The 55,748-nt window shown below is 64.3% G+C and carries 53 protein-coding genes and 1 pseudogene (2 of these 54 only partly in view); 32 read left to right on the top strand and 22 right to left on the bottom strand.

The window, feature by feature from the left end; translation table 11 throughout:
* Window positions 1-989: the 3' portion of an ABC transporter permease gene (locus FJ867_RS16545; protein WP_140516199.1), read on the top strand. 28 nt of this gene lie to the left of the window's left edge; only the last 989 of its 1,017 coding nucleotides appear in the window; the start codon falls outside the window, past its left edge; its stop codon occupies window positions 987-989.
* Window positions 990-995: 6 nt separating this feature from the next.
* Here FJ867_RS16545 and FJ867_RS16540 read toward each other — a convergent pair.
* Window positions 996-1,988, bottom strand: a pseudogene (locus FJ867_RS16540) (IS630 family transposase).
* Window positions 1,989-2,166: 178 nt separating this feature from the next.
* Here FJ867_RS16540 and FJ867_RS16535 point away from each other — a divergent pair.
* Entirely contained in the window at window positions 2,167-3,462 is a 1,296-nt protein-coding gene (locus tag FJ867_RS16535) for a hypothetical protein (RefSeq protein ID WP_140817949.1), read from the top strand.
* Between the two features lie 127 nt (window positions 3,463-3,589).
* Entirely contained in the window at window positions 3,590-4,705 is a 1,116-nt protein-coding gene (locus FJ867_RS16530) for an ionic transporter (RefSeq protein WP_140521414.1), read from the top strand.
* Window positions 4,706-4,727: 22 nt separating this feature from the next.
* Here FJ867_RS16530 and FJ867_RS16525 read toward each other — a convergent pair whose 3' ends face one another.
* The 4 genes from FJ867_RS16525 to FJ867_RS16510 all read right to left on the bottom strand — a co-directional run bounded on the left by FJ867_RS16525 (window position 4,728) and on the right by FJ867_RS16510 (window position 7,037).
* The gene (locus tag FJ867_RS16525; RefSeq protein ID WP_140516193.1) at window positions 4,728-5,303 is read right to left on the bottom strand and encodes a hypothetical protein; all 576 of its coding nucleotides are present in this window, start codon (window positions 5,301-5,303) and stop codon (window positions 4,728-4,730) included.
* A complete protein-coding gene (locus FJ867_RS16520) occupies window positions 5,300-5,920 on the bottom strand; it encodes a hypothetical protein (protein WP_140521415.1) in 621 nt (206 codons plus the stop codon). The genes FJ867_RS16525 and FJ867_RS16520 overlap by 4 nt, the downstream gene beginning before the upstream one ends.
* Window positions 5,917-6,513, bottom strand: coding sequence for a hypothetical protein (locus FJ867_RS16515; protein WP_140499124.1), 597 nt, complete (start codon window positions 6,511-6,513; stop codon window positions 5,917-5,919). Before FJ867_RS16515 ends, FJ867_RS16520 begins: the two co-directional genes overlap by 4 nt.
* 155 nt (window positions 6,514-6,668) lie before the next feature.
* On the bottom strand, window positions 6,669-7,037 hold the full coding sequence (locus tag FJ867_RS16510) for a hypothetical protein (protein ID WP_140499122.1): 369 nt from the start codon (window positions 7,035-7,037) through the stop codon (window positions 6,669-6,671).
* Between the two features lie 174 nt (window positions 7,038-7,211).
* On the opposite strand from FJ867_RS16510, the gene FJ867_RS16505 reads away from it, so the two are divergent.
* Window positions 7,212-7,514, top strand: a complete 303-nt coding sequence (locus FJ867_RS16505; protein ID WP_140499120.1) for a hypothetical protein — start codon at window positions 7,212-7,214, stop codon at window positions 7,512-7,514.
* Between the two features lie 63 nt (window positions 7,515-7,577).
* Here the strand turns inward: FJ867_RS16505 and FJ867_RS16500 are convergent, their stop codons facing one another.
* Window positions 7,578-8,282, bottom strand: a complete 705-nt coding sequence (locus tag FJ867_RS16500; protein WP_140818019.1) for a helix-turn-helix transcriptional regulator — start codon at window positions 8,280-8,282, stop codon at window positions 7,578-7,580.
* Window positions 8,283-8,581: 299 nt separating this feature from the next.
* Between FJ867_RS16500 and FJ867_RS29000 the strand changes: the two genes are divergently transcribed.
* On the top strand, window positions 8,582-8,728 hold the full coding sequence (locus FJ867_RS29000) for a hypothetical protein (RefSeq protein WP_224618688.1): 147 nt from the start codon (window positions 8,582-8,584) through the stop codon (window positions 8,726-8,728).
* Window positions 8,729-8,856: 128 nt separating this feature from the next.
* Entirely contained in the window at window positions 8,857-9,441 is a 585-nt protein-coding gene (locus tag FJ867_RS16490) for a GcrA cell cycle regulator (RefSeq protein WP_140499116.1), read from the top strand.
* Window positions 9,442-9,682: 241 nt separating this feature from the next.
* Here the strand turns inward: FJ867_RS16490 and FJ867_RS16485 are convergent, their stop codons facing one another.
* Window positions 9,683-9,985: a DUF982 domain-containing protein gene (locus FJ867_RS16485; protein ID WP_181165274.1), complete on the bottom strand. Its 303-nt coding sequence runs from the start codon at window positions 9,983-9,985 to the stop codon at window positions 9,683-9,685.
* Between the two features lie 99 nt (window positions 9,986-10,084).
* Entirely contained in the window at window positions 10,085-10,366 is a 282-nt protein-coding gene (locus FJ867_RS16480; protein WP_140499114.1) for a DUF982 domain-containing protein, read from the bottom strand.
* A 134-nt stretch (window positions 10,367-10,500) separates the two neighbouring features.
* On the opposite strand from FJ867_RS16480, the gene FJ867_RS16475 reads away from it, so the two are divergent.
* The gene (locus FJ867_RS16475) at window positions 10,501-11,097 is read left to right on the top strand and encodes a DUF6456 domain-containing protein (protein ID WP_140521422.1); all 597 of its coding nucleotides are present in this window, start codon (window positions 10,501-10,503) and stop codon (window positions 11,095-11,097) included.
* 107 nt (window positions 11,098-11,204) lie between these two features.
* Here the strand turns inward: FJ867_RS16475 and FJ867_RS16470 are convergent, their stop codons facing one another.
* Both FJ867_RS16470 and FJ867_RS16465 read right to left on the bottom strand, forming a co-directional pair.
* Entirely contained in the window at window positions 11,205-11,510 is a 306-nt protein-coding gene (locus FJ867_RS16470) for a hypothetical protein (protein ID WP_140499110.1), read from the bottom strand.
* A 149-nt stretch (window positions 11,511-11,659) separates the two neighbouring features.
* The gene (locus FJ867_RS16465) at window positions 11,660-13,621 is read right to left on the bottom strand and encodes an acyltransferase family protein (protein ID WP_140817947.1); all 1,962 of its coding nucleotides are present in this window, start codon (window positions 13,619-13,621) and stop codon (window positions 11,660-11,662) included.
* A 263-nt stretch (window positions 13,622-13,884) separates the two neighbouring features.
* Between FJ867_RS16465 and FJ867_RS16460 the strand changes: the two genes are divergently transcribed.
* The 6 genes from FJ867_RS16460 to ugpC all read left to right on the top strand — a co-directional run bounded on the left by FJ867_RS16460 (window position 13,885) and on the right by ugpC (window position 19,771).
* The gene (locus FJ867_RS16460; protein WP_140516179.1) at window positions 13,885-14,769 is read left to right on the top strand and encodes a dihydrodipicolinate synthase family protein; all 885 of its coding nucleotides are present in this window, start codon (window positions 13,885-13,887) and stop codon (window positions 14,767-14,769) included.
* 19 nt (window positions 14,770-14,788) lie between these two features.
* Window positions 14,789-15,448 carry a GntR family transcriptional regulator gene (locus FJ867_RS16455; RefSeq protein ID WP_140499104.1) on the top strand — a complete coding sequence of 220 codons (660 nt, stop codon included), beginning with the start codon at window positions 14,789-14,791 and terminating at the stop codon, window positions 15,446-15,448.
* A 63-nt stretch (window positions 15,449-15,511) separates the two neighbouring features.
* Window positions 15,512-16,849 (top strand): sugar ABC transporter substrate-binding protein, encoded by a 1,338-nt coding sequence (locus tag FJ867_RS16450; protein ID WP_140516177.1) that lies wholly within the window; start codon window positions 15,512-15,514, stop codon window positions 16,847-16,849.
* A gap of 95 nt (window positions 16,850-16,944) precedes the next feature.
* On the top strand, window positions 16,945-17,850 hold the full coding sequence (locus FJ867_RS16445; protein WP_140521586.1) for a sugar ABC transporter permease: 906 nt from the start codon (window positions 16,945-16,947) through the stop codon (window positions 17,848-17,850).
* Window positions 17,851-18,672, top strand: a complete 822-nt coding sequence (locus FJ867_RS16440; RefSeq protein WP_140499101.1) for a carbohydrate ABC transporter permease — start codon at window positions 17,851-17,853, stop codon at window positions 18,670-18,672. It begins immediately after the preceding gene.
* A 34-nt stretch (window positions 18,673-18,706) separates the two neighbouring features.
* Window positions 18,707-19,771, top strand: a complete 1,065-nt coding sequence (gene ugpC / locus FJ867_RS16435; protein ID WP_140649246.1) for a sn-glycerol-3-phosphate ABC transporter ATP-binding protein UgpC — start codon at window positions 18,707-18,709, stop codon at window positions 19,769-19,771.
* 64 nt (window positions 19,772-19,835) lie between these two features.
* Here the strand turns inward: ugpC and FJ867_RS16430 are convergent, their stop codons facing one another.
* Window positions 19,836-20,141 carry a hypothetical protein gene (locus FJ867_RS16430; protein WP_140499097.1) on the bottom strand — a complete coding sequence of 102 codons (306 nt, stop codon included), beginning with the start codon at window positions 20,139-20,141 and terminating at the stop codon, window positions 19,836-19,838.
* 219 nt (window positions 20,142-20,360) lie between these two features.
* Window positions 20,361-20,930, bottom strand: a complete 570-nt coding sequence (locus tag FJ867_RS16425) for a TetR/AcrR family transcriptional regulator (protein WP_140817945.1) — start codon at window positions 20,928-20,930, stop codon at window positions 20,361-20,363.
* Between the two features lie 105 nt (window positions 20,931-21,035).
* Here FJ867_RS16425 and FJ867_RS16420 point away from each other — a divergent pair, with 105 nt between their 5' ends.
* Entirely contained in the window at window positions 21,036-21,851 is an 816-nt protein-coding gene (locus FJ867_RS16420) for an oxidoreductase (RefSeq protein ID WP_140817943.1), read from the top strand.
* Window positions 21,852-21,947: 96 nt separating this feature from the next.
* Window positions 21,948-22,949 carry an NADP-dependent oxidoreductase gene (locus FJ867_RS16415; RefSeq protein ID WP_140649357.1) on the top strand — a complete coding sequence of 334 codons (1,002 nt, stop codon included), beginning with the start codon at window positions 21,948-21,950 and terminating at the stop codon, window positions 22,947-22,949.
* A gap of 57 nt (window positions 22,950-23,006) precedes the next feature.
* Here the strand turns inward: FJ867_RS16415 and FJ867_RS16410 are convergent, their stop codons facing one another.
* The 3 genes from FJ867_RS16410 to FJ867_RS16400 form a co-directional block, all read right to left on the bottom strand.
* On the bottom strand, window positions 23,007-23,663 hold the full coding sequence (locus FJ867_RS16410; RefSeq protein ID WP_140499090.1) for a GntR family transcriptional regulator: 657 nt from the start codon (window positions 23,661-23,663) through the stop codon (window positions 23,007-23,009).
* A gap of 232 nt (window positions 23,664-23,895) precedes the next feature.
* The gene (locus FJ867_RS16405; protein ID WP_140499087.1) at window positions 23,896-24,927 is read right to left on the bottom strand and encodes a hydroxyacid dehydrogenase; all 1,032 of its coding nucleotides are present in this window, start codon (window positions 24,925-24,927) and stop codon (window positions 23,896-23,898) included.
* A 320-nt stretch (window positions 24,928-25,247) separates the two neighbouring features.
* Entirely contained in the window at window positions 25,248-26,753 is a 1,506-nt protein-coding gene (locus FJ867_RS16400; RefSeq protein WP_140671045.1) for a formyl transferase, read from the bottom strand.
* Between the two features lie 259 nt (window positions 26,754-27,012).
* Between FJ867_RS16400 and FJ867_RS16395 the strand changes: the two genes are divergently transcribed.
* Both FJ867_RS16395 and FJ867_RS16390 read left to right on the top strand, forming a co-directional pair.
* Entirely contained in the window at window positions 27,013-29,145 is a 2,133-nt protein-coding gene (locus FJ867_RS16395) for an exopolysaccharide transport family protein (protein WP_140817941.1), read from the top strand.
* 1 nt (window position 29,146) lies between these two features.
* Window positions 29,147-30,517, top strand: coding sequence for a VpsF family polysaccharide biosynthesis protein (locus FJ867_RS16390; protein WP_140817939.1), 1,371 nt, complete (start codon window positions 29,147-29,149; stop codon window positions 30,515-30,517).
* A 111-nt stretch (window positions 30,518-30,628) separates the two neighbouring features.
* Here the strand turns inward: FJ867_RS16390 and FJ867_RS16385 are convergent, their stop codons facing one another.
* Complete coding sequence (locus FJ867_RS16385; protein WP_140817937.1) at window positions 30,629-31,519, bottom strand: LysR family transcriptional regulator; 891 nt, start codon at window positions 31,517-31,519, stop codon at window positions 30,629-30,631.
* Between the two features lie 103 nt (window positions 31,520-31,622).
* Between FJ867_RS16385 and FJ867_RS16380 the strand changes: the two genes are divergently transcribed.
* On the top strand, window positions 31,623-32,492 hold the full coding sequence (locus tag FJ867_RS16380; RefSeq protein WP_140817935.1) for an NmrA/HSCARG family protein: 870 nt from the start codon (window positions 31,623-31,625) through the stop codon (window positions 32,490-32,492).
* 33 nt (window positions 32,493-32,525) lie between these two features.
* Here the strand turns inward: FJ867_RS16380 and FJ867_RS16375 are convergent, their stop codons facing one another.
* Both FJ867_RS16375 and FJ867_RS16370 read right to left on the bottom strand, forming a co-directional pair.
* Window positions 32,526-33,785 (bottom strand): cellulase family glycosylhydrolase, encoded by a 1,260-nt coding sequence (locus FJ867_RS16375; protein WP_140817933.1) that lies wholly within the window; start codon window positions 33,783-33,785, stop codon window positions 32,526-32,528.
* A complete protein-coding gene (locus tag FJ867_RS16370; RefSeq protein ID WP_140817931.1) occupies window positions 33,782-34,942 on the bottom strand; it encodes a DUF1972 domain-containing protein in 1,161 nt (386 codons plus the stop codon). Before FJ867_RS16370 ends, FJ867_RS16375 begins: the two co-directional genes overlap by 4 nt.
* 294 nt (window positions 34,943-35,236) lie before the next feature.
* Between FJ867_RS16370 and FJ867_RS16365 the strand changes: the two genes are divergently transcribed.
* From FJ867_RS16365 to FJ867_RS16350, 4 genes are all read left to right on the top strand, one after another.
* Window positions 35,237-36,406: a glycosyltransferase gene (locus FJ867_RS16365; RefSeq protein ID WP_140817929.1), complete on the top strand. Its 1,170-nt coding sequence runs from the start codon at window positions 35,237-35,239 to the stop codon at window positions 36,404-36,406.
* Window positions 36,403-37,704: a hypothetical protein gene (locus tag FJ867_RS16360; RefSeq protein ID WP_181168374.1), complete on the top strand. Its 1,302-nt coding sequence runs from the start codon at window positions 36,403-36,405 to the stop codon at window positions 37,702-37,704. The genes FJ867_RS16365 and FJ867_RS16360 overlap by 4 nt, the downstream gene beginning before the upstream one ends.
* Window positions 37,705-38,184: 480 nt before the next feature.
* Window positions 38,185-39,396 (top strand): GNAT family N-acetyltransferase, encoded by a 1,212-nt coding sequence (locus FJ867_RS16355; RefSeq protein ID WP_140630568.1) that lies wholly within the window; start codon window positions 38,185-38,187, stop codon window positions 39,394-39,396.
* A gap of 22 nt (window positions 39,397-39,418) precedes the next feature.
* Entirely contained in the window at window positions 39,419-40,237 is an 819-nt protein-coding gene (locus FJ867_RS16350; protein ID WP_140630571.1) for a class I SAM-dependent methyltransferase, read from the top strand.
* A gap of 12 nt (window positions 40,238-40,249) precedes the next feature.
* Here the strand turns inward: FJ867_RS16350 and FJ867_RS16345 are convergent, their stop codons facing one another.
* Both FJ867_RS16345 and FJ867_RS16340 read right to left on the bottom strand, forming a co-directional pair.
* Window positions 40,250-41,437: an ATP-grasp domain-containing protein gene (locus tag FJ867_RS16345; RefSeq protein WP_140559830.1), complete on the bottom strand. Its 1,188-nt coding sequence runs from the start codon at window positions 41,435-41,437 to the stop codon at window positions 40,250-40,252.
* 107 nt (window positions 41,438-41,544) lie between these two features.
* Window positions 41,545-42,810 carry an NAD(P)/FAD-dependent oxidoreductase gene (locus FJ867_RS16340; protein ID WP_140739603.1) on the bottom strand — a complete coding sequence of 422 codons (1,266 nt, stop codon included), beginning with the start codon at window positions 42,808-42,810 and terminating at the stop codon, window positions 41,545-41,547.
* Between the two features lie 341 nt (window positions 42,811-43,151).
* Between FJ867_RS16340 and FJ867_RS16335 the strand changes: the two genes are divergently transcribed.
* The 10 genes from FJ867_RS16335 (at window position 43,152) to FJ867_RS16290 (ending at window position 54,383) form a co-directional block, all read left to right on the top strand.
* Complete coding sequence (locus FJ867_RS16335; RefSeq protein ID WP_140499061.1) at window positions 43,152-43,376, top strand: hypothetical protein; 225 nt, start codon at window positions 43,152-43,154, stop codon at window positions 43,374-43,376.
* A 120-nt stretch (window positions 43,377-43,496) separates the two neighbouring features.
* A complete protein-coding gene (gene ligD / locus FJ867_RS16330; protein WP_140817927.1) occupies window positions 43,497-45,983 on the top strand; it encodes a DNA ligase D in 2,487 nt (828 codons plus the stop codon).
* A gap of 225 nt (window positions 45,984-46,208) precedes the next feature.
* On the top strand, window positions 46,209-47,114 hold the full coding sequence (locus tag FJ867_RS16325; protein ID WP_140556386.1) for a Ku protein: 906 nt from the start codon (window positions 46,209-46,211) through the stop codon (window positions 47,112-47,114).
* Window positions 47,111-48,232 carry a tetratricopeptide repeat protein gene (locus tag FJ867_RS16320; protein WP_140685666.1) on the top strand — a complete coding sequence of 374 codons (1,122 nt, stop codon included), beginning with the start codon at window positions 47,111-47,113 and terminating at the stop codon, window positions 48,230-48,232. Before FJ867_RS16325 ends, FJ867_RS16320 begins: the two co-directional genes overlap by 4 nt.
* Before the next feature lie 221 nt (window positions 48,233-48,453).
* The gene (locus tag FJ867_RS16315; protein WP_140565353.1) at window positions 48,454-49,098 is read left to right on the top strand and encodes an alpha/beta family hydrolase; all 645 of its coding nucleotides are present in this window, start codon (window positions 48,454-48,456) and stop codon (window positions 49,096-49,098) included.
* A gap of 7 nt (window positions 49,099-49,105) precedes the next feature.
* Window positions 49,106-49,876, top strand: a complete 771-nt coding sequence (locus FJ867_RS16310; RefSeq protein WP_140499052.1) for an exodeoxyribonuclease III — start codon at window positions 49,106-49,108, stop codon at window positions 49,874-49,876.
* 243 nt (window positions 49,877-50,119) lie between these two features.
* On the top strand, window positions 50,120-51,541 hold the full coding sequence (locus tag FJ867_RS16305; RefSeq protein ID WP_140499050.1) for a hypothetical protein: 1,422 nt from the start codon (window positions 50,120-50,122) through the stop codon (window positions 51,539-51,541).
* Window positions 51,538-52,359, top strand: coding sequence for a hypothetical protein (locus tag FJ867_RS16300; protein WP_140499048.1), 822 nt, complete (start codon window positions 51,538-51,540; stop codon window positions 52,357-52,359). Before FJ867_RS16305 ends, FJ867_RS16300 begins: the two co-directional genes overlap by 4 nt.
* Entirely contained in the window at window positions 52,356-53,387 is a 1,032-nt protein-coding gene (locus FJ867_RS16295) for a hypothetical protein (RefSeq protein WP_140499046.1), read from the top strand. Before FJ867_RS16300 ends, FJ867_RS16295 begins: the two co-directional genes overlap by 4 nt.
* A 33-nt stretch (window positions 53,388-53,420) precedes the next feature.
* Window positions 53,421-54,383 (top strand): hypothetical protein, encoded by a 963-nt coding sequence (locus tag FJ867_RS16290; RefSeq protein ID WP_181167220.1) that lies wholly within the window; start codon window positions 53,421-53,423, stop codon window positions 54,381-54,383.
* A gap of 151 nt (window positions 54,384-54,534) precedes the next feature.
* Here FJ867_RS16290 and FJ867_RS16285 read toward each other — a convergent pair whose 3' ends face one another.
* Window positions 54,535-55,275 (bottom strand): sulfotransferase family protein, encoded by a 741-nt coding sequence (locus tag FJ867_RS16285; protein WP_140499042.1) that lies wholly within the window; start codon window positions 55,273-55,275, stop codon window positions 54,535-54,537.
* A gap of 355 nt (window positions 55,276-55,630) precedes the next feature.
* Window positions 55,631-55,748, bottom strand: the final stretch of a protein-coding gene (yghU, locus tag FJ867_RS16280) for a glutathione-dependent disulfide-bond oxidoreductase (RefSeq protein WP_140499040.1). The gene runs 749 nt beyond the window's last position; only the last 118 of its 867 coding nucleotides appear in the window; its start codon lies off the right edge, out of view; its stop codon occupies window positions 55,631-55,633.

Raw genomic sequence — 55,748 nt, 5'->3', positions numbered from 1 at the left:
GTGGCGGCATCAGCATTGCGCGGCTCTTGATGAATTTCGGGCCGCTGCTATTCCTGGCGGCGCTGGTGGTCGTCTTCACCGTGCTGAAGCCGAGCTTCATCGATCCGATCAATCTGTTCAACATCACCCGCCAGATATCGATCACCGGGCTGATCGCGCTCGGCATGACCTTCGTCATCCTCACCGCCGGCATCGATCTTTCGGTCGGCTCGCTGCTCGCCTTCTGCGGCATGGTGGCGGCCGTGGTCGCCAAGGGCGGCACCGCCAACACACTGTCGCTGTCGACGTCGGGAACGCAGGGCTATGGCTGGTTCGCGGCGCTGCTCGCCGCCGTGGTGGTGGGGGCGGTGGCCGGCGGTGTTCAGGGCTTTGCCATCACCAGGCTGAAAGTGCCGCCCTTCGTCGTCACGCTTGGCGGGCTCACCGTGTTTCGCGGCCTGACGCTGACCATCTCCAATGGCGGCCCGATCTCGGGCTTCGACGCTTCTATGCGCTGGTTCGGCACCGGGCTGATCGGCCCCGTGCCGGTGCCGGCGATCATCTTCGCGGCGGCCGCCATCCTGTGCCACATCGTGCTGCGCTACACGCGCTATGGACGCGCCGTCTACGCCGTCGGCGGCAATGCCGAGGCCGCACGGCTGTCGGGCTTGCGCGTCGACCGCATCCTGGTCTCGGTCTATGTCATCGTCGGCTTCTTCGCCGGGCTCGCCGCCTTCGTGCTGTCGGCCAGGCTGAATTCGTCCGAAGCGGTGGCCGGCATCGGCTACGAGCTGACGGTCATTTCGGCCGTCGTCATCGGCGGTACCTCGCTGTTCGGCGGCATCGGCTCGGTGGGCGGCACCGTGGTGGGCGCCGCCCTGATCGGCGTGCTACAGAACGGGCTCCAGTTCAACAACGTCTCGTCCTACACGCAAAGCATCGTCATCGGCCTGATCCTGATCCTGGCGGTGGCGTTCGATCGCTGGCTGAAGTCGCGGGTGAGGCGCTAGAGCGTTTCATATCTTGACGGAAGCGTAGCCTGCGTTTTCGAAGTAGTTCCTGCATTCGGCTGCCTCGATTGTTTCGACGAGGTGGCCGATGTGGCGCCAAGTGTCCTCGATTGTACGTTTCTGAGCTTGGCGCATCCAGTGTTTGATCTTGGCGAAGGCCTGCTCGATCGGATTGAGGTCCGGGGAATAGGGCGGCAGGTACCAAAGCCTGGCGCCGGCAGCTTTGATCATCTGCCTGATGGCCGCCGACTTATGACTCCCAGATTATCCATGACGACAATATCGCCGGGCTTCAGCACCGTGATGAGCTGCTGCTCGACATAGGCCCGGAAGCATTGGCCGTTGATCGGGCCGTCGAAGACGCAAGGCGCTGTGAGCCGATCCCAGCGCAGCGCGCCGAGGAAGGTCAGCGTGCGCCAGTGGCCGTGCGGAGCCAGGCCGCGCAGCCGCTTGCCCTTCGGCCCCCAACCGCGCAGCGGAGCCATGTTGGTCTTGATCCAGGTCTCATCGATGAAGACCAGGCACTGCGGATCGAGGCCGGTCTGCCAGGATCGCCATCGCTGACGCCTGCGGGCAATATCGGCGTGTGCCTGCTCAAGGGCGAACAGCGTTTTTTTTGAAGCTCAGGCCCTCGCGCCTCAAGAACAGCCACACCGTATTGTGCGAGACCTTGATCCCGCGCGCATCCAACTCGTCCTTCAGCCGATGCAGCGTCAGTTCAGAGGTCTGATTGATCCGCTCCACAATGAAAGCCCGATGGGGCTCCAGAACGCGCTTACGGTGTCCGCCCATCTTGCCCGGCGCCACCGAGCCGGTGGCACGGTAACGCTGCGACCACTTCACCACAGAGGAAACCGCAACGCCAAAGCGCGAGGCAACCGCACGGCAGGTCTCCCCGTCGACAACTGCCGCTACTGCACGCTCACGAAGATCATTTGAAAGCGCTCGCGTCATCAGATGCTGGCCTCCAATCCAGCCAGCATCTTGAATCACAAACATCCGGTTTTGGGAATCCTACGATTCTCCCAAAATAGGAAATGCTCTAATTCTTTCTCCCTTGTCGTCGGAGAAGGGGAATCGCCGCTCTGCCATAGGCAGGAGAGCTCGCTACCTTTCTTGCAAAACAACCCCCCTTTGCTAGAAGGATTTCGGGCGGGTGGCATTCTGAGAGAACCTCATGTTTGCCGATATCATCAGACCGATCAGCTTGAGTTTTTCGCTGCTGCGGCGGTTCTGGCCGCAGCTCGTCGTGCTGGTGCTGGCCGGTGTTCTGGCCGGCGATCTCTTGCTGCAACTGGCGGCCAAGGTGGCGCTCGCAAATCATTTCGCCGGGCTCGCCATGCTGACGCTGGTGGCGCTTGCGCAACTGGTGGTGACGGTGGCGATGTTCCATGTGCTGCGTCCCGGCTTGCCCCATGTGCTGGCCGCGCAGCGTGGCGCGGAAAAGGCCACGGTCGCCGAGGGGCAGGGAACCGCGGACCGGCGCGGTTCGCGGCTGGTGCGCATGATCACCATCGCGCTGTTACCCTTCTTCGCCTATTACGCGGCCTGGGGGTTCCTCGGCGACATCGTGCGGCAATATTCGCGCGAAACGCTCGACCAGGCCGGCTTCGGCCAGAGCGCCAATGTTCTGGACGTGCTGGATTCGCGCTGGCTGCTGGTCTCGGTGGCGGTGTCCTGGCTGGTGCGCCGGCTGGCCAAGTTCATGCAGGCGAAAACGGGCGCCGCCTCGTTCTGGCAGATCGTGGTGGTGATCTGCGAGACCAACTGGATCTTCGTCGGCCTCTACGTCATCAGCCGCTGGAAGGACAGCGCGCTGCAATGGCTGATGAGCCGCAATTTCTGGTCGGTTCTGCAGGCGTCGGCCGACGGGCTGGCGAGCCCGGTGCCGGCGGCGACGGCCGCGCCGATGGTGCCGCTCGAGATCACCTCGATCGCGCCCTCGACGATCGCCGTCAACCTGTTCTTCTACATGCTCTTGCCGCTGATCTGGCTGGTGATGGCGGCGCTGATCTATGGCTATGATGTGCGCGACGATACGGCACTGATGCGCGTGCACGGCCGGCTGGAACGCGTCGGCAAGCGCTATGCCGGCCTGCCGAAATTCCTGCGCGATTTCGTCGAGCATTTCGTCGCCGGCTACCGCTCGCGCTATCTGCCGATCGCCAATGGCGTGCGGCTGACGGTGAGTTCCAGCCTCGTATTGCTGTGTACGCTGATCGTCGGCTATCGCCTGCTCGACTGGGGCGCGGCCTGGCTGTGGCTCGGCGCGACGCGGCTGATCGGCCCGCACGAGCTCGACGTCTGGCAGATCCTGTCGCATGGCGTGACGCTGTTGTTCGGCAGCCCGTTCCAGGATTCCTCCACCGGCATCCTCATCGAGCCGCTGCGCATCTGCTTCCTCGCCGCCGTCCTGGAGACGGCGTTCTCGCTTTCCAAGGGGACGGGTGAGACGGGCGGTCGTTCCCGGTAGCGACGGGAACGGCCGTAGCGTATCCTTGCCGCGCCTTGCCATGTACGTGCGATGGGGCGAAAGTGCGATCTTTCCTGGTCTCGTAAACAGACCGCCTGTTTGCACTCGCAAGATCGAAGAGAATGGCATGACTTACTTCTTCCGCCGTCGAAGTGAGGCAATGACCTTCGGCCTGCCTGTGGTCTGCTGCGCGCTGGCGTTGATATTGCAATCGAACATAGAGCCGATCGAAGATCGGACGGCGATTGTGGTGATCGTTGCCGGCATATCGATCATCCTTACCTTGGCAACCGTCTTTGCCGTGGTGCGACATGCGGAGGCGATAGCCCGACGTGTTGGACAGCCGTACGGCACCCTGGTCCTTACCTTGGCCGTAACGACGATCGAAGTGTCGATCATCGTCTCGATGATGCGACATGGCGCCAACAATCCGACCCTGGCGCGAGAATCCGTGTTCTCCACGGTCATGATCGTTTGCACCGGCATCGTGGGGCTGTGCCTGACACTTGGCGGGTGGCGGCACCGCCACCAGGACATCCGAAGGCAAGGCACAAGTTCCTTTCTTTCGGTGCTGACCGCGATCACGGTGCTGACGATGGTGCTCCCGAACTATACGCTTGCCACCAGCCCCGGGACATTTTCTCCCACGCAACTGGCTTTCGTCGCGCTGCTGTCGCTCTTGCTCTACGGCAGTTTCGTTTTCGCCCAGAGCTACAGCCAGAAAGAGGACTTCCTGGAGGTGCAGCTGCGTGAAAGCGCTCCGGAAAGCCATTCTCCGCAGGTCCACGGCGTGCCAACGCATTTCGTCTTCCTGCTTCTGGGACTGGTCGGGATCGTCCTGCTGACGGAACGGGTCGCGGCTGGCGTTGAAGATGGCCTTACCTACCTGCAGATCCCGCAATCGGATGCGATCGTCGGCGCGATGATTGCGTTTGTCGTGCTGCTCCCCGAGGCGATCTCCGCCATCAAGGCATCGTGGGGGAATGAGCTCCAGCGCGCATTGAACGTCGCTTTGGGCTCGGCGTGCGCGACCATCGGACTGACGATCCCGGCAGTGGCGGCGGCCAGCCTCATCACCGGAAAGTCGCTCAACCTCGGTCTCGGTCCGAGCGACGTGATTTTGCTGGTTCTGGCCCTTGCGGTGAGTGTCGTAAGTTTCAGTACCGGACGCACGACGGTTCTCACCGGACTTGCTCACCTCGTCGTCTTTGTTGCCTACGTCCTGTTGATCGCCGTGCCGTGACTCCGGACTGCCGGCGCTGTCGCTACTTCGGCGGCCGTTGAAACCGCAGGTACCACGGCCGCCCGCTTCCCAGCCCAATGGCGGGACGGATGGTCTTGATGGCATCCTCCGGCACGATGAAGGTGTCGCCGATGGTGATGACGTCGCCTGTCTTGGCGCCGGAGAAGATCGCCGAGGTGCAGTTCATCACGCCGTCCGGCAGTCTGACGCCCGAAATCATGTCGGGGAGCCAGCGGCGGCCGGCGGCATCGGTCAGCATCAGCCTGCAGCCCAGCCATTGCTTCTGCAAGTCGGGATCGCCGACGGTGACGGAGAAGGTGGCGATGACGGCGAAGGCCTGATCGGGCAAGCGGCCGGCCTTGCCGCCGCGCAGGTCCGCCAGCTTCCAGTCGCTGCCGCCGAAGTGCGCGGACTGGCCAAACTCGACATCCCTGGCGATGAGGTCTTCGCCGCCCAGCCATTCGCGCAAGCTGTCATGGCTGGTTTCTGCCAGCGCCAGCGGCAGCAGGATGACAAGCGCCGCCAGGCTGCGCCTGCGCCATTTTTTCTCGACCTGCCGCTCGGCGGCCGGCCCCATGTCGGTCGCGACGGCGCTCATGGCTTGCCCTGCGGTGTCTGGCCCGGAGAAGTCTGGCCCGGTGGTGCATCCAGATCGTATTGCGGCAGGATGCCGGCCGGTTCTCCATCGGCGCCGGCAGACAACCCGTCGAAGCTGATGCGGGCCTGCGCGTCGAGCGCGCCGAATTGGCGTTCCGAGACCAGCAGCCTGGCGCCGCCGATCTGGTCGGGCGGTACTTCGAAGACGAACAGGCCGCGTTTTTGCAAGCCGGGATCGACGCCGTGCGGCGGCATGTCCTGGCGATAGCCCAGCCGCTCCGTCTGGCGGTAGCGCAGACCGGTCGGACCTTGCCAGGTGCCGTCCGCGACCGTGATGGAGGCGTCGGTCGCGGTGAGGCTGGTCGTCACCACCGCCCACACGCCGCTCGTCGTCAAAAGCTTTTGCTGCCCGAACTGGTTGGTCTTCAGCGCGCGGGCAAAGACAACCTCGTCAAGCCGCACGTCAAAGCTGCGTGCCCGCACCGTGTCGTGCATGGCGCCGTCGACCGGGATGGGCGCGGTGAGGTCGGCATAATGCGGCTTGGAAAGCTGCATACCGTAGCTCAGCGCCACGGTGGCGGCGAGAATCGCGAGATTGCCGAGGACCCGCATCCTCATGAGCCGGCTCCCGGCGTGTCCGTTGCCGGCATATCGGCGAGCGGCAAGGTCACGGTGCCGAGACGGTAGGGATTGTACCAGCCGGGCGTGCCGTAGAGATTGTCGCGCGGCTTGAAGATCTCCGCGGTGACGCCGAAGGCGAGCGTCGGCGGCACGGCGGCGTCGCCGGCCAGCGGCCAGACATAGGCCAGGCGCTCGGTCATGCCGGGGTGCAGTTCCGGCGCTAGGGTCGAATCGCGTATCAGGGCGATCATCGGCATCGAGTCCGGCAGGGTGATTCCCTCCGGCTTGAAGACAGCGAAGTAGGCCTTGTTGGATTCGGCCGTGCGGTTGGTCATGTCGGCCTCCAGCACCAGTGCCTTCTGGCCCGGTTTCAGCGGCACGCCATGGATGTCGGCATGGCTGACATAGGCACGCACCGGTTTGATGCGCCAGCGGCCGGCATCGATGGCGGCATCGGACGGCAGTTGCGGCGGAGGGTGAGCGGGCAGGGCGCCAAAGGCGCCCATGAGGCCGGCCGCCAACAGCGCGGCGATGGTTCCCGCGCCTGCCGTCATCCAGGCCTGGACTCTTGAACGGGCAGTCTTGAACATTCCCTGATATGCACGTCGAACGATCAGCCACCCGCAGGCAATCTAGGAAGAAAACGCGCGGATGGGAACCCGCAAATGGCGGCATTGCCCAGCTCTTCTCGTGGCTGCGTCTCTCTCGTGGCGCAGTGTGGTCGCCGACGGCTTGGCGAGCCCGCCTATGCCGCCTCCAAGGCCCAAATGCGGTGGCCGTAGCGGCGGAAGAAGCGCGCCAGCAGGCGTTGTTGCCTGGCCCTGGCGAGGTCCGCCAGGCGCCGTTCCTGGCGCCAGCGCGGCATGTTGCGCCAGAAGGCGATGAAGCGGGCGGCGTCCTCGATGGCTTCCTGTGCCGATAGCGCCGGGCCGATCGCCGCCAGGAAAAGTGCTTCCGATTGTTTCAGCGCGTCGACGACCGCCTTGCGCCTGAAATGGCCGAGGCGCGCCTGGCGGATGCCGTGTTCGCGGATTCTCACGAAAGCCTCGATGAGAGCGTGACTGTCGCCGCCATAGCCGCAGGCGTGAGCGAAATCGGCGGCAAGGGCGTCCATCGTCTCTCCCGGGGTGCTGCACGCGCGCCGACTCGGCTTTGCAAGCTATATAGAAGCATAACTCAAAAATTAGCGAAAGAGAAACTTTTGCGGAGCCCTGAAAGATGCGACTCGACTCTCGTTTCAAAACGCAGGAATATGTGAACAAACAAGGAACAAAAGAGGCGAGCCGCGATGGCATTGACGGGCAGGGGATCAGTGATTGCGGATGTCGTTTCGATATCGGTCGAATGCGCCGATTGCGGCCGCAACAGGTGGTGGAAGCCCGATCAGCTGCGGCGCTTCGGCGTGACTGGCAATACCCCGCTGGCAGCGCTTTCGGGCCGGCTGGTCTGCTCGGCTTGCCGCGCCGACGGGCTGCCGGGCACGGCGATCCAGATCCGGGCAGCGTTTATCGACGAGCGCCAGCGCGTGCGCAGCGAGGCGCTAATGCTGAGCGAGCGCGAGATGCCGTTGGAGGGATCGGGGCGGGCGTGAGGGTGGCATCGACGCTGGGTTTTGCCTGCTCTCCTTGTGGGAGGAAGAATTGCCCCGTCGCCCTCAATAGCCCAGCAATTCCTTCAACGGAATGACCCGCCAGACCTGCTTGATGGCGTAGCGGTTGAAGGTCAACGTCTTCGGCGGATTGTACTGTTCGACCACCAGTTCGGCGGCGGTGCGCTTGACCAATTTCTTGATGAAGGCCTTGCCGTTGCGTTCGTTCTCTTCCGGGAAGGTTTCGATCACCACGTGATCGCCCGGGACGGCATCGCGGCCGCCGCAATAGATCAGGTCTCCGGGCTCGTAACGGGGTACCATGGAATCCGAGAGCACATGCAGCGCGAACACCTTGGCCAGGTTGCGGATGCCGGGTGGGCGCTGGACGTAGCCGGCGGGCTCGCCGTTGAAGGTGAAATCGCCGTCGTCGCCGCCAACGGCGGCGCCCAGCACCTGGATGTCCATCGGCCCGGCGGGGGGCGGCCCGGCGTCGGTGACGATCTCGGCGTCGTTGACCGGTCCGGCATCGTCGAGGAAAACCACCTCGCCCTTGCCGAGCGCGACCGGGTCGACACGCAGAAAGGCGGCAGTCTTCAGGAGGTTTTCCGTCTTGGGCAGGTTGCGACCGGTTTCCCAATTGCCGACGGCGGCGACGTCGGTGTTGTTGTGCTCGGCGATGTGGCGCATGACCAGGCCGCGCTGCTTGCGCGCCTGGCGGATTGCCGCCCCGACCTTGATCGACAGTTGCGTTTTCACCATGGCGCCCATGTGACCAACAAGCGCTGCTTTCGTCCATGAAAGAATGGCTTGCATAAGTTTTTGAGTTATGCTTATATCCGTTCATGCAAAAGCTCAACCCCTTCCGAGTCGAAAGCGCCCTCAGGCCAGCTTCACGCGAGCCGGCCAGCGCTCATTCCCTTTCGCCCCGGCTGTCCTCCTCCCCGGCCAGGGCGAAGCGTGAGGCTGATTGCCCCGATGCATCAGCCGCACGTCCGGTCCGCCCGTCACCGGCGGCCGGAACGGCCGGAGCCGCCGCTCCCCGCGGCTCCGGCCCCCAATTCAGCGCGGTGCGGATCCGCTCCCTGATCCGCACCGAGGACGGCACCGTGATCCTGCTCGACAGGCTGACGGGCAGGGCGGTTTTCGCACCCGACCGGGTGACGGCAGAGGCGCGGCTGGCGCGCCTCGCCGCGCTGGGCGGCCGGCCGGGCTGAGGCCGCCAATCCAACGGCCGACAGGCCGGATCCAACCCAACAATGCCCACCGCCTGCGGCGGGCCGACACCGATACTCGCCGGCGGCGTCGCGCGCTGCCGCGGCCGCGCAATGGACGGAGACCAGATATGGCACTTTACGGCGACAAGGAATTGCAGGCGATCGCCGGCTGGCTGACGGACGGACTTTCCGCCTCGCGCATCGCGGCTCGGTTCAGCGCGTCGCGAGGCAGCCCGGTGTCGCGCGACGCCATCATTGGCATCGTTCACCGCAACGCCATGCTGAGTTCTATCGGCTTTGCCAACAGCAAGCGGATCGCGGCAGCCGAGAGGGCGAATGACAAAGCCGCGGACCGCGCCGCCAAGGCCGGACACAAGCGCGTGCCGAAGGGTGAAGGTGCGGAACGCCTCGCAGCGCGCGAGGCCGGCGTGCTGATCGCGGACGGGCAAGCCTACCGCCTCGAGGTACCGGTGCCGCACCGAAGCCCGATCGGCCGCCAGCCGCATGGCGTGGCAATGCGCTTCGTCGACTGCCTGTTCGGCCGCTGCCGCGCTCCGCTCGACCTGGCGCTGGAGCAAAATCCGGAAAACGACGCGCCCGGCGGCCGGCCGGGCGTCCACATGCTGTGCTGCGGCATGCGCACAAGGGCGATGAAAAGCTACTGCACCTATCACCAGGCGCGCTTCCGCCGGCGTGTCTGCGAGGCGGGGTGAGCTTCCTCCCGTTCTGGAGAGAAGCTAACGGCAGGCGGGCGGCGCCGGGTGCAGGATTGGGAACGGCATGAATTCGGGAGGGAGATTGAGTCAGATGCAAGGTATCGAAACGGTGGCGCCGCCCCTCATTGCCCTGCCGGGCATTTCTCCCCGTAAAACGGGGAGAAAGAGACTAGCTGCAACGCTGGCTTTTCTTCTGCAATGGTGGCGATCTGGCGGGAACGGCGGCCACGCAACGCCTTTATTTTGGCAGATCGTGGCCCTGCTTTGGCATTCGCACGCTCATTGCATCAGGCATCGCTGGCCGGCCGTCGTCGCCGGCCAATATACGGGTAACCCGGGCGAAGCCGGTGAACGCTTTCATCGCGTCGGCGTGCGAAATCTGCGCCGCGATGGCTGCGCTGCACGCGTTGAGCGCACTGCGGTAGACATGACCACGCCGTTCAATCGGCCAGCGCTGCAGGAAGTCGGCTGCCTCAGCGACGCCGTCGATCACCTCGACATGCCCGTCCAGGCATACTTTGAGCGGAGATCCTGTTTTCATGGTACCCACGGCGGTTACCTTGGCGTTGCGCGCGGCTCGGAAGCCAGCCCCTATCAACGTGCAAGGCGGCGGCGCGGTTGCATCACGTTTTCAGCCACCTCACGGGCCCGCGGCGGCGTCGAGCCATTCATGGGCGCGGCTACGCGGCTTAGCCACCAGCAGCCCCTGCTGCCCGGCCGCCTTGGTGAAAGCCTCGAAGGCGACGCGCTGGCGGCAGCTGCCGTCGATGGCGAGCCTGACCAGCCTTGCCGCATCCAGATAGGCGGTGGCCGTCTTGTCAGGCCATTGCCGGCGAAGCGCGGTCGCCGCCTGGGCGATGGAGCCCACCAGCATGGTCTTGTTGTCGCAGAAGCGCAAGGTCACCGGCATGAAGGCGGTCATGGGCATACCTCCTGTTGGTTTGGTGCGGCACAACGCCCAGCCTCGCCGCTGGTTCCGGCGCACGCAGCCAATTTCGCCAGGGATCGCTGCCGCGCCAGCCAGCACCTCAATCCACTCCCCACAAGGACGCAGCCATGAGCAAGAAAGCCGCCAGATCAGCCAAACCGCAGACGCCGAAGCTGCCGAAGGGCGAGGCCGAGCAGGTGCGCATCCGCCGCGAGGTCGGCCATGATTTCGCGTTGCGGGACGATGAGTTCGGCCGCAAGCGGCTCGCAACCGGGACATCGGAGGCGCGGCGCGTCTATGAGGTGTCCAATGACGGCCATACCTCCACCGGTGGTATCGTGCGGGTGCGCAGCATCGATCCGCTGCTGGGCATCACCTCGCTGTCGCGCCAGCAGCGCGAAGCCGGTCTGCGCTACCGCGAGGATTTCCGCGCCAGCCAGCAGGCTGATATCAAGCCGATGCGCTGGAGCGAACGCGTCGACGGCGACAGGACAAGCGGCGGCATCACCGACAGCGTGCTCAATGCCGGACGGTCGCACGCCGCCGCGACCCGCGCGCTCGGCCATTGGGAGGTGGTCGACGTGGTCCGGAAGATCGTGTGCCTGGAGCAGTCGGTCAGAGGCGTGGCGGGAGAGATGAGCGAGGGCAGGGACGTGGCGGCAAAGCTGTTGAGAATCGGGCTCGATCTGCTGGCGATGCACTACGGGATGATGATGCGACGATAGGGTTGGGCCCCGAGGAGTTGCGGCGCGCACGACAAGTGCTCCGCTCCAGGGCATGGCGCTATGCATGACATCCGGCCGGCGCGATGCCGGCCGGATTGGTTGTCAGGTCAACGCCTGCAGACGCGGACTCTCTCGATGACCCGATGGTGATGACGCCAGTGCTTGATCACCTCGGTGTGGCAGCGACGATGACCGTAGTAACGCGGACGGTAGCTCTCGTCATACATGCTGTAGCGGCGATAGTAGCCGTCATCGTCGGAATAATCGCGATAGTGGTGACGATATCTGGGAACATAATAATCGTCGTCATAGCCGTTGCCGATGCCAAGCGTGATGCTGGCGGCATTTGCCGGGGCGATCACGGCCACCGCCGAAGCGACGGCAATCACGGATGCGAGCAAGAGTTTCTTCATGGCAACCTCCTCTTTAAGGCTCATCTAATAAACGCTGCCCTCGCGGCCCTGTTCCCATAAAGCCGGTAAACCAATGTTTCGTGCCCGCGCGCGCTGTGAGGGGGCGGCGCCTTGGCAGCGCGCCTTTGAAGAAGGGACGTTAACCCCTTCTAAAACAGCGCCTTCTCCAGCGGCTTCTCCAGCGTCTCGGCGAAAGCGGTCGCCAGATGGTGGCGGTCGCGGAAGGCGATCTTGCCGCCGATGAAGACATGGCAGGTGGTCTGGTTGCAGAACTGGTCGGTCATATCGACATAGCGGGCGTTCGGAATGCTGCGCACGACGTCGCGCTCCACCGCGGCCATGGCGTCGTTGGCGGCATAGGCGCGCGTCTGATCACAGAGCGAGGGCGTGTCGCCGCGCCACAGCGCACGCGCCACGCAGGTGTCGACCTGCTCGTCGTTGAAGGGCACGTCGCGGATGAAGGCGACTTTCAGCCCGGCCTTGCTGAACGTCTCCAGCGTCGAACGCAGGCCAGCCTTCCACTCCGCGTCCTGACTGTCGGGCTCATCCTTGCCGGCGGCCATCTTGCGCGAACTGGTCAGGGCGATTTCCGAGATCACCACCAGGGCCGGCCTCAGCGCCAGGATCTCCTTGATCGACTGCTCGCGCCACTGGTCGCATTCGGCGTAGTCGCGCTTCAGCTTGCTCGACCATGTCGACAGCCGGGACGCCCGGCACGAGGATTTGAGCCAGGTAACCACCCGGTAATCGCGCTTTTCGGCCGCCTGGATCAGCGGCGTCGACCAGTGGTCGGCATGTGAATCGCCAAACAAGGCGATCGTGCCTTTCACATTCTTGGCGCCAAACACGCAGGGCTTCGGGGTGATGGTCTCGTAGTCGAGCACGCAGCCGCCCCTGGCGCGCGCGGTGGATGGACGCGCCGCACTTTGGGCGATGACGCGCTGCTCCGGATCGAGTTCGTGAACGGCAAACTTGGCATTGGCGTAGGCCGCGACCACGCCGGCGCCGGTCAGCAGCGCCGCGGGCACGAGCGCGCGGGCGGCGCTTGCCATCAGCCAGCCGTTGCGGCGCACGGGGTTTTCGATGACGTGATAGGTGAAGATGGAGAGCATCAGCGTCAGTGCCAGGCAGGCAAACCTGTCCAGCCCGGAAAGCTCCGCGGTGACCATTCCCGCATAGACGATGACCGGCCAGTGCCAGAGATAGAGCGAGTAGGAGAGCTTGCCGATCCATTGCATGGGCGGCAGCGACAGGAGAGCCGCGGGGCCGCCGGCCAGCTTGCCATCCGCTTGGCGCTCGCCTGCCCCGCTGACCAGCAGCAGCACCGTGCCGACGACCGGCAGCAGCGCCAGCAGGCCGGGGAAGGGCAGCGCCTCGTCCAGCAGCAGATAGGCGGGCACGATCAGCGCCAGGCCGAGCCAGCCTTGCGCGGCGCGCAGCCGCGGGTGGTACTGGAGGAAATTTGCCGGCACCATCGTAGCAAGCCCGCCGGCGGCGAACTCCCAGGCCCTCAGCGGCGAGAAATAGAAAGCCCAGGGCGGCGAAACGCTGGTCAGCCAGGCGCAGGCCATGAACGACACCAGGCCGGTGACACCGATGACCACGATGGCCGCGCGCCGTCCCGGCCGCAGCCATGCGGCGAGAACAAGCAGCGCCGGCCATGCGAGGTAGAACTGCTCCTCCACCGATAGCGACCAGAAATGGATGAACGGGTTGTTGGCGGCGTCTGAAGCGAAATAGTCGAACGACCAGCGGATCAGCCACAGGTTGATCATATAGGCCGAGGCAAACATCGCCCCCTTCGAATAGAGCGCCTGTTCCTCCGGCGACAGGATGAAGGCGCCGGCCAGCAGCGTGGCCAGGATGACGAACAGCGAGGCCGGCAGCAACCGCCGGGCGCGGCGGGCATAGAAGCGCCACAGGTTCAGCCGGCCGCTCTCGCCGATCTCCTGCAAAAGGTGTCTTGTGATGAGATAACCGGAGATAACGAAGAAGATGTCGACCCCGGCAAAGCCGCCGGGCAGGGCGGCGAGGCCGAAATGATAGGCGACGACGCCTGCTACCGCCAGTGCGCGCATTCCCTCGATATCGGGTCGGAACGATGCTGCCACGACAAATCCTTCGTGCAAGCCCAACCCGCGACCATTGTTAGTCGGGGCGGATCGTATCGCAATGCAACAAATCTTTCGCAACGCAACATGGCAGGAAAAAGGACAGCGGCAGAAACGGAGATGACGGTGACGCGAGGCATGGATGACGCCTGCCGCCGGACGCCTCACATCTTATGTTTCCGGTAAATGGTGCCCGCCCTATTTACGACTAACATGTTAGCGTGATAGCACTACCTGCGAACTGCTCTTTTGGAGGCTCGCTGGTGACATCGCGTTTTGGTCTTTCGGTTGCTCTGGCCACGCCTTTCGATGCGTCGGGGCAAATCCTCATTCCACCCATGGTGACGTGGGCCCGAAGCTGCCTGGCGCAGGGCTGCACCAGTGTGACGCTTTTCGGCACCACCGGGGAGGGCGCTTCGGTCGGCACCGAGGAGCGGCGGGCTGTCACCGAGGCGATGCTGGCGGCCGGCATCGCGCCGCATCAGCTTGTCGCAGGCGTGCTGGTCGATGCGGCCGAGGATGCAGCCGAGCAGGCTCGGCATGCCTTGCAGCGCGGCGCCCGCAACATCCTCCTTGCCCCTCCCAGCTATTTCAAGAATATCGGCGACGATGGCCTTTTCGGCTGGTTTTCCGCTGTCTTTGCCGCTCTCGGTCCGCTGGCCCGCGGCGTGCTGCTCTACAACATTCCCTCGGTCACCACGGTGCAGCTTTCGCTGGGGCTGATCGGCCGGCTGCGCCAGGCGTTTCCGGACGTGGTCGCCGGCGTCAAGGATTCCGGCGGCGACTGGACCTATAGCGAGGCGCTGCTCGGCGCCCATGGCGATCTGGTGATCCTGATCGGTGACGAGCGGCATCTGGCGCGGGCGGTCAGGATCGGTGGCCAGGGCGCGATTTCGGGCATGGCCAATTTCGCCGCCGGCGAGGTCCTCGCCATGGCGCAGATGGGGCAGGACGATGCGCGGGTCGAGCGTTTCGTGCTCGAGCTGCTCAAGCACCCGGTCATTCCTGCGGTCAAGGTGATGGTGGCGCGCAAAACCGGCGACGAGCGCTGGCTGGCGGTGCGGCCGCCGCTCGAGCCGATCGCGGCGCCGGGGCGCCAGCAGCTTGGCGCTGCCTACGACACTCTTTTCGCGGCCGCGGCGGCCTGACGGGAAGGGAAGCGCTGAAATGGCCAATGGCGGCGACCAGACAAATCTGCGGGAGCAGGCCTATGCCAGCTTCACGCGGCATTTGCTGGCACGCGACCTCAAGCCGGGCCAGTTCGTGTCGCAGCGCGAACTCGTCGCCTTCACCGGCCTGCCGCTTGGCGCCATCCGCGAGATCGTGCCGCGCCTGGAAGCCGAGGGGCTGCTGACGACGATCCCGCAGCGCGGCATGCAGATTGCGCATATCGACATCAGCCTGATCCGCGAGGCCTTCCAGTTCCGCCTGTTCATGGAGCGCGAGGCGGTGGCGCTGTTCACCGTCAGCGCCTCCGACGACGAACTCGCGCGCTTGCGCCGCGAGCATGAGGACATGCTGGCGCAGGCGCTGGCGCAGACCCCGACGCCGGAGATGGAGGCCAGGGCTCAGACCATCGACTGGGCCATGCACGATACTTTCATCGATGCGCTCGGCAACGAGATCATTGCCAAGGCCTATCTGGTCAATTCGGTGAAGATCCGCCTGATCCACCAGGAACGGTTCCGCATCGACGGGCGCGTGGTGCCGGTGATGCGCGAGCATCTGAGCGTGATCGAAGCCCTCGAAAGCCGCAATCCACAAAAGGCGGTAGAGGCGATCAGCCAGCATATCGACAATGCGCGCCGGCTGGCGCTCCATATCTGAGGAAGCAGGCCGCGCCGTGCCTGTCGCGGCGCAATCGACAACGACAGCAACCGGGAGGAAGAAATGCCGTCCAATCCATTCAACCCAACCAGAAGGCAGCTCCTTGCGGGCGCCGCCATGCTCGCCGGCGCCGGCCTTGCCGGTATCCGCCCGAGCCTTGCCGCCGGCGTCGACTGGAAGCGCTTCGCGGGCACGACGCTCGACGTCAATCTGGTGAAAAGCCCGCGCAGCGACACGCTGATCAAATATCTCGCCGAGTTCGAGGATCTGACGGGCATCAAGGTCAATGCCGAGGCGACGCCCGAGCAGCAGCAGCGCCAGAAGACGGTGATCGAGCTCAGCTCCGGCAAACCCAGCTTCGACGTCGTGCATCTGAGCTACCATGTGCAGAAGCGGCAGTTCGAGAAGGGCGGCTGGCTGGCCGACATATCGGGCTACCTTGCCGACCCGACGCTGACCGATCCGAGCCTGGTCGAAAAGGACTTTGCCGATGCCGGCATGCTGTTCGCCAAGGACGGCCAGGGCGTGCTGCGCTCGCTGCCGTTCTCGGTCGACTACTGGATAATCTACTGGAACAAGGAGCTGTTCGAGGCCAAGGGCCTCAAATACCCCGAAACCTTCGATCAGCTCGTTTCAGCCGCGGAGGCTCTGACCGACCCGTCGACCAACACCTACGGTTTCGTCGCGCGCGGCCTCAAGAACGCCAACACGCCGGTCTGGACCTCGCTGATGCTCGGCTACGACATGACGCCGCTCGACGACAAGGGCAAGCTGCGCACCACCGCGCCCGAGGCGGTGGAGGCGGCCGCCCTCTACCAGCGGCTGATGACCAAATCCGCGCCGCCCGGCGTCACCGGCTTCAACTGGGCCGAAGCGCAATCCGCCTTCCTGCAAGGCAAGATCGGCATGTGGTTCGACGGCGTCGGTTTCGCGCCGCCGATGGAAAATCCGGAGAAGTCGAGGGTGGTCGGCAAGGTCGGCTACGGCGTCATGCCGAAGGGCCCCAAGGCGCATGCCTCGGGTACGTTCGGCGACGGGCTCGGCGTGACCACGGCCAGCGAGAAGAAGGAAGCAGCCTATCTCTTTTGCCAATGGGCGGTGTCGGCCGGCATGGGCGCGCGGCTGCTGCAGGCGGGTGCCGGTGTGCCGTTCCGCAAATCGGTGCTGGAAGACCCAAAGGTGCGCGAAGGCGTGACCATGCCGGCGAGCTGGCTCGACGCCGTGGTCGGCTCCGGCAATGTCAGCCGGCTGGCGCTGCCGGTCATCATCCCGGTCACCGAGTTCCGCGATATCTATGGCGTGGCGCTCAGCAACCTGCTCGCCGGGGCCGACCCGGCGGAGGAACTGAAGAAGGCGACGGAACAGTTCCAGCCGGTCCTCGACAGGAGCGAGCAAGGCTGATGTCCGCAACTGCCCCAGAGCGCGCCGGGGCGACGACGAGTCGCGCCGGGGCGACGACGGATCGCGCCGGGGCGACGACGGATCGTACCGGGGTGATGAAACAGGCAAGCGAAGGGGGCCGGCCCGTCAAGCTGGCTCCCAGCTACTGGCCTTTCGTCGTCCCCGCGCTGGTCGTCGTCGGCGCCGTCATCGTCTTTCCCTGGGCCTTCACGCTGTGGATGAGCGTCAACCGCTGGACGCTTGGCCAGTCGCGAAGCTTCGCGGGGATGGAGAACTATCTGCGACTGGTCGGCGATGGGCGGTTCTGGGAATCGCTCGCGCACACTTTGTCCTATACTTTCCTCTCGGTGGCCGCGCCGATGCTGCTCGGCACGGTCGCGGCGCTGATCTTCGATGCCCGGTTCCCGCTGCGCGGCGTGCTGCGCGGCATTTTCGTGATGCCGATGATGGCCACGCCCGTCGCCGTGGCGCTGGTCTGGACGATGATGTTCCATCCGCAACTCGGCGTGCTCAACTACCTTCTGTCGCTGGTCGGCATTCCGGCGCAGGAATGGATATTCAATGCCAGGACGGTCATCCCCTCGCTGGTTGCGGTCGAGACCTGGCAGTGGACGCCGCTGGTGATGCTGATCGTGCTGGGCGGGCTGGCCTCGGTGCCGCGCGAACCCTTCGAGAGCGCCGAGATCGACGGCGCCAATGCCTGGCAGCAGTTCCGTTACCTGACCTTGCCGATGATCGCGCCGTTCCTGATGATCGCGGTGATCATCCGCACGATCGACGCACTGAAGAGCTTCGACATCATCTATGCGATGACGCAGGGTGGGCCGGGCACGGCCTCCGAGACCATCAACATCTATCTCTACAACATCGCCTTCTCTTATTACGACGTCGGCTACGGCTCGGCCATGGCGGTGGTGTTCTTCGTTCTTATCGTAGCGCTGTCCTTCGTCCTGCTGATGCTGCGCCAGCGCAGCCGCTGGACCGACGCGGAGGGCAAATAGATGCGTTCGCGACTGCTCAACCGGATAGGCCTGTTCTTCGCCGCCCTGGTTTTCGTCTCGCCGGCGATCCTGTTCTTCCTCTGGATGATCTCGCTGTCCCTGAAATTCGAGATCGACAACGGCGCCTCGCCGCCGGTCTTCATCCCCGAGCACGTGGCCTGGTCGAACTATGCCAAGGTGTTCGAGGAGAACAATTTCCTGCTCTACTTCTGGAACTCGGTGCTGGTGACCGGCACGGCGACGCTCTTGGCGCTGCTGATCGGCGTGCCTGCCGGCTACGGCATAGCGCGGCTCAAGGCCGAACGGTCGGCGGTCGTCATCATGATCGCGCGCATGACGCCGGGGCTGTCCTATCTCATCCCGCTGTTCCTGCTGTTCCAGTGGGCGGGCATATTGGGCACGCTGTGGCCGCAAATCATCATCCATCTCGTGGTCACGGTGCCGATCGTGGTCTGGGTGATGATCGGCTATTTCGAAACCACGCCGATGGAGCTGGAGGAGGCCGCCAGCATGGACGGCGCCTCCTCATGGCAGGTGTTCCGGCTGGTCGCGTTGCCCATCGCCAGGCCAGGCATCGTGGTGGCCTTCATCCTGTCCATCATCTTCTCCTGGAACAATTTCGTCTTTGGCGTGGTGCTGGCCAGCCGCGAGACGCGGACCCTGCCGGTCGCGGTCTACAACATGCTCTCCTACGAGCAGGTGAGCTGGGGGCCGCTGGCAGCCGCCGCACTGGTGGTGACGCTGCCGGTGCTGGTGCTGACCATGTTCGCGCAAAGGCAGATCGTCGCCGGGCTGACCGCCGGCGCGGTCAAGGGCGGCTGAAGCCGACGACACTCTTTCCAGGTGAGGACATGAAATGGCAGCGGTGACCATCAACAATGTGCAGAAGGCATTCGGAGCGACCAGGATCATTCACGACGTCAGCGTCGACATCGCCGATGGCGAGTTCGTGATCCTGGTCGGACCTTCGGGCTGCGGAAAGTCGACGCTGCTGCGCATGATCGCGGGGCTGGAGACGATCTCGGCCGGCAGGATCGCCATCGGCGAGCGGGTCGTCAACGATCTCAGGGCGCGAGACCGCAACATCGCCATGGTGTTCCAGAACTACGCGCTCTACCCGCATATGACGGTGGCCGACAATATGGGTTTCGCGCTCAAGATCAAGAAAGCCGATCCGGCCGATACCGCCGGCCGCGTCAACAGGGCGGCGAGTATCCTCGGCCTGGAAAAGCTGCTCGACCGCTTCCCGCGCCAGCTTTCGGGCGGCCAGCGCCAGCGTGTCGCCATGGGGCGCGCCATCGTGCGCGACCCGCAAGTCTTCCTGTTCGACGAACCGCTCTCCAACCTGGACGCCAAGTTGCGCGTGCAGATGCGAGGCGAGATCAAGGCGCTGCACCAGCGGCTGGGCACCACCACCATCTATGTCACGCATGACCAGATCGAGGCCATGACCATGGCCGACAAGATCGTGGTGCTGCATGACGGCCTGGTCGAGCAGGTCGGCGCGCCGCTCGACCTCTACGACCAGCCGGCCAATCTCTTCGTCGCCGGCTTCATCGGCTCGCCCGCCATGAATTTCATTCGCGGCCGCATCGAGGAAGGCGTCTTCCGCAGCGCAGGCGGGCTGACCTTGCCGCTGCCGGCGCCGCTTCATCCGGCACAGGTCCCAGGCGGAGAGCTGGTCTACGGCATCCGCCCCGAACACATCCGCGCCAGCAGCCAAGGCATACCCGGCAGCGTCACGCTGCTGGAAGCCACCGGTTCGGAGATCTTCGCCAAGGTCGACTGCGGCGGCGAGGAGATAGACTGCCTTTTCCGCGAGCGGCTGGCGCTCAAGCAGGGCCAGCCGGTGCGCATCGAGGTCGACCGCGCCTGCGCGCATCTGTTCGACGCCGAAACCGGCCGGCGCGTCGGCGAATGACAACAGCCCCGCGAGACGGGGCTGTCTTCAGGGTGCGGGCTACAAAAGCCTGCTCTTGGCCGGTCTATTTGCTGCCGCCATTCGCCTTGACGCTGCTGCAGAACTCCGGATGGCTGTTGGCGGCGTTGGCGTCCTTGGCCTCATCGTCGCAGGCCGTCATCATCATCTTCTGGTCTTCCGGAGTGAGCGCTTTCCACGCTTTCGTGAACTCGTCGCTGCTGCGCATCTTCTTCATGCTGGAGTCGGTGTAGAAGGGCTGCATCTTGGCCGGGTCGTCGAGTGCCGACGTGCCCTTGTTCGCGGCGGCGAGGGCCGAGCCCGCGAGCATCGAAAGCGTCATCGCGCCGACGCAGATCATCTTGATGTTCATGATAGGATCCTTCCCTGTTGCTCTTCGACCGTCGAAGCAACGATCTTCAAAGAAACGGAAGGTTTGGAGGAAAGTTCCGGTTCGCCATGCCAGCTGAGGCCCGGTCTGAATAAATATATTGTTCAGCGGCGGCGAAACTTCCGCTTTTTTCTTCGTTTGGCTGCCTCGTTAGATTTGCAGCCGGGGCGCATCGCGCGGGATAGCGCCTTCCTCTTCACCCTAGCGCGGCTGGACCAGAGTCCGCGCCGCCTCCGCTCCCGCCGTCAGCATGCGATCGGACAATTCAGTTCCCTCCACCGCGCGGGACAGTTGAAGGGCGCCGATGAGCGCCGCGAAAACGCCCAATGCAACGCCCTCCGGATCAGGGATTCCAGGCCGCAACTGCGCCGACAGCTGGCGCACCAGAGTCATTAATCGTTCGGTGTAGAGCGCGCGGGTCTCGGATGGCTGACGCGCGATTTCGGGCAACAGCGCCGCCGAAGCACAGCCGGTCTCCGGATGATCCCGGTGCTCGGGCGACAAATACATCGCGAGGGCCAGATCCAGCCCTCCCGAGGCCAACGCCTCCTGCAATTGCTGCGACTGAGCTTCCAGTGCCGCGACCATGCTCTCGCGGACGAGTTCGGCCTTGGATTGAAAGTGTGGATAGAAGGCGCCGTTCGTCATGCCGGCGTCGCTCATGATGCTTGCCAGTCCGGACGCGGCGATGCCGTCACCGCGAAACCGTTCGGCGGCGACCTCCATGATCCGGCTGCGTGATGCGTCCTTCCGGCCTTTTTCGTAGCGCATGGCGGCTCCTTCCGTTTCTCTATTGCATTACACTCGTAATGTGATATTACGATCATAATTCAATCATCGCCGAGAGGCAAGACCTCTCGAGTTCGGAGTTACCAGATGAACCGGAATTCAGGAAAGACGGCGATCGTGACCGGCGCCTCCTCCGGCATCGGCCGCGCCAGCGCGGAGGCTTTGGCGCGGGCGGGTTTCACCGTCTTCGGCACCAGCCGCAAAATATCAGGCCAGGGCTCGGACGGGATATCGATGCTGGTTTGTGACGTGACCGATGACGCGTCGGTCGCAGCTCTGGTTTCAGATGTCCTCGCCAGGACCGGCCGGATAGACCTTCTGGTCAACAATGCCGGCATCGGGCTGCTGGGAGGCGCGGAGGAATCCTCGGTTTCCCAGTCCAAGGCCCTGTTCGATGTCAATCTGTTCGGCGTCATGCGGATGATCAACGCGGTGCTGCCGTCGATGCGGCGGCGCGGCGAGGGGCGCATCGTCAACATCGGCTCGATCCTGGGATTGGTTCCCGCGCCGTATTCGGCCCACTATTCCGCCGTCAAGCACGCGCTCGAAGGCTATTCGGAATCGCTCGACCACGAGGTTCGCGCTTTCAACATCCGGGTTTCGGTCATCGAACCTGCCTTCGTGCGCACCGTGTTCGACCAGAACGGGCTCGAGCCCGATTCCGTCATGAAGGAATACGATCAGGCCCGCGCCGGTATCGACGCATTGCTTCGCGACGTGATGCCGAAAGCAGACCCTCCGGAAGCGGTGGCGAATGTGGTACTCAGGGCCGCCACCGAGAAGCGTCAGCGCCGACGCTACACCGCCGGCAAGACAGCCCGGCTGGTCAGCACGCTGCGGCGGTTCGCGCCCGCCGCGACGTTCGACAAGACCTTGCGCAAGCAGTTCCGCCTGCCTGCCTGAACGGAGCGTGCCAAGTCGGTGCCCGCACAAGCAGTTTCGCTGCCCCGAAAGCCCAGCCTGTCCGATATCGGGATTCATTTCAAGAAAGCGAATATGATGAAAGCCTTTGTCGTCGACAAATATCAGAAGAAGGGCGCCCTGCGGCTTGCAGAGATGCCTGAGCCGGAACCGCGCGACAACGATGTCCTGATCGAGGTCCACGCCGCTGGCGTAAACCTTCTCGATTCCAAACTCCGGGACGGGGAGTTCAAACTCATATTGCCTTACCGCCCGCCATTCATCCTTGGCCATGACGTGGCTGGCATCGTCATTCGCGTCGGGTCGAAAGTACGCAAATTCAAGACCGGCGACGAAGTCTATGCGCGGGCGCGCGACGGACGGATCGGGACATTCGCCGAATTCATCGCCGTCGAAGAAGCCGACGTGGCCTTGAAGCCCGACAGTCTCAGCATGGAGGAGGCGGCCTCCATTCCGCTGGTCGGCCTGACCGCTTGGCAGGTGCTCGTCGACAGGGCAGGGCTGAAGAAAGGGCAGAAGGTGTTCATCCAGGCCGGCTCCGGCGGTGTGGGGACATTCGCCATCCAACTGGCAAAACATCTCGGCGCCACGGTTGCGACGACGGCCAGCGCCGCGAGCGCCGATCTGGTGAGACGTCTCGGAGCCGATGTCGTCATCGACTACAAGAAGGAGGACTTCGAGAAGGTCCTGCATGGCTACGACGTCGTCCTGAACAGCCAGGACCCCAAGACGCTCGAGAAATCCCTGCATGTGCTGAAGCCGGGCGGAAAGCTCATCTCCATCTCCGGTCCACCGGATCCCGAATTTGCCAGGGACAAAGGCCTCAACATTGTCCTGAAACTGGTCCTGCGCCTGCTGAGCCGCGGCATACGCCGCAAGGCCAGACGCGCCGGGGTCGGATATTCGTTCCTGTTCATGTGGGCGCAGGGCGATCAATTGAGCAGGATCACGTCGCTCATCCAATCCGGCGTCATACGCCCTGTCATGGATCAGGTATTCCCATTCGAAAAGACCAACGAGGCGCTGGCCTATGTCGAGACGGGGCGCGCCAAGGGCAAGGTGGTCGTGAAGGTGAGATAGAAGGCGCCGGCGCCGCTCGGCCTGTTGTCAGTCTTGCGCCTTTTAGCCAGGGCGGTCTCAGCCGCTCTCGATCTCCTGGAGATAGAACGCCTTGCTGGGCTGCAAATGGTCGACGCAGAGCTGCGCCAGCACCCAATTGTCCCGGCGCTTCAGCGCCTCGATCATCATCGCGTGGTGCTGGCGCGAGATGTCGAGCTTTTCCCTGTCGGCCAGCGAGTTAGCCCGCACCGGCAGGCTGAGGCGCATGTAATGCTCGATCGAGGCCACCAGATAGGCATTGCCGCAGGCCGAGAACATGGTGAGATGGAAACGATCATTGGCCTCGTGGATGCCGCGCAGGTAGCCGCTCTCGACATGGTCGTTATAGATGCGGAGGATCTGCGTCAGCTCTTCGATCAGCGCATCGCTCGCCGGCAGGCGGATCATCAGCGCCGCCTGGCGCTGCAGCATCTCGCGCACCTCGTAGATCTGCCGTACCTCGTCGGGCGACAGCCGCCGCACCATGGCGCCCTTGTTGCGCTCGCGCGTGACGACGCCTAGCCTTTCGAGCTGATAGAGCGCCTGTCGAATGGTATGGCGCGACACCGGGAAGCGGGCGAGCAGCACGTCCTCGACTAGGCGCGCGCCGGGCGCCAGCCTGCCGAAGATGATGTCTTCCTCCAGCGCGTGGACGATATCGGCTTCCTTGCCGCCATAATCGATCGTGTTGAGCATCGCGCTCCGTCGCGTTTTCGACAGCCTCATGGCGAGGGCCGCTCTTGCCGCCTTGCCATGGCGAAAAAAGAGAACCGGACCGCTTGGCCGGCCGGACCGATTGGCCTTGAGCCCGCCAGCTGCGCCATTACCGCCGACGGTCCCTGCCGCTTGCCGAGCCCCCAGATGGGCCGGGCGAGGGTCGTCGCTGGCCATGCTTTTGTCAAGCGACGCGAGGGACGTCGCCGCCCTGTCAGTTCCTGTCCACCGGCTTTGAGCGCATGCGCGAGACCGTTTCGCGCTCGGCGCGCTTGGAGCGCAGCGGCGGCAGGCCGCGGTCGATCAGGTCCATGTCCTCCAGCACCATGTCGCCCATGCGCTTGAAGGCGATGTCGAGCGCCCCGGCGCGGTGGGCCGAGCGCAGGAAGCCGGGCAAGGCGCGCACCGGGTGGTCCCGCGCCAGCGGCTCCTCGGGGAAGACGTCGCTGGCGGCGAGGATGTGGCCGCCCTTCACCGCCGCCATCAAAGCGGGGAAGTCGACCACGCCGGCGCGGCTGAGCAGGATGAAGGCCGCGCCTTTGCGCATCCTGGCGAAGGCGTCGGCGCCGAGGAAGCCCTGGTTCTCGCTGGTCACCGAGGCGACGACGAAGACGAAGTCGCTGGCGGACAGCACCTCGTCCATCGCGGCCGGCTCGACGCCATTGTCGATTAGAATCGACGGCGGCAGCCAGGGATCGAAGACTTTTGTCCTGGTGCGGAAACCCGACAGCAGCCGGTTCAGCGCGCGGCCGAGATCGCCAAAGCCGATGATGCCGACATCGGCGCCTGACAACAGCCGCGCCGTCCGGTTGCCGTCGCCGCCCCACAATTCCTCGCCCTTGCGGAAGGCAAGGTCGGCATCGACGATGCCGCGGGCGAGGTTGAGCGCCATGGCAAGGCCGAGCTCGGCCACCGGCTCGGCGAAGACCAGGCCCGTTGTGACGACATGGATGCCGCGCGCGAACAGCGTTTCATAGGGCATGTTGTCGATGAGGTTGCTCTCGACATTGAAGACGCAGCGCAGCGCCTTCATCTTCTCCAGCGTCTCGGCCGCGATCGGCGGCTGGCCGACGATGTAGCGGGCCTCGGCTAGCACATCGGCCGGCAGTTTCGCCACGCCGTCCGGCGTCGTCTCGACGATGCGATATTTCGCCTTGAAGCGCGCCAGCTGCGGCGGCGTGAAGATGAGGTCGAGCGTGCGCGGTTCGGGCGCGCTGATGACCAGCGGCAGGGCGCTGTCGGACATGGCGAATTCCTCCCGGCGCGATCGTTTTGGCGCCCTTCTGGATGCAATCTATCCCGGATTAAACGACTTACAACATGCATACGGAGGAGGAAAATTTCGCGACAAGAAAGGCGGGATTGCGGCTGGGGCGAGGGGCCGTTCTTGTACAAGGGCCCAAAAAAGGGAAAGGGAATGCGCTTCTGGCGCCGCAACCAACCACCGCTCCATACGTTGATCCATGCCGGACCGATTCCGGCTTACTCCAGAGCCTCACCCCGCCGGCCATGACTGGCGGGGGCTTTTTGCCAGAGGGCCGTATCGACCTTATGCGCAGGCCGTCGTCAGCGCCCGCCGCTCGTTTGCTTCCAGCGCGGCGCGATCGCGGAACCGTCGATGAATTCAAGGCCGCCCGCCTCGTTGAGCGTGTGCAGCTTGCGCCCGCTCCATAACGCGCCAGGCGTCAAGATGGTCTCGACAACCTGGCTCATGCCGTCCAAATCGAGGTGAACAATGCGTGCGATGCCGAGCGCCGCGCCATAGCTCCTGCGGCAGTCCTGCACGGGGCGCAGCAATTGGCCCTCCCGTTCTACCATGCGGCCCGCCGGTCGCGCCGAGGCGATGTCGATCAGGACGGGGTTTTTGGGGTGCGGCGTCCACGGTCCGCGAAAGTCCGGCGCCGACCACAGATGCAGCGCGTCGGAAAAGGCGCCGCCGCCGTCCCTGACGGTGGCGAACAGCCACCATCGTCCGCCATGCTCGACCAGGGTGGCGTCGCTGGCGACGATGTCTGACAGCAGCGTCGCTTCCTTGACCCAGCCGCCAGGGAAGGCGGTGGCGCGGTAGAGGTCGACCGTGCGGTTGGCGCAGCTCTCCGGCACCATCCAGACTTCGCCGTCGCGCTCGAAGACGAACGGATAGGACAGGTGATAGGGCAGGTCGAGCACCGGTTCCGGGCGGCCGATCGGCCCCGACGGGCCGAACGGCACGGCGGAGATGATGGCCCGGCCCAGACGGTGGATATAGTCCTCGACGAACAGGGTCACCTTGCCCTGATACAGGATCGGGAATGGGTCGGCGTAGAAGCGGCTGCCGTCGTCGGGAAGCACCTGCCAGCCCGTTGCCGGATGCGCCCGCAGGTCGAGCAGGTCCTGCCCCTGCGTTTGCCGCCAGCCGACCTTCCAGTGCGGGGCGTTGTAGCAGAGATGGTAGATCTTCTGGACGACGCGCCGCGCCAGCGCCTTGCCGGCCCTGACGCCAAGCTTGGCGGCGGACGGCATGGCGGGCGCGGCATTGCCGTGCGCCGGCTCCGGCAGGACGGGGAGAGCGTGCCGCGCGGCGCCGGTCATCGCCGCCAGGATCAGGCTCGCGGTGCGCGCCAGCATATCCTGGAACGAGGCAAGCGCGATGCCGCCATATTCGGTGCCCAAGCGGCCTTCGGCGAGGTACGTACCGTTTTCCTCTATACGGCCAATCGGCGTTCGCCCATCGAGGATCAGCGCCAGCAGGGCTGCTTCGCCCGCGGCGCCATCATAGGTCACGCGCCAGACGCGGGTTCCTTCGCGCTGCACGTCGCCGCAGAGGTCGATCACCAGATCGGGCGCTGCCGGCGGCCGCGCTTGATAGGGCGCCAGCGCCGAAAGCGGCAGGCGTTTCGCCAGTCCGTTCGCGGACAGGCCATGGATGGCCGTTTCCAGCTGAAACAGCGCCGCGGCGCTGGGTGGTATGCCGCCCTCGGCCGGCCTGAGATCGACGGAGACCTCGACATGCGCCAGCGCCGCCAGGCGCTCCAGTAGCGTCAGGTGAAAGGCACGCGGGCATTCGCTGTCCAGGCGCAGGCTCACCTGCATGTCGCATCCTCGTTGTGTTCGATATTGGGCCAGTGTTTGGACGCGGGAAACGGCCGGACGGATGAAGCGTTGCCCCATTCCATGTCGTCTCCCCGTTGCCCGCGCCGTTCCAACACTCGTGCCTCTTCTAGGCAAACTCCGTGCCAGAAATCACAAGAGCTCTCAATATAATTAACAGTGTTTTAACAGTTGGAAGCATAGCTAAGACAAAGCCGCAATCTTATCTTTGCAGGCGCATGGAGTGTTGTCGGAGCGACCCTTGCAATCATCCCTGCTCTCGTTGCCGCAACAATACGCTCCGGAGGCGATGCAATACGCGCCCGAAGCGGTGCCGTCGGCGCCGTCCTACCCGGCCTCGACCGTCGAGCTGGGCGACGTGAAGCGCATACTGGTGCGCCGCCGTTTCCTCATCTTTGCCATCACCGCGCTGCTGACCCTCGGCGCCCTGCTCTATGGGCTTTTGACGCCGGCGCTCTACAGCTCGGCGGCGGAAATCATCATCGATCCGCAGGACCTGCAGGTGGTCAGCAACGACGTCAATCCGAGCCAGGTGCCGCCCGACGGCGGCATAACCCGTGTGGAAAGCCAGGTCAGCGTCGTCCAATCGACGGGAGTGCTGCTCAGGGCCATCAAGGCGACCAACCTGACCGAGGATCCTGAATTCAACGGGCAGGGCATGCTGGGACGTTTACTCGGCGGATTGCTGGGTTCGGGATCGGGCGAAGCCGACAAAACGGCCAAGACGCTCGATGCGTTGCGCGCACGCCTGGCGGTGCGGCGAGCGGACAAGGTGCTGGTCATCGAGGTGATCATCACCACGAAGAATGCCGAGAAGTCGGCGATGCTGGCCAATGCGATCGCGCAGGCCTATCTGGCAGATCAGGCGAGCTCACGCGCACGGATGGCCAAGGACGCTTCGGACGCCATCGCCGCGCGGCTGGATGAGCAACGCAAGCGCGTCCAGCAGGCCGAGAATGCCGTCGAGGCCTACAGGTCCGCCAACAACATGGTGATGGCGGCGGGCAATCTGGTCAGCGACCAGGAACTGACCGAGCTGAATACGCAGCTTTCGGCGGCGCAAAGCCGCACCGCGGCGCTGAAGGCGCAGGTCGACCAGTTGCGCAGGTCGGGCGGGGCGCCGGACGCGACCTCGGAAGCGATGCGCTCCTCGGTGATTTCGAGCCTCAGGGCGCAGGAGGCGACGCTTGTCGACAAGGTATCGCAGTTCGGCACGGAACTTGGGCCACGCCATCCCTCGATGATCGCGGCGCAGCAGCAGCTGCGCGACACGCGTGCGCTGATCGGGCGAGAGCTCGGCCGCATCGGAGCGGCTGCCGAGACCGACTACGAGCGAGCGCTGGCCAACCAGCAGGCGCTGGAGGCCAAGGTCGCCGGCATGAAAACCAAGTCGCTCGATACGGACCAGGCTTCGGTCAAGCTGCGGGAGTTGCAGCGCGATCTCGAGGCCGTTCGCTCCGTCTACGCCAACTATCTGCAGCGGGTGCAGGAGACGCGCGAGCAGATCAACGTCGACAGCACCAATGCGCGGATCATCTCCAGCGCCATGCCGGCCCTGAAGAAGAGCTGGCCGCCGCTGTCGCTGCTTGTCCTGGGCGCGCTCTTCGGCGGCCTGGGGCTCGGCACCGGCCTGGCGCTGATCGCGGAATATTCCTCGCCGACAGTGCTTTCCAGCGCGCAGATGCAATCGGCCATCGACGCGCCGGTGCTTGGCGTGGTGCCGGCAAAATCGGGCAACACCCGCCGCTGGTGGCCTTTCGGCGGCACGGCCGCCGCGGCGAGCCAGAAGACGGACGCGGTCGTCGGGCTGGCGCTGAGGCGCATGTTCTCGTCGGGCCGGCGTCCGCCGGACTGGCCGCTGGTGCCGTCCATACTGGTGACGTCGCCGCCCGAGGACGCCGCGCATCGCGGCAGGGTGGCGCGCTTGCTGGCCAATGCCGCGGCCGCCCGGGGCGGCCGTATCCTGTTCATCGATACCAATGCCGGCGGCGGCCAGAAAGATCAGCAGCCGGGCGTGCTCGACGTGCTTCGCGGTGAGTACGGTATCGAAGCGTTGAGCCAGTATACGCCCGGCAGCAATGTCGCGCTTTTGGGGAGGGGCCGGTCAAAGGCCGTCTTCCAGGAAGCGCAGGGCGTCTATTTTGCCCAGCAGATGTTGGTCCAGGCGGGCCGCCACTTCGAACTCGTCGTCATCGATGGCGGTGCGCTGGCCGACAATCTCAATGCCTCGCCGCTGGTAGCGATGGCCGACGAAATCCTGCTCGTCGCCACGCTGAACTCGACGCCGATGCGCGATGTCGCGGCGGCCTCGCAGGCCATTTCCGTCATGGGGCGGTTGCCGACCGGCGCGTTGCTGGTCGACGAGGCGGCCTGACATGGCCGCCGTCCGGCCCGCCAGCCCGGCAGCCGGCTGGGCCGCGCCGGGTCAAGCCGCCGCCGCATCCCGCACCGGCAGTTCCGTCGACTGGGTGACCCGCTTCGGCCTGGTCGTCACGGTGGCGGTGCTGTTCGCCGTTTCCGGCGGCATGCTATGGCTGGTGGGCTACAATTACGACGGCCTGCTCGGCAGTCCGGCCACCAAGATCCATCCGTCGACCTATCTCCTGGTGCTGGTGTTTGCCTGGCGTTCATGCACGTTCGGCAATCCGGTCGGCTATATGGCTGCCGTTGCCGACCGGCGGCCGGCCAGCGCGCTGATGTCGGTCATCTCGGTCGTGCTCCTGGTGGTGGTCGTCGTCAGGCATCGCCCGGGCATGGCGGGCATGGTCGATACGTTCGTGACGGCGGCGCTGCTGGTGCTGATGCTGGCCGAGGACGACGAACGGACCTTCGCGCGGCTGCAGACGGTCGTTCACGCGGTGATGTCGGCGAATGCGCTGCTGGCGCTGTTCGAGTTCGCGACCAAGACGCTGGTGTTTCCTTATCGGCTCGACGGCGAGGTGTTCACCGACCTGCGCTCGACCGCGCTTCAGGGCCATCCGCTGGCCAATGCCACGATCACCGCGGTGTATGTGCTGGCGCTGCTCTCCGGCTCACGGTCGCTGTCGATGCCGCTGCGGCTTTCGCTGATCGGCCTGCAAACCGCGGCGCTGGTCGCCTTCGGCGGACGTTCGGCGATGGTGATCACGCTCGCGCTCGGCGGCATCTATCTGCTTTTCAGCGGCGTTGCCTATCTGCGGCATGGACGCGTCAGCCTGCTGGGCGCGGCCCTTGCGGTCCTGCTCGCCACGCTGCTGCCGGTGGCGGTCGCCCTTCTCTTTTCCTATGGCTTCTTCGACGCGCTGCTGGAACGCTTCGTGTCCGACAGCGGCAGCGCCAATGCCCGCGTCGAAATGTTCGACCTCTTCAAGAATCTAGGGCTGGGCGACCTGATCGTGGGGCCTGATATCGATCTGATCGAAAGCATGCGCCGCATCAACGGCTTGGAACAAGGCATCGAGAACCCGATCATACGCATGGTGCTCTATCAGGGCGCCTTCTTTACCCTGCTGATGCTGTTCGGCTTCGTGCTGTTCATGCATGAGGTGGCACGCCGCTGCCATCCCGGCATCTGGCTGCCCATGCTGGGCTGGCTGATCCTGCTCAACACCTCCGAGACCCTCGCCTCCAAGACGACGCTGTTGACCAAATTCGTGGTGCTGGCGCTGGTGCTGTACCGGCCGGCGCGGGCGGTGGCGCGGCAAAAGACGCAAGCAGCGCGCGTAACTGGAGACGACCCGCGAAGAGGGCTGCCTCTCCACCGCTAGCGGCAGGTTCCCCCGCGTTTCGCCAAGACGCCGGCATGTGACATGGGGCTCAGCCATGACGCCGGGAAAGCGCTTCTTAGGACTTTCCACGCCCGAAAGCGGGCACGGTCGTCACCTGCCAACATAGGCAGCCAGTTCGTCGGGCGTCCCGTTTGGGAAGGCCTGTTTTAGAAAGTCCATGAACGCCGACACTCGCGCGCTGAGCAGCCGTCGAGAGGGGTAGAGCGTCCATAGAGCGATCTCGGGGCCGTCGATCTCCCCCCAACTTACCAGTGTGCCGTCAGCCAGGTCGTGGCTCACCAACGAAATGGGAAGACGTGCCGCACCGACGCCGGCCCGCACCGCGTCCCGGACCATGATGAGCGTCGACAAAGCGACGACCGGCTCGATCCTGATCGTTGACCGGCCGCCTTGTGTCTTCACGTGCAATGTCTGCAGATCGCCTGCCCCGCGCGCAACGCCAGGAGCGGCGAGTCCACCGGTCGGGCGAGGAAGGTCGGGGCGAGCCACCACGACCAGACGATCGCGCAGAAACGCCCGTCCGACCAGGCTTTCGTCGGGATCCGGATTGACCCGGATCACCAGGTCATAGCCTTCCTCGATCATGTCCACGGCCCGGTCCTCGGTCGTGACCTCCAGCCTCACCTCCGGATATTTGAGGGCAAACCCCGCGGCGATCCTCCCCATCGCGGTCTGAGAAAAATGCAAAGGCGCGCTGATCCGCAGCCTCCCCTTGGGTCTCTGACCGCCCGAGGCAATCGCCGAAGCGGTCTCGTCGAGTTCGGCGAGCAACGCTCCCGTCCGCTCGAAGAGCGCCCGTCCTTCTTCGGTGAGCTTGAGGTTACGCGCACCCCGTTCAAACAGGCGCAGATCAAGACTGCTTTCCAGTTCTCCAACGCGCCGGGACAGGGTTGCCTTGGGCCGGCCGGTCGCCCTTGCCGCTTTGCCGAAGCCGCCATGACGGGCAACGAGATTGAAATCGGCGAGGGCAAGGAGGTCCATGTGTGTTCCACCAGTGAGACGACGTGTCTAAAATTTCCGCCTGTTGGGCTGTTAGTGAGCCACACATATTAGAGCTGTCAAGCAATCCAACAGGAGAAATTTCATGACCATTCTCGTTACCGGCGCCACGGGCAACATTGGCCGCCAAATCGTCGAACATCTCGTCAAGCGCGACGCAGATGTGCGTGCTCTCGTCCGCGATCCGTCGAAAGCCAACTTCCCGGCAGGCGTCTCCGTCGTGCAAGGCGACTTTCTCGATGTCGATTCGCTGCGGAAAGCCATGTCCGGAGTCTCTACTCTGTTCCTCTTGAACGCCGTGGTACCGGACGAATTCACCCAAGCTTTGGTCGCGCTCAACGTCGCCCGATCTGCCGGCATCGAGCGGATCGTCTATCTGTCGGTGGTCCACGCTGACGTCTATGTGAACGTACCCCATTTCGCGGGCAAGTTCGGCGTCGAGCGCATGATCGAGGAGATGGACTTCAAGGCTACGATCTTGCGCCCGGCCTACTTCATCCAGAACGATCTGATGATCGAAGACGTCATCACCGGCTACGGCACCTACCCAATGCCGATCGGCGCCAAAGGGCTCGCCATGATCGACGTGCGTGATATCGCCGAGATCGCCGCCCTCGAGCTGCTGCGCCGCGAACAGTCTGCGGAGCCGCTTGTGCTCGACCGGATCAACCTCGTCGGCCCGGAGACACTGACCGGGACGGATATCGCCGCAATCTGGTCAGAGGTGCTTGGCCGCCCGATCAACTACGGCGGCGACAATACCGAAGGCTTCGAGCAAAATCTCAAGCAACTCTTGCCCGCCTGGATGGCCTACGACATGCGCCTGATGGGCGAGCGGTTCTTGACCAACGGGATGCTGCCTGAGGCCGGCGACGTCGAGCGCCTGACTGCCTTGCTCGGACGCCCACTGCGCCCATATCGCGACTTCGCCTCGGCGATCGCTGCCTCCGCTTGACGGAAGCAAGGACAAGCAACGGGGATAGGCCGTCTAGCCCGGCATCTCCAGCCCAAGCGCCTCGATCATCGCCGGGTCCAGGGCGCGCGTGGTGTCGTCCATCATGCCCATGCCGTCGAAGAGGGCCCAGAAGGCCCAGGCAAAGCCGAACGACTCTGCGCTTTGCCTGACGTCGGCGATGTAGCGGGCGCGGTCGGGATCGGGCGCGGCGACATAGCGGGCGTCGGTGCGCAGCGCGCCGAACTCGCCCATGATGATGCGTTCGGGCGCGATGTCATGGCTATCCGCCCAATCGCGCGCCTGGCTAAGGTATTTGTCGATGAACCAGCGGCCGGGCTGGGCGTCAAAATAGACCTTCAGCACGCGCTCGGTTTCCGCGTAGGCGGCTTTCTTGTCCGCTTCGGAGGTTTCGGCGTCCTCGGCCATGCGCGCCCGCACCGAAGCTAGCGTCGCCTCGAGCGAACCGGCCGAGGCGGGCCACGGCACGTTGTTGAGCGAACGGTAGACGGGTTCGCTCATCCACGGCGCGCCCTGGTGGCTGAACAGGTAGGGCTCATAGAAGTGGAAGGTGAACAGGATCGGTTCGAAGCGCGAGAGCGGCGCCGGATCGAGCGCGGTCAGCCCGCTCACCATAGAGCCGCAGCCACCGGTCACGACCAGCGGCAGGGTAACGGACGATGCCCTGGCTTCGGTCAGGAGCGCGAACTGGACCTGCGACCAGACGTTGGACTCGCAGGATTGCTGCGGCTCGTTGACCGGCTCCAGCGCGACCTTGCCCGATGAAAACCGCGCCAGCCGGCCGGCAAGCTCGCCGATCAGCGTCCGATAGAGATCGAAGGCGGGCGCGGCAGTGCTGGAGACCATGCGGTCCGGATTCCAATAGTGGGTCGCGCTATTGGCCTGCACGTTGACGATGATGCCGAGGTCGGCGTCGAGAGCGGCGGTGACGGCCCGATCGAGCATCGCCAGCAAACGGCCGCGCGTGCCGGCATCGCCGGCCAGGAACGGGCCGGGATCGACCGGCAGGCGGATGAAATCGAGACCCGTCGCGCGCAGCCTGCGCAGATCGGCCGCCGTCGGCACCGGCCGCTGCTGGAATGGAGGCCAGTCGTAGTCGGTACGGGGTGCGGGGAATTCGCGCGTCAGCGAAAACCAGGGGAAGGCGTTGACGCCGCGCCGGAAGCGCCATTCGCCGGTGGCGGCCAGGCTGGACGACACGGGAGAAAGCGGCGCGAACAACGCCGCCGTGGACAGCGCCGCTCCGAGAACCCGCCGGCGCGACCACGTCGTCATGCGTGCGAGGGATGGTCGACCGGGATGGCCTCGCCGGCGACGACGCCGAGCAGCCGGAAGGCTTCATTCTCATAGGCCAGCAGCACGTCCTCCCAGCGGAAGGCTTCGCGGGCGCGCGCCCTGGCGGCCTCACCGCAACTCTCGACCAGGGCGTCGTCTTCGATGGCCCGATCGATCCGGCCGGCGCAAGTGCCGGTATCGGTGAAATAGAGGGCGGCGGCGCCCGCGGTCCACCTGTTGTAGGGATTGTCGTGGGCGATCACCATGTTGCCGGCCGCCAGCGCCTCGACCAATGACGGGTTGGTGCCGCCGACCGTGTGGCCATGCATATAGGCGCGCGCGTGGTACCGCAGCGCCTTCACGGTCGCCTGGTCATAGATGGCCCCGGGCAGAACCACCGAGCCGTTCGCGGCCTTGCGGATGGCGGCGTGATAGGGGATTTCATCCGAGAGCGTTCCAAGCACCACCAGCTTCATGTCGCGCTTTTTGCTGCAAAAGGCTTCGACGATCGGCAGGATGTTGTTGTCGGGCTCGATGCGCGCGATCGAGATCAGGTACTTTCCAGGTTCGAGCCCGAGCGCCCTGACCGGTGCCTCCGGCGCCGTCGTCACCGGATCGCCGCCATAGGGGATGGTGACGATCGCGCTGCGCGGCCGGCGTGTCGCCAAATGATCGGCGATGACAGGATGATCGGCGACGAGGCGATGCGAGATCCAGGCGCCGATCCATTCGTTGAGCCAGAACCAGCTTCGCGCCGCCAGGCCCCATTTGGGGCGGCGCCATTCGATGCCGTCCATGTTGGTCATGATCTTGCGCCGCATCAGCCTGAGCCAGGTCAGGAAAAGCGCGCCATTGTAACCCAGCACGAGGCACACGCCGGGCCGCCGCACGGCATCGCGCACGCATTGCCAGTCGAATTCCAGCGTCGCGCGCGGACCTTTCGAGGCGACCTGGATGTGGATGAGTTCGATGCCGCGCCAGGTTTCGCTGCGCGCCCTGTGCTCGACACGCTCGACTTCGTCCTGGCAGTAAACGCCGACCCTCCAGCCGCGTCCGGCGAGGAAAAGCGCCAGCTTCTCGGCGAAGGTTTCAAAACCGCCATGGGCCGCGGGTATGCCGCGCGTTCCCAGGATCAGGATGGAGGGCTTTGATGTCATGGCCGACGGGACTTTCCGGAATGTTCATTGCACCAGAACCCACCCTGCGACTTCCAGCCGGGCAAGAGTGGGAGCAACTGTCGCAGAACGTCGTAAAAAATTCTTACCAAACGCCGGAGTTGTTTCATTATCGGTCAACTTTCCGGGCGTATCTGTACCGGAACGAGGCGTTGCCGGGGTTCCTCGGCCTAACCGCCTGGGAAAGCGGACCGGGCATGATCCTTGCTCCTGGACTTCGGCAGCCATCCGCCTCGCGCGATGCTGGATGGGGTATGAACCTGGCGGGATATTAAGATGCGGATTGCCTGCGTTCATCAGGGCTACGAACTCTATGGCTCCGACCGAAGCTTCGCGGAAAGCGTCGCAGCCCTGCGCGCCGCGTTTCCGTCCGCCGACATCGAAGTCGTGCTGCCGCGCAGCGGGCCGATCGTGCAGATCCTCGAACCGCATGCCAGCCGGATCGTCTTCGAGCCGCTCTGGGTGTTGCGGCGCCAAGCCATCCTGCGCCTCGCGACCGTCGAGATGGCGCGCCTGCCGCTGGCCCTATGGCGGGCATGGCGACGTCTGAGGCAATGCGATCTGGTCTATGTCAACACCTCGATCGTGGCCGACTATGCACTGGCCGCCCGCCTGCTGCCTCAGAAGGCTGTCCTGCATATCCACGAGATCCCCGAAGGTTTCATGCGCACGATCCTGGTCGCCTTGATGCGCTGGAGCCATGCCGACCTGATCTTCAATTCACGCGCCACGCGCGCCGCTTTCGGCATTGCCGGACGTTCACGCACGCATGTGGTCTATAATGGCGTTGCCGGCCCGCCGGCGGCCGAGCCGATGCACTATGACGGCAGCCGGCCGTTGCGGGTGCTGCTGCTCGGCCGCATCAACAGGATCAAGGGCCAGGAGGTGCTGCTCGAGGCGGTCGCCTCGATGCCGCCGGAATTGCGCTCGCGCATCGAAGTGCGGCTGGTGGGCGGCGCTTTCGAAAGCACCGAGCGCGAACTGGCCTTGGCCGAGCTGGTGAACACCATGGGATTGGCCGATCGCGTCAGCGTGCTGCCGTTCATACCGGACCCCTCGCAACACTACCACTGGGCCGACATCGTCACCGTTCCGTCGCGGCGCCCGGAATCGCTGGGCCGCGTCGCCATCGAGGCGATGGCCTATGGTCGGCCGCCACTGGTATCGGCGATCGGCGGGCTGGTCGAGGTGGTCAGCGACGGGGAGACCGGCTGGCATGTTCCGCCGAACAACGCCGCCGCCCTTGCCGCGAAATTGCAGGCGATCATCCTGCGGCCCGAGGCCTGGCGCGGTTTTATTGCCGCCGGCCGTGCGCGCTACGAGACAGTCTTCAGCGAACCGGTCGCAGCGGCCGCGATCGCGGCGATCGCCGCCGACAAGCTGAAAGTGACGATGGCGAGGCCGGGCAGGCCGGCAACCGCCCGCCAGGCGGAGACCCGGCCGTGAAATTCCCGGTCCATCTGCTGCGACGCCTCGTGCTGATGGTCGGCGGCGAGGCGATGCAGAGCGGCTTTCACTTTGCCCTCAACATCGCGCTGCTGCACATACTGTCGGCGCAAGGTTACGGTCTCTTCGCCATCGGCATGGTGATGGGCGGCGTCGGCCTGTCGTACATCCGCTCGCTCACTGCCGTCCCCGCCTCGATATGGATGGGCAAGAGCACCAACAGTGCCGGCGTCGATGCCCATGACGTGGCCTTCGGAACAGCGGCTTTGGTAGTGTCGCTGCTGATGGCGGTCGGCACGGCGATCCTGATGCATCTGCTGGGCGATCCGAGCGGCATCGCCGCGGGCTGCTTCGTCGGCGCATGGTCGCTGCGCAGCCACATGCGCACGGCATTGTTCGCTCGGCGCCAGCAGGTGAGCGTCTCCATCAGCGACGCCGCTTTCACGATTACCGGCATCATCCTGACCGGACTGACCATGTGGTTGGCGAAGGACGCGCTGCAAACCGTGTTTTATGCGCTTGCGGCCGCAAATCTGCTCGGCATCGTCGTCCTGGTTCGGCTGGCGCGCCGCACACCTCGCATCAGCTTCCGCATGCCGACGCGCCGCCGCTATACAAGGCTCTGGCCGCAGCTGCGCTGGTCGGCGTTCAGCGCGACCACCACGAACATCCAGGGTCAATGCCTGGCCCTGCTGGTCGCGGGCATTGCCGGACCCGCCGCTTACGCGCCGCTGGCGGCGGTCCTCGTGCTGTTTGCCCCACTGCGCATCATCAGCCTTGCTCTCTTCAACATGACGCAGCCGGAGCTGGCGAAGCTGATGCGCAATAACGAAACAAGCCGTGTCTGGGCGCAAGCGAAGATCTGGTCGCTGGTCATGGGGATCGGTGGCCTCGTCTATGGATGTGCCATCCTATTCGTCCTGCCGATGATAAAATCCCAGGCCCTCCAGGATGCCTCGGTCGGATTCATCGGACTTTTCGTGATCGCGAATTTCATCCCGGTCATGCTTTATGTCATGCCTCGCATCATCCTTGAGATCCTCGGCGATTTCCGGACCGTCGCGTTCATCACGACCGGTGGCGCAATAATCGGGCTGACGCTGATCGCAATCCTGCTGGCAATCGCGCCTCCGCCGTGGTCGCTGTTGGGTTCCGCGGTCTCCGAAATCTTCGTCCTTGCCGCATCATGGTATTTCGCGCGTCACCGCATATGGAACATCGAGCACCCGGACCAGCGGCGCGACAGCTGGTTGGGCGGGTGGCGGCGGTCGGTCCCGTTCGCCCCGGTAAAACGGTAGCAGAGACCGGTGGCAGGCGAGGCAGTGAGGGTGTAACGGACGCACGCGGCGGGAAGGCCCCGTTTGTCGTCGGCGTCGTCTCACGAATGGCCCCGACGTGGCACGACCAATCGGTGCAATTTCTGAGTGTCCATCAACGCACCGTTCATGCTTTGATGCTAGCGATCGACCTGAGCGCAAGTGCCCAACGTCTCACCGGGCCTCATGGCAGGTCGACGAGCTGGGCACGCGGGCAAAGGTTCGACTAGTTCGGCCATCGGCCGGTAGGCGAAAGCAACGAACATAATGGCGCCAAAGGTCTGGTCCTGACCGAACTTTGCCGTGGTTTAGGATGCGTGGGTATCGCAAGCGCTGCCATTGGTCCGCAACCATGGCTTTCGTGCGCTCCAACGCACGGCTGCCCGGGGCGGTCCTGAGTTGGCGGGGTTTACACTGCTTGCGTGGACGATGTTTATGGCCGGCCGGGAGGACAGGAGAAGCATGTGGCAAGCCACGGGAACGGCTCCCAAGACGGATCTATCCGACGGGTTATTGTCCCCGACTGCCGCCAGCGCCGGTACAGCCGCGCGCTTCAAAGCCCGGCTGCACACCAGCCTCGACACTGTAAAGCCGCTCTGGCTGCGATTTCAGGCCGATGGCGTGTGCACCGCGCATCAGCATTATGCGTGGGTCGAGGGGATCGCCAAACGGCTGATGCCCAAAGGCGCGGAACTGCTTGTCGTCGAGGTCAACGACGCCGCCACGGGCGCGCCGGTCATGCTTTTGCCGCTGATGCGGCGCCGGGCGCTGGGCCACTCCGTGATCGAATGGCTGAGCTGCGGCGTCTGCGATTATTCGGCACCGCTGCTGGCGGATGACAGGGCATGGACCAGGCAAGGCGCCGACGCCGCATGGGCGGCAGTCCGCGCCGTGCTGCCACCGGCGGATCGCATCCATATCTTGGGAATCCCGCAACAGATCCAACGAGTCGCCAATCCTTTGGCGCTGCTTTCGGCGGCGCACGATTCCCTCCAGATCACCTCCGGCCTTGTCCTGCACGGCGAACCGGAAACGCTCATCAAGCGCATCTGCAGGCCCTCCTTCGCCAAGAGCTTTCACAAGCATTGCCGCCGCCTCGAAAAGCTCGGTGGCCTGAGCCTGGTCGAGGCCGACACGCCGGCGCTTACGGAAACGCTCTTTGACACGCTCCTTGAACTGCGACTGAAGCGGTTTCGCGAGCTCGGCCGTTTCGACCTCTTGACGCAGGAACCCGTCGTCGACTTCTACCGAGTTGCCGCGCTGCATGGCCTTTCCGACGGCTCGGTGCGCATCTTCGGACTACGCGGAGGGGAAGCCTGGCTCGCCGTCATCTATGTACTGGTCAGGAAAGGCACGCTCCATACCCTGTTGCTCGGGATCGACCAGAATGCCGTCGCCCCGCCGGGACTGACGACATTTGGCAAGCTGATGATGTGGGGGCGCGGGCACGGGTTCGACTATTTCGACCTTTCGGTCGGCAGCCAGGGCTATAAGGAGCATATCGGCGCCGCCAGTTCGGTGCTGGCCGAACTGTGCCAGTCGATGACGCTGCGGGGATGGGGCGCCACCGCCTATATTTCGCTGCGCTGCCGGATCGAGCTTTTCATTCGCTCCAAACCGCGGCTGCTCAAGGCGGGCCAAGGCCTGGTGCGCGGCCTGCGCCGCTTGCGCTGACAGGCAACCGAGCCGATCCGCAATGAACCGTAAAACGTACAGCATCGATTTGCAGGACCGGTCGAGAGGACGCATTGCAAGGGCGCTGCGGTTCGTCCGGCAGCAAGGACTCCTCGAACCGTTCCGGCTCGTGCGGCGGCATGGCCTCGGTGACAGCGGCCGCTTCGTCGCACGCAACATCCGCCATCTCGTTGCCGACCGGCTGGCGCGCCGGTGGGATCGCGACAATGGCGTCGATACGGCGGGTTCGATCCGGCTCGACGCGCTCGATGTCGTCGGACCGCACCGGGACCAGGGCAATGAATGCGTCTGCACGTCGCCTAGATCCTTCGCCTTCATCATGGACAGGCTGACGGACGATCTCGCAGACTACACCTTCATCGACATCGGTTCGGGCAAGTCGCGCACGCTCCTGCTGGCCTCGCACTATCCATTCGCCGCGATTGTCGGTGTGGAGTTCGCGCGGGAGCTCGTCGCAATCGCCCGGCGCAACATCGAGCGATATAAGAGCCCGGCCCAGAAATGCCGCCAGATTGCGGTCATCGAAGCGGATGCCGCGACGTATGAGTTCCCGCCGACGCCGCTGCTGGTCTATTTCTACAATCCCTTTTCCAGGGACGTGTTCGAAATCGTGCTGGGCAATCTCATGTCGTCGCTGGAACGGCACCCGCGGCCCTGCCTCGTCGTTTACGGCAGTTCGAGCCACAGGGCCATCGAATGGGCGAAGCCCGCCATCCACGATGCTGGGTCTTTCCAGCAACGCGTGACGCCGCCCATGCCGCGTTTCCTCGACGCGGTGCGGACCATCGATTACGCGATCTTCGACTACCGGCCGTCATAAAGAGCGATTTTGTCAGCGCCGGCGGCCGGCCGGGTTCAGCAGCCGTCTCGTCAGCACCCGCCATGCCGTCAGCGGCAGCTCGATCAGCCCCGGCAGCAGATCGTTTGAGGCGAACGCCGCCCAGGATCGAACCGTCGCGAAGGAGTTGACATAGGCCGCGATGCCAAGCCTGCCGCCCAGCATCAGCGTCACGGATGAAACAGCGTCGCGGGCCAGATACATCCATGCCGTTCCCGGGCGAGCGGTAGCGGCTGCGGTGGCCCGGCCGTTCACTGTCTCCCACAGCATCGCCCCCAGGTCGACGCCGGCAGGCGCGCAAAGTCCGAACCACGACCAGGGGCGCGGATTGACGTCGAGAAGCCTGAGCGTGCCGTCGCGACAATCGTGCTTGAATTCGACCTCGACCAGGCCGCTATGGCCGATCGACGACAGCAATGTGCGCGCGGCAGCGACGGCGCGGGGCTCGTCGACGATCTCGACGAAGGTGCTGGTATAGCCGAAGTCGACCGGATACTGCCGCGAGCGGCGCGCGGTGAACTCCGCGATCGGCTTGCCCTCGTTCCAGAGCGCGGCGTAAGAGAATTGGCTTTCTCCCCCGCCCGGCACGCGCTCCTGCACGACGACGTTTTGGCCGCCGATCTGTTCGGCCGCGTCGCGATAGGCGGCAAGAAATGAGGCCCTGTCGTCGGCCTGGACGACCTTGGCCCTGGCGATGCGGGTGTTGCCGCCGCCCATGTGAGGCTTGAGAACGACCGGAAAAACCATGTCCAGGGATGAGGCCTGCGCCATGGACGCGATGTCATAGGTCCTTGGAATGGACAGCCGCAACTCGGTTGCCCGCCTGTAGAGGAACGGCTTGTCGCAGACCCACTGCAACGCATCCCAGGAAGGCAGCAAGATCTTATAGATCGCCGACAGGGCGGCGAGGTTTTCCGAGACCAGGCGAACCTCTGGATCGGCGGCCGGGATCAGGAGGCATCCCTCCAGCCGGTGTTTACGCGCCGCTTCCAGCAGAAACGGCAGCGCCCGCTCATCGTTTGGGCCGGGCCAGCGGATGGTGGCTCCGACAAATCGCGACCAGCCCGGCAGCGGCGAATCATTGGTGATGTAGGTGAGGGGCACTTTTTGCGCGCCGAGGCTGCGCGCCAGGGCAAGCGTGCCGTGCGCGCCCCCAAGAAACACTGCGCCTGACGTCGCCAAGCCTACATCCTCACATGCTGTCCGGCACGGCCGGTTGCCCAGCTCTTCCGCTTTGACAGGCGAGAGCCCCGCCTGATCGCGCTGATACATGGCGGGGCCCGCGATGCTCAACGCGGCTTCGGGCCGGCGGGAACCGAGGCTTCGCCCAGTCTCACGGTGGAGCGCCGTGCGTTCTGCCCCTTGCTTCTGGCAGTGCGTATGAAACGGGTGACGGCCTGCGCCGCATACGGGGTGGCGGCGGTGAAACGCATTAACGGGCCAAAACTCGCGACCGCGCTGGCGCCGACAAAATGCAGGCCGGGAATGTTCGATTCCAGTCCCGTGGAAAGGACAGGCGATCCGTCACGGCAGGCTATCGCATCGAGGAAATCGGGGGCGAAGAGCCCGAGCTTGCCGATGTCTATGCGATAGCCGGTCGCGAGAAGGACGTGATCGTAAGCGGTCGAGCCGTTCTCGAACCGCAAGTCTATTCCGGAGTTGCTGGCGGAGGCGCCGACGATCACGCGGCCGGCCTTGACCTCGATGCCGCCGAAGTCCGGCAGCAGCCAGCCCGACGCGCCGGCCCTGAGGCCACGCGCATTGACCCAGCGTCGTGCCGCCGCCGGCAAACCATGCACGAGACCCGGCGCCTCGATCAGCCAGGACAACGGGAAGGGGCCGACGCGCGAGGGCGACGCCAGGAGTTCCTCGGCGGCGCCTAGCACATTGCGGCCCCGGCTGCTGGACGGCGCGCCCAGCCAATGGATGTCGCCTCGGCAGACGAGTTCGACATCGGCTCCCGCCTTTCTCAGCAGGACGGCGGATTCGCAGGCGCTTTGTCCGCGCCCGACGACGGCGACATGCTTGCCGGCAAAGGCTTCGAATCCGGTGTGCGCGCTGGTATGGCTGACCAATTCGGAGGGCAGGCCGGTGAAGGCGGCGGGCACCAGTTCCTGGTTCTTCAGGCCCATGGCGACGATGACGCGGCCGGCGCGCACCACATCGCCGTCGGCAAGGATCAGCCGGAATCCCGCATTGGTCCGTTCGACACGGCTCACCATGCGCGTGTCGAGATCCGGAACCGCCTGAGCCTGAACCCACATTCCATAGTCGACGAAATCTTGCCGCAGCAATGGCTCGCGCAATTGGACGCGCTGGCCGCTGGCGTAGGAATCGAGGGAGAGCGGGCCGTTCGGGTTGCCGATAAAGGTTGCGCGCCAGGGCGAGCGAAGCCGCATGCCCCGAGGCATGTTCTCGCGCCAAAAGCCCATCGGGCTGCCAAAGGCAAGCACGTCTACATCAGCTGCCCTGAGCGCCGTGGCGACGCCAAGTCCGAAAGGTCCGGCGCCGACAACAGCCACTTCACAGTCATTGCTTCGCACGGAAGCGGTCATGAGCCTTGTTCTCCTGGATGGCCGCGCCATCCCCGCGCCGCTCTGACGCATTGGCGCCGCGGCCGGAGCCCGCCTATTCCTAGGCGCGCCGAGGTTAACAATGCGGAAAGCAGAAGCGCCGAGCCGCCTCGGCGCATATGCCAAACAAGATGTCATACTGTTCCAGCCCACAGGTTCGCGGACATAATCGAGCCAATGCCGTCGGCTATGCTTGCGTCTTGCAGGGAAGCCGCCGCGGCGAGGAAATTGACACCCGCGCCGCTCTCCGCCATCCTTGGGGCCAGTCGCCGGACCGCGAAGAGCGGTCGAGTTCCGTGTCAGGGCGACCGAGGGCGAAGCGCATGTCCAGTGCCGTGAACAGCCAGAACTCCAAGCGTGCCGCGGTGCGCAAGGCGCTCGACCGCCACAAGGTCTACATCACCGCGCAGAGTTTTTCAGGCGGCACCTATAGGGCGCGCGTGCTGGTCGATGGCGAGGCCTACTGGGTCGACGAATTCCGCTTGAGCCAGCTGCGGCAGGGCCTGTCGCCCGCTGAGCTCGAACTGACGCCGGCGGCCGACGATTGAGCGTGGTGACTGGTTGGCAGCGACGTTTCGGCTAGTCACCCTGATACATGCCGCATCGGACCGTTCGAGCAGGCATGGCGCTCTGTTGTTGCAATTGGCTGGCTTGCGACGGTCGATGCCATGACGACGCCCTCCAAGCTCAAACCTTACCGCGCCAAGCGCGAATTCTCGAAGACGCCGGAACCGGCGGGTGGGTTGATCGCCGAGGAGGGCAACCGCTTCGTCGTCCACAAGCACCATGCCACGGCGGACCACTACGATCTGCGCCTGGAGGTCGGCGGCGTGCTGAAGAGCTGGGCGGTGCCGCGCGGACCCTCGCTCAATCCGGCCGACAAAAGGCTGGCGGTCGAGACCGAGGACCATCCGCTCGAATATATCGACTTCGAGGGCGTCATTCCCGAAGGCGAGTATGGCGGCGGGCCGATGATCGTCTGGGACACGGGCAGCTGGGCGCCGATGGACGATGTCGAGAAGAGCTTGCGCACCGGCGCCTTCAAGTTCCGGCTGGCCGGGAAAAAGCTCAATGGCGGCTGGATGTTGACCAGGCTGAAGCCGAAGCCCGGCGAAGAGGAGGGCAAGAAGAATTGGCTTCTGTTCAAGGAGCGCGATCTCGCTTCCAATCCCACGCTCGACATCCTCGAAGAGCGGCCGGAGAGCGTGAAATCCGGCCGCCGTATCGAGGAGCTGGTGGCGCCGCCGCCGGCCAAGGCTGCGCCAAGGCCCGGTACGCTGAAGCCCGGCGCCTTGCCCGGCGCGGTCAAGACCTCGCCCGCCGCCCGCATAGAGCCGCAACTGGCGACACAGGTGCCGAAACCGCCGGGCGGTGACGATCCTGGCGACCGCACCGGCGAGTCCTGGCTGCACGAGATCAAGTTCGACGGCTACCGCACCATGGCGCATCTGACAGGTGGCGAGGTCAGGCTGATCACCCGCGGCGGCATCGACTGGACCAAGCGTTATGGCGATCTGCCGCATGCCTTCGCCAAGCTGCCGTGCCGGGAGGCCATCATCGACGGCGAGATCGTCGTGCTCGACGGCAAGGGCATTTCCCGTTTCGCGCTTCTGCAGGACGCGCTGGCGGAGGGCGCCGGCAGCAAGCTGCATTTCTACGCCTTCGATCTCCTGCATCTCGACGGCTGGGATTTGCGCAAGGCGCCGCTGGAAAGGCGCAAGGCGCTGCTGGCCGAACTGCTCGCCGGCCTCGGCGCCAACTCCGCGATCCAGTACAGCGATCACGTGGGCGGCGACGGGCAGGGGCTTTACGACCAGGCCTCGGAGCTTGGCCTGGAAGGCGTCGTCTCTAAGCGCGCAACCGCGACCTACCAGAGCGGCCGCACGAAGAGCTGGACCAAGACCAAGGCGCTGCAAACCGGCGATTTCGTCATCGCCGGCTACACGGTTTCGGATGCAGCCGAGGGGCTGGCGGCGCTTGGCCTTGCCGAATTCGAGGACGGCGAGCTTCACTATCGCGGCAAGGTCGGCACCGGCTTCGACGCCGAGACCGCGGCCGATCTTCTGGCCCGGCTGGAGCCGCTCACATCAGGCGCCATGGCGCCCGAAGGCGCGCCGCGCGAAATCATGCGCGAGATGCATTGGGTGAAGCCGCTGTTTTCAGCCCATATCCATTACGCCAACCGCACGGCGGACAATGCTCTGCGCCATGCGGTGTTTCGCGGCCTCAGGGATGTCGGCCTCTCGACGCCGGTTTCGGCCAAGCGCAAGCGGCTGATCGCGGAGGCTGACCTCGCCACGATCTGGGTAACCAACCCGACCAGGCGCCTGTTCGGCAAGACCGGGCCGACCAAGCTCGACATCGCCGTCTACTACGCGCTGGTCGGGGATTTCATGCTGCCGCATATTCTAGGGCGTCCAGTGTCGCTGGTGCGCTGCCCGACCGGCCTGCCGAAGGACTGCTTCTTCCAGCGCCATGCCTTCACCGGCATGCCGCCTTCGGTTGCCACCTTCGAGGCGACCAATTCCGAGGGTGAGACCAAATCCTACCTCTCGGTCGAGGGCGCAAAGGGCTATCTGGCGCTGGCGCAGTTCGGCGTGGTCGAGTTCCACACCTGGGGTACGCATCGCACCAGCCTCGACAGGCCCGACCAAATCGTCTTCGATCTCGATCCGGGCGAAGGGATCTCCTGGCGCGAAGTGGTGGAGGCCGCCGTGCACATCAAGGGCGAACTGGAGGAGCTGGGGCTGGTGCCCTTCGCCAAAACCTCGGGCGGCAAGGGCATCCATATCACCGTGCCGGTGACCGCCAGGCAGAACTGGAAGACGCTGCACCAGGCGACCAGCGCTATTTCCACGCATCTGGCGGCAAGCGCGCCTGACACCTTCACCACCACAATGGGCAAGGACAACCGCAAGAAGCGCATCTTCATCGACTATCACCGCAACGCGCGCGGCCACACCTCCGCCGCACCCTATTCGCTGCGCGCCCGCACCAACCTGCCGGCCTCGACGCCGGTGAGCTGGGCGGATCTGGAGACGATCGACGCGCCGCAGGACCTGAACTATGCGTCGCTGCCGGGACTCTTGGAAACGTCGGGCGATCCGTGGGCTGAGATCGACGAGTTTGCTCGGGATTTGCCCACGTTCAAATAAATTGGTTTCCTCTCCCCCGCTTCGCGGGGGCGAGGAAACCCAAGTCCATCGACGCTTTTGACAATTTGAATTATTCTCTACTCGCGGCCCTTTCGGCGTCCTAAAACATTTCGTCAGGATTTGCCGGTAAGGTGCGGGGTCGGTGTAGGATTTGCGCAGCCTTGTTCGTCCTTCGGACGAAAGCGCTGCGAAAAGTTTCAGTGCATGGCCGCGTAGGAGTTCATCATGGCGCCCAGGGCAAGTTGGAAAGGTTACCTCAAGCTCAGTCTGGTGAGCTGTCCGGTGCGGCTATACCCCGCCACCAGCGCCAGCGAGCGCATCTCGTTCAACCAGTTGCACAAGAAGACCCACAACCGCATCAACATGAAGCCGGTCGATCCGGAACTCGGATTGGTCGAGCGTTCGGACCTGGTCAAGGGCTACGAGTACGAGGACAAGCAGTACATCATCATCGACGATAGCGACCTCGACGCGGTGCGCATCGAATCCAACCACACGATGAACATCGAGGCCTTCGTCGACGAGGACGAGGTCGACGTCATCTACCAGGATGCGCCCTATTACATGGCGCCGGACGGCGCGATGGCGGAGGAGACTTTCGCCGTGCTGCGCGAAGCCATGCGCAAATCCGGCAAGTTGGCGATCGCCCGGCTGGTCCTGTCCAGCCGCGAGCGCGTGGTGACGATCGGCGCGCGCGAAAACGGCATGTTCGTGTGTACGTTGAGGAACCCGAACGAAGTGCGCGGCACGGCTGAATATTTCGGCAACATCCCTGCGGGCAACCCGGATCCTGAAATGCTGCAACTGGCCGAAGCGCTGATCAAGCAGAAGGAAACCACCTTCGATCCGAAGAACTACGAGGATCGCTATGAGATCGCGCTGATGGCGATGATCCGCGAGAAGCTGAAGGGCCACAAGCCCATCATCGCGGCGGCACCCGAGCGCGGCAACGTCATCAATTTGATGGATGCGCTGAAGGCGAGCCTGTCGCAGTCGAAGCCGCCGGCCAAGTCGAAGAGCAAGGCCGACGAGACGCCCGCCAAGCCCGCCAAAAAGACGGCTGTGGGCGGCGCTGCTGAAAATCCGCTGAAAGCCAACCTGCTGAAGGCGGTCGGCAAGAGCAAGAAGTGACGGCACCAGCCGGCGCGATATTCGGCACGATCGGCGCGCTGGCGGCGTTTCCGCTCAGGCTGGCGGCGCGCGAGGTCGCGCGCCAGCATGGCGAACTCAGGCGCGGTGTCATCCGGCGTACCACGCATGTCGTGTTCGGTCGCGGTCTGCTGGTCAAGGCCGGGCTGGTCAAAGCCGGGCTCACGAAGACCGGCGATGTCGAGGTCGAACGCCGCGTCGCCGCCGAGCGCGGCGCCGGGCGCACATTGCTCAGCGAGAACGGTTTTCTGCGCCTGCTCGGACTGATGAAGGCGCCTGAGGCCTCCTCGCTGTCGCGGCAATCGCTGATCGATCAGTCGCAGCTATCCGGCGCCGACCTCGATCTCTTGTCGCTGTTCGATGCCTTCGAACATGACTCGGAACCCTATTCCTTCCGCGACCTGATCCTGGCGCGCAAATATGCCGGGCTGGTCGCCGGCGGCGCGACATGGGGCGCGATCGCGCGCTCGGTGCATCGTTCCGGCCCGGTGGCTTCGCTCACCGCCAAGTCGCTCGCGGTCGGCTCGGCATCCGGGCGGCCCGATGCGATCTATCTGGATGGCGGCGAGAGCGAGCTCGACGGGCAATTGCTGTTCGATCTCGGCGCCTCCGACGACGATCCGCTGGAAGAGCTGTTCGCCGAGGCCGAAGCGGCGGAGGAGGGCGGCGACCATGATGGTGCCGCCGCGCTCTACCGGCGCTGCCTTGCCATCGATCCAGGCGACGCGATCGCAGCCTTCAACCGCGCCAACTGCCTGCGCGCCGGCGGCCACCCGGCGGAAGCGGCCCATGACTATGCGCGCGCGATCAAGCTCGATCCGGCTTTCGTCGAGGCCTGGTTCAATCTCGCCGGGCTGATGAGCGAGGAGGGCAAGACGGCGTCGGCGCGAAGGCACTTGTGGAAGGCGATCGCGCTCGACGGCAATTACGCCGATCCGGTTTTCAATCTCGCCCGGCTCGAATTCGACGCCGGCAATCTGCTGGAAGCGCGGCGGCTGTGGGCGCGGTATCTGGAGCTCGACGCGGAGTCGGAGTGGGCTGGAGTTGCGGCCAAGGGCGTGCAGTTCGTGGACATGCAGCTGGCGCGGACGGCGGGCTAAGGCTCTTTTCCTTCTCCCCTGTGGGAGAAGGTGGATCGGTGCGCAGCGCCGAGACGGTTGAGGGGTGCGTGTCGGAATGAGGCGTTTGCGTTCCCTGGAACACCCGTCATCCGACCGAGCTTCGCGAGACCACCCCCGGGGCGAGCCAACGGTCTCGCCGCCCTTCGGGTCCCACAAGGGGAGAAGGGGTCACCAACGCCGAGCCACGGGAGCCCTATTCCATGACCACCTTCCTCTTCGACGGCGACGACACAGCTCCCGTTACCATCCTGCTCGCGCATGGCGCCGGCGCGTCGATGGATTCTCCTTCGATGACCGCCACCGCCAAGGCGCTGGCGGCAGTAGGCTTTCAGGTCGCGCGGTTCGAGTTCCACTATATGGCGTCCCGCCGCTATGGCCACCGCAAGCCGCCGCCGCGCGCCGAGACAGTGAACCCGGAATACATCAAGGCGATCGCCGACCTCAGGGCGAGGGGCGTGACCGGGACGTTGATCATCGGCGGCAAATCGATGGGCGGTCGCGTCGCCTCGATGGTGGCGGACGAGATGTTCGCCAGGGGCGAAATCTCGGGCCTGCTTTGCCTCGGCTATCCCTTCCACCCGCCCGGCAAGCCCGAGCAGTTGCGGACCAAGCATCTGGCCGGGTTGACGATACCGACGCTGATCTTCCAGGGCACGCGCGACGAGTTCGGCACGCCCGACGAGGTTGCCGGCTATGGGCTCTCCGACAGCATCGAGATCGTATGGTTGGAGGATGGCGATCACGATCTGAAGCCGCGCAAGAGCATCTCGGGGTTTTCGACCGCCGATCATCTGAAGACGCTGGCCGAAACGGTGAAGGCTTGGACGGGCAAGCTCGTCTCTTGACCCGCCGATGAAAATCGCCTCCTTCAACATCAATAACGTCAACAGCCGACTGAAGAATCTGCTGACCTGGCTGGCGGCGGCAAGACCCGATGTCGTCTGCCTGCAGGAGTTGAAGGCGCGCGATATGCAGTTTCCGCGCACTGCCCTGGCCGATGCCGGCTACGGCGCGGTGTGGAAGGGGGAGCCGACCTGGAACGGCGTCGCCATACTGGCGCGGGGCGCCGAGCCGGTGCTGACGCGCGATGTGCTGCCCGGCGACGATGCCGACAGGCAGAGCCGCTACATCGAGGCGGCGGTGAACGGAATCGTCATCGGCTGCCTGTACGCGCCGAACGGCAACCCGCAGCCGGGGCCGAAATTTCAGTACAAACTCGCCTGGCACGCACGGTTGGCGGCGCATGCCGAACAGTTGCTCGACACCGGTCTGCCGGTGGTGCTGGCGGGCGACTACAACATCGTGCCCGAGCCGCGCGATATCTATGCCACGCGCTCCTACGACGATAACGCGCTGGTACAGCCGGAAAGCCGGGCAGCCTTTGCGGCGCTCATCGAGCAAGGCTGGACCGACGCACTGCGCAAGGTGTACCCCAAAGAGACGCTCTACACCTTCTGGGATTACCGGCGGAACCGCTGGCCGCGCGATGCGGGCTTGCGGCTCGACCATATCCTCCTGTCGAAGAAGCTCGCCCGCAAGCTCAAGGCTGCCGGCATCGACCGCGACGTGCGCGGTGAGGACGGCGCCAGCGACCACGCGCCGGTGTGGGTGGAGTTGCGGTGAGGGGCGGCGTTTGGCGAAGCAGAATGCCCGCTCTCTTTTTCTCCGCCCTTCGGCGACAGCGACCATACAGTATACGGCGCAGAGTAAAATACGGCTCCCTAGCAGTAGACAGTCATTCTGATGGAATTGCCGTGCTTTTGCGTCCGCAAAAGCTCCACTTTCGATTGGGCGAAACTCGTTGAAGAATCCGGAGCTTACCGCTAGCCTCGATCCGGGTGGTCGGAAGAGTGTACGTGGGGTGGAATGTTCGGGTCACTGGAAAAGCTCAAGCAACGGCTGTTGCGGCCGCCGCATGCCTATAGGCCGACGACAGAGTCATTCCCCGACATTGACGTCCAGCGCATTGCAACGGATATGCGGCTTGCGGAGAAAGGCGAGAAGCGGGGCAGGGAGAATCTGCCTCAAAGCGATGACCTACCTTACGATGCCGTTGAAAACGATATCATCGAATTGGTCGGAGCCGCCCAGAAACAATCCCATGATCATCTGGAGAACCAACTTGCGGGGTTCAGGCAGCGTCTCATCGACCTCGACTTTGAATCGCGCTTTGCCAATATAAAAGCGGCATCCACGGCTGGTCTCTCCGACTTGAAAGCCGAATTGCAGATGGGAATCGATGATCTGCATGGGCTGCGTCGCGATCTGAAGGAGGCAGAGTCCTGGCATCGTGATTTCAAGGATCAGAACGGGCTTCGCCGGCCCTGCAAGAAGACCACCGCCATCGGTACGACGTTGAAATGGCTCTTTGTGGTGGCGCTGGTGATGGCAGAGCTCGTCATCAATGGCGAACTGCTTGCAAAGCGAAACGAGCTCGGGCTGGTCGGCGGCATCGTCGAGGCGCTGATCTTCGCGATTCTCAATGTCGGCGTCGCGCTGATGTTCGCCCTCTATGGCGTGCGCGAGATCGCGCATCGCTCGATTTTCCGTAAGTTTGTCGGCATTCTCGCCATCGCGGCCTATATCGGCGCAGCGATTGCCATCAATCTTGGTCTGGCGCATTACCGCGAGGTTGCCGGAACGATCGCGACCAATGGCGACGAGGTGATGCGACGCTTGCTAAGCGCGCCATTCGCGCTGAACGAATTTCGCTCCTGGATACTCTTCTTCCTCGGTGTGATGTTTTCACTCTTTGCCCTGATCGATGGGCTCAGCATGCGTGACACTTATCCAGGCTACGCCACGGTTGATCACCGGCTTGACGAGGCGCGGGCAAATTATCGAAACAAGCGGCAAGGCCTGATCGGCGAGCTTTCCGATGTTCGCAGTGGTTATGAGGACGAACTCGCCGATGCGCGCGCCGACCTCAGCAAGCAGCGGACAGAACACGATGCGATCGTGGCCCATCGCTCTCGGTTGGTTGGGCTGTTCGACGCCCACCAAGCTCAGCTTGAACGTGCGGCAAACAGCCTGTTCCGAATCTACAGGGACGCCAATATCGCTGTACGCACGACACCCGCGCCGGAGCGCTTTTCGCGGCCATACCAACTCGGCCGCATCGGCGTCCAGTATTTCCGCGACGGGGAATGGAACAGCGACGAATTGCAAGCTTCCATCAAGGATGCGCAAGGCGACCTCGACAAGATGCTGGTCGCCTTGGGTGAACAGTTCGAGGCTGCGTTGAAGCAGTATCGCGAACTGGATGTGCTGGTGCCTGAAGCCCAATGAGCGGTCGACGGTCCCGGCGCTCGCCTTCCAACCTTGTCAACTGGGGCTGGATTATTCTATTCGCGCTCGGCCTCATTGCCGCCGCGATAGGCTTTACCTACGTCTATGTCTCGGCGCGCTCGCAACTCGTCGAACTTGACGATCGGCTTTGCCCGGTCGTCGGAGCTGCGTCGCAAACCATCATCCTGATCGATACCACGGATGCAATCGCTGACGTCACCAAACTGAACATCCAGACCCTGCTGCGCGATACCGCCTCCGGCATCCAGCGCGGTGGCTTGCTCGAGATCAGGGCCCTTACATCAGCGGTACCCTATACGAAAGAACTCTTCTCGCTGTGCAACCCCGGCAATGGCGGCGACCTCAGTGCTTTCACCGGCAATGCGGCGCTGGCGCGAGAGCGTTGGCAAGCGGGATTCGGCCAGCCGCTGCTGGTTGCGCTTGAAAAAGCGGTCGAGGCAAACAAGGCCGACAGCTCGCCGATCATGGCCGGCATTCAGTCGATAGCCGTCAGCCATCTGGTCGCCCAGAAAACGCGTGCGGTCCCCTCGCGGCTGATTGTCGTTTCGGACATGTTCGAGAATACCGAATTCTTCTCTCACTACCGCGGCGCCACAGATTTCGATGCCTTCAAAAAGTCGCCCGCGGCAAACCGCTTCGCTACGGATCTCGCTGGCAGCGATGTGTCGATCTGGCTCATACGCCGGGCGAAGTCGCCCGTCGACAGCGTCGCGTTGATGGCATTCTGGCAGCAGTGGATTGATTACAATCACGGCGTTTTCAGCTCTGCCAAGTCGTTGCAAGGAGTTGAAGGGTGAGGCGGCCGCGCGTGGCCAGCCGGCAGTTGGACGCTGCGGCGCCACTGGTCTTTATCGTTTTTACCGGCCTGGGCGCCGCCTACATCGTCGTGGCCAAATCACTTTCCGTGTCGGCATTCGTCGTTACCTTCGTGCCGATCGCGCTGATGATGGGCTACGCGGCGATGATCATGATCGCGCGCGGGCTCCGGCTGCGCGACGACCAAACCGGGGACAACTTCTACTATATGGGCTTCATCTTCACGCTCACCAGCCTCGCCGTTTCGCTTTACCAGTATGGAGGCGGTGGCGCAGTCGACGAGATCGTGCGCAATTTCGGCATCGCGGTTGCCTCCACCATCGCCGGCATTGCATTTCGCATCGTCTTCAATCAGCTCCGACGCGACCCCATGGAAGTGGAACGCGTGTCACGTCTCGAGCTCGCAGAAGCATCCCGCAAGGTGCGCCGGGAACTCGATGGCATCCTGAGCGAGATGAACCATTTCCAACGCTCCAACCAGCAGATGCTGCAAGAGGGCTATCACGAGATACGAACGCAAGTGGAAACCTCGGCGAAATCCCTGGTCCAGTCTCTGGACCTGCTCGCCAAGGAAGCTTCCGAGCACATCAGGGCATCCTCGCTGGCGATGCAGAGCGGAATAGACACCAAAGAGCTGCGGGGCGGCATCGACCAGACAGCCAAGGCAGTTCACGATATCAACGCCATCCTGACCAGCGCCAGCACGCAGATTGCGACCGCGACACAGATGATGGCCGACAAGCTCGCTGGCATGTCGACACCCGACAAGGTCATCGAGGTTCGGCTGGAGCCGGTCGTGGCCGGTTTGCAGCGGGCGATCGAAACCGCCATGAGCGATTTCTCTTCCCGTCTTGGCGATGTGGCGGAGCTTCGGCGCGGGCTGGAACAGTCCACGGCGGAAGCGCTTCGGGCCAGCGATGTGCTCGACAAACTTGCGGCGACATTTGAGGGTTATGATCGAGCGCCGACGCGGCAGGGTCTATTCAGACGGCTCTGGCGTGGCGGCTAAAGCGCGTTGCATGGTCAGTGTGGGACGATGTCGATGAAGATGCCTTCCTCGCTTATCGCCGAAGGGGAACGCGGCCATCGCCGAGGCGTGGTGCTTGGGCTCACAATGGCCGAGCTTCTCCTCCTTCTGCTTTTCTGCCTCCTTCTGGTCTCGGCCAGCATCGCACAGCGAAAAGATGAGAGGATCGCCGAGCTGCAGGCCTCCGCGAACCTGGACATCACGGTGGGCCAGCTTGCCGACATGCGTGCCGAACTGGCGCGCCTGCAGGCGCTGTTTCCAAAAGCGGCGCTTCCTTTGCCGCCAGCCAACTGGACCGAGCTCGTTGCGGCCAAAGCGGTGATCGACGGGCTTACGGAAAAGGGCATCGATGCCGCGCCGACGTCAGACCCGACGCTGCGGAAATTGCTGCTCGAAATCAGCGAAGCCAAGGCCGCCGACCCCCGTCTGCTGGACCGACTTGAAAAGACGCTCTCGGCCTCCAACGACAGGAGCGCGGACGCTGAATCGTCGATGCAGTGGCCGCCGATGATAACGTTGAGCGACGACGGCTATACATTTGAACGTGGCAGCGCTGCTCTCACCGACGCGTTCCGGGCTCGTTTGCAGACCAAGGTCACGGACGACGTTCTGTCTTTGCTGACACGCTACAAAGTCGATGTCGTCGAGATCGTCGGTCACACGGATGAGCAGAAAATCAATCCGGCCAAGCCGTCCAACCTCGATGCGGTTGCGATCTCGGCGATGAACGGAGCCAGCGCTATCAGCGATTTGACCCCGGCCGACAATGCGGGGCTGGGGCTCTCGCGCGCTATCGCGGTAGCGAACGCGCTGATCCAGACGGGACGGCTGGGCAGTGTGAAGATCATTCCGTTGTCAGCGGCACAGCTCGTAATGCCGGGAGACATTATCGCCGACGGCAGCCACGTTGGCGATGTTCGGGAACGCCGGCGTATCGAGATTCGGGTACGACGGTCCTCGGACGGCGGCACCAATTAACGCGGTGATCGCGCGATTCAGCCTGCTTGGCGGTATCGACAACGACGCCCTTGTTTTGACCGCAGCGCTTTTTCGCAATCGCGTGGCCTGGATTGCAAAGCCTTCGTCGCTTCGCTCCCGCTGCACCGAGGGATCGACGAACGGCGCCCAACTACCCCAGCCACCACCATAGCGCCGCGATCACCGCGATAACGGCCGCCACGCTTAGCGCCAGCATGATGTAGGAGCCCTTGATGATGTCGGCGATGATCTTCTTGATGGCCTCGCGGTCGTTGAGATTGGGGAAGGGCTCGTTCGGTTGCGCCACGTCGAGGAAGTGGCAGAGCGGGGCCCAGCCTTCGCTGACCTTGAACACCAGCAGCTTTTCCGGCGGCACCGCCGCCTTCACTTCCTCGACATATGCGTTGTAGCGCTCCACGGCCTTGGCGCGGTTGCCCATGACGCCGGCTAGCGTGCGGCCCCAGATCAGCCTGCGTGACATGTCGCCGAATTTCCGGCCGAACGGCGTCAGCCATTCCAGGATCTTGAACTGCCAGACATTCTCGGTGAAGTAGATCGTGTCGATGGTGCTCTCGTACCAGGCTTCCGCGCCGCGCGGGTGCAAGGTGAGCAGCACCTTGGCGTCGGGATAGGCGGCCATCAGTTCGCGCCACACGCAGCAGCCTGGATTGTCGACCGTCGCCTTGTAATTGCCGAATACCCGGCTCCAGTCTTGCTGCGTGCCGGGCGGGCTGTTGGCCACCTTGCGCCAGAAATCGAGATGGCCCTTGTTGGCCTTGTTCAGGATCACTTCCTGCATGTGGTAGCAGGGCAGGCCGAGCCTGTTCAGCGCGACGAAGGTCGACCATGTACCGGTGCGGCCGAAGCCGGCCCCGATCAGCGTGAGCGTCATTTGTTCCCTCGACCAAACCAAGGCCGCGTGCTCGCGCCCAAAAAGGACGCCGCGGCAACCCTAGGCATGCCCTGCGCGACAAGGACGCCGCGCCGCAGGATCGATTTGCTCGCTTGCATCGATCTGCTGGCAACACGTTGCGCCCCGGCCGGCATTTGCGCAACAGATTTCTATGGGTCCTGTGTGAGAGGACCGCTGTTGACGTCGGACGATGATAGAAGAAGACGCATTGCCGTCTTGGACGGCGCGGAGCGGATCGGCGCGATGTCCACGCCTCCAGGTGAGACGTTGCCGTCATCGACGCTTTCGCAAAATCAAACGGAGGGCGGGCAGCGCCGCTGCCCGCCCTCGCAGCTCACTCAGCCGCGAGCTTGTCCTGCGTGTTCGTGTCGAAATCGCTGGCGTCGTGACGTTCGTGCAGCTGCATCGCGGGTTCGCCGAAGGCGCGGTTCACCATGCGTCCGCGCTTGACC

This window comes from Mesorhizobium sp. B2-5-3, from assembly GCF_006441005.1.
GTDB lineage: Bacteria > Pseudomonadota > Alphaproteobacteria > Rhizobiales > Rhizobiaceae > Mesorhizobium.
This window is presented reverse-complemented; position numbering and strand designations above follow the sequence as displayed.

Excerpts from the sequence above, each read along its gene's own strand:
- FJ867_RS16425 (WP_140817945.1), bottom strand. The coding sequence starts at position 20,930 with ATGCGCTACGAAAAAGGCCGGAAGGACGCATCACGCAGCCGGATCATG.
- FJ867_RS16440 (WP_140499101.1), top strand. The coding sequence starts at position 17,851 with ATGCGTTCGCGACTGCTCAACCGGATAGGCCTGTTCTTCGCCGCCCTG.
- FJ867_RS16350 (WP_140630571.1), top strand. The coding sequence starts at position 39,419 with ATGAACCGTAAAACGTACAGCATCGATTTGCAGGACCGGTCGAGAGGA.
- FJ867_RS16520 (WP_140521415.1), bottom strand. The coding sequence starts at position 5,920 with ATGAGGATGCGGGTCCTCGGCAATCTCGCGATTCTCGCCGCCACCGTG.
- FJ867_RS16475 (WP_140521422.1), top strand. The coding sequence starts at position 10,501 with ATGAGCAAGAAAGCCGCCAGATCAGCCAAACCGCAGACGCCGAAGCTG.
- FJ867_RS16525 (WP_140516193.1), bottom strand. The coding sequence starts at position 5,303 with ATGAGCGCCGTCGCGACCGACATGGGGCCGGCCGCCGAGCGGCAGGTC.
- FJ867_RS16380 (WP_140817935.1), top strand. The coding sequence starts at position 31,623 with ATGACCATTCTCGTTACCGGCGCCACGGGCAACATTGGCCGCCAAATC.
- FJ867_RS16375 (WP_140817933.1), bottom strand. The coding sequence starts at position 33,785 with ATGACGACGTGGTCGCGCCGGCGGGTTCTCGGAGCGGCGCTGTCCACG.
- FJ867_RS16420 (WP_140817943.1), top strand. The coding sequence starts at position 21,036 with ATGAACCGGAATTCAGGAAAGACGGCGATCGTGACCGGCGCCTCCTCC.
- FJ867_RS16415 (WP_140649357.1), top strand. The coding sequence starts at position 21,948 with ATGAAAGCCTTTGTCGTCGACAAATATCAGAAGAAGGGCGCCCTGCGG.
- FJ867_RS16500 (WP_140818019.1), bottom strand. The coding sequence starts at position 8,282 with ATGGGCGCCATGGTGAAAACGCAACTGTCGATCAAGGTCGGGGCGGCA.
- FJ867_RS16315 (WP_140565353.1), top strand. The coding sequence starts at position 48,454 with ATGACCACCTTCCTCTTCGACGGCGACGACACAGCTCCCGTTACCATC.
- FJ867_RS16515 (WP_140499124.1), bottom strand. The coding sequence starts at position 6,513 with ATGTTCAAGACTGCCCGTTCAAGAGTCCAGGCCTGGATGACGGCAGGC.
- FJ867_RS16485 (WP_181165274.1), bottom strand. The coding sequence starts at position 9,985 with ATGAAAACAGGATCTCCGCTCAAAGTATGCCTGGACGGGCATGTCGAG.
- FJ867_RS16355 (WP_140630568.1), top strand. The coding sequence starts at position 38,185 with ATGTGGCAAGCCACGGGAACGGCTCCCAAGACGGATCTATCCGACGGG.
- FJ867_RS16325 (WP_140556386.1), top strand. The coding sequence starts at position 46,209 with ATGGCGCCCAGGGCAAGTTGGAAAGGTTACCTCAAGCTCAGTCTGGTG.
- FJ867_RS16385 (WP_140817937.1), bottom strand. The coding sequence starts at position 31,519 with ATGGACCTCCTTGCCCTCGCCGATTTCAATCTCGTTGCCCGTCATGGC.
- FJ867_RS16390 (WP_140817939.1), top strand. The coding sequence starts at position 29,147 with ATGGCCGCCGTCCGGCCCGCCAGCCCGGCAGCCGGCTGGGCCGCGCCG.
- FJ867_RS16470 (WP_140499110.1), bottom strand. The coding sequence starts at position 11,510 with ATGAAGAAACTCTTGCTCGCATCCGTGATTGCCGTCGCTTCGGCGGTG.
- FJ867_RS16310 (WP_140499052.1), top strand. The coding sequence starts at position 49,106 with ATGAAAATCGCCTCCTTCAACATCAATAACGTCAACAGCCGACTGAAG.
- FJ867_RS16455 (WP_140499104.1), top strand. The coding sequence starts at position 14,789 with ATGGCCAATGGCGGCGACCAGACAAATCTGCGGGAGCAGGCCTATGCC.
- FJ867_RS16430 (WP_140499097.1), bottom strand. The coding sequence starts at position 20,141 with ATGAACATCAAGATGATCTGCGTCGGCGCGATGACGCTTTCGATGCTC.
- FJ867_RS16370 (WP_140817931.1), bottom strand. The coding sequence starts at position 34,942 with ATGACATCAAAGCCCTCCATCCTGATCCTGGGAACGCGCGGCATACCC.
- FJ867_RS16285 (WP_140499042.1), bottom strand. The coding sequence starts at position 55,275 with ATGACGCTCACGCTGATCGGGGCCGGCTTCGGCCGCACCGGTACATGG.
- FJ867_RS16410 (WP_140499090.1), bottom strand. The coding sequence starts at position 23,663 with ATGCTCAACACGATCGATTATGGCGGCAAGGAAGCCGATATCGTCCAC.
- FJ867_RS16530 (WP_140521414.1), top strand. The coding sequence starts at position 3,590 with ATGACTTACTTCTTCCGCCGTCGAAGTGAGGCAATGACCTTCGGCCTG.
- FJ867_RS16490 (WP_140499116.1), top strand. The coding sequence starts at position 8,857 with ATGGCACTTTACGGCGACAAGGAATTGCAGGCGATCGCCGGCTGGCTG.
- FJ867_RS16335 (WP_140499061.1), top strand. The coding sequence starts at position 43,152 with ATGTCCAGTGCCGTGAACAGCCAGAACTCCAAGCGTGCCGCGGTGCGC.
- FJ867_RS16450 (WP_140516177.1), top strand. The coding sequence starts at position 15,512 with ATGCCGTCCAATCCATTCAACCCAACCAGAAGGCAGCTCCTTGCGGGC.
- FJ867_RS16405 (WP_140499087.1), bottom strand. The coding sequence starts at position 24,927 with ATGTCCGACAGCGCCCTGCCGCTGGTCATCAGCGCGCCCGAACCGCGC.
- ligD (WP_140817927.1), top strand. The coding sequence starts at position 43,497 with ATGACGACGCCCTCCAAGCTCAAACCTTACCGCGCCAAGCGCGAATTC.
- FJ867_RS16340 (WP_140739603.1), bottom strand. The coding sequence starts at position 42,810 with ATGACCGCTTCCGTGCGAAGCAATGACTGTGAAGTGGCTGTTGTCGGC.
- FJ867_RS16290 (WP_181167220.1), top strand. The coding sequence starts at position 53,421 with ATGAAGATGCCTTCCTCGCTTATCGCCGAAGGGGAACGCGGCCATCGC.
- FJ867_RS16365 (WP_140817929.1), top strand. The coding sequence starts at position 35,237 with ATGCGGATTGCCTGCGTTCATCAGGGCTACGAACTCTATGGCTCCGAC.
- FJ867_RS16300 (WP_140499048.1), top strand. The coding sequence starts at position 51,538 with ATGAGCGGTCGACGGTCCCGGCGCTCGCCTTCCAACCTTGTCAACTGG.
- FJ867_RS16400 (WP_140671045.1), bottom strand. The coding sequence starts at position 26,753 with ATGCAGGTGAGCCTGCGCCTGGACAGCGAATGCCCGCGTGCCTTTCAC.
- FJ867_RS16535 (WP_140817949.1), top strand. The coding sequence starts at position 2,167 with ATGTTTGCCGATATCATCAGACCGATCAGCTTGAGTTTTTCGCTGCTG.
- ugpC (WP_140649246.1), top strand. The coding sequence starts at position 18,707 with ATGGCAGCGGTGACCATCAACAATGTGCAGAAGGCATTCGGAGCGACC.
- FJ867_RS16510 (WP_140499122.1), bottom strand. The coding sequence starts at position 7,037 with ATGGACGCCCTTGCCGCCGATTTCGCTCACGCCTGCGGCTATGGCGGC.
- FJ867_RS16305 (WP_140499050.1), top strand. The coding sequence starts at position 50,120 with ATGTTCGGGTCACTGGAAAAGCTCAAGCAACGGCTGTTGCGGCCGCCG.
- FJ867_RS16445 (WP_140521586.1), top strand. The coding sequence starts at position 16,945 with ATGAAACAGGCAAGCGAAGGGGGCCGGCCCGTCAAGCTGGCTCCCAGC.
- FJ867_RS16480 (WP_140499114.1), bottom strand. The coding sequence starts at position 10,366 with ATGACCGCCTTCATGCCGGTGACCTTGCGCTTCTGCGACAACAAGACC.
- FJ867_RS16505 (WP_140499120.1), top strand. The coding sequence starts at position 7,212 with ATGGCATTGACGGGCAGGGGATCAGTGATTGCGGATGTCGTTTCGATA.